Source organism: Cohnella yongneupensis (genome assembly GCF_042655785.1).
Taxonomy (GTDB): domain Bacteria; phylum Bacillota; class Bacilli; order Paenibacillales; family Paenibacillaceae; genus Cohnella; species Cohnella yongneupensis.
Window position 1 is genome coordinate 57,672 of the sequence record NZ_JBHSNC010000054.1, and the last position, 57,671, is coordinate 115,342.

Consider the following 57,671-nt stretch of genomic DNA (forward strand, 5'->3'; position numbering starts at 1 on the left):
GGATAAGGAAAGCAGCATTGCGGTGGTAAGTTGAAATGCTTTTTTTGCTTTCTTCATACGAACCCTCCTGATTATGTTTATTCTATATGCTAACTAGCAACGCTAGATTTAGCCTTTGACCGCGCCTATCGTTAATCCTTTGACGAAAAACTTTTGAAAGAAAGGATAGGCGAACACCATAGGTCCCGTTCCGACGATACACATGGCCATTCGAACGGTTTCGTTGGGAAGATTGGCAATCTCTGTTGAACTCGGACCCGAGCCGGCTTGCGCATTGGAAATTAAGAACTGCAAATTCATCAGAACCTTGTACATCATGTACTGGAGATTGATGATTTTGTCGTTGTTGATGAACACCAGGCTGTTATACCAACCGTTCCAGTAACCTAGGGAGTAGAACAGTCCGATCGTAGCAAGCACCGGCAAAGATAACGGCAGCACGATCCTTAAGAAAATTTTGAATTCGCTCGCCCCTTCGATGCTGGCCGACTCGATAATCGAGGGATGGATCGTCGTTTGGAAAAACGTTCTCATGATGATGACGAAGAAGGCGTTCATTAATAGGCTCGGTATGATCAGGGCGAGTATCGAGTCTTTGACCGGAACGATGTTCACGTATACCAAGTACCAAGGCACGAGCCCGCCATTGAAAATAAGCGTAAAGAAGATGAAGAAGGAGAAAAATCCGCGAAAGTTGAAGTCCCGCCTGGATAGCGGATAAGCGAACAGAGCGGTCATCAACAACCCGGCCAGCGTGCCTATGACGGTTACGAGAATAGATATCCCGTAAGCCTTCATAATGCTGTGAATATCGAACCACAAGTATTTATAGGCGGCTAAGCTGAACGACTCGGGAATCAGGCTATAACCATGAAGCGCGATCGACTTTTCATCCGAGAACGATACGGCTACGACCAGCAAGATCGGGAATAGGCATAAGCAGCTGTAAAACAGGAACAGCAGGTTGAGTACGATGTTCGTTCTGGGCGTGACCGCTAAAGCTTCCTTATATTTTTTCTTCTTGCCTAGAGCGCTCTCCGCCTTCGCTAAAGTTGACGTTGCCAATTTCCTCCACTCCCTCCTTCGCTAGAATAGCGCGCTTTCTTTGTCTACTTTGCGGACTACGAAGTTGACGCTAACCACGAGCACGAAGCCTACGACCGCTTGGTACAAGCCTGCCGCCGACGACATCCCGGTATCGCCCAAACGAAGCAACGCTCGGTACACGTACGTATCGATTACGTTCGTCGTCGAATACAAGGCTCCCGCATCCATCGGCAATTGATAGAACAAACCGAAATCCGCGTTTAGAATATGTCCGATTCCGAGAAGCGTCAGAACGATCATCATCGGCTTAATCGAAGGGAGCGTAATATGCCGCGTCAGCTGCCATTTCGAAGCGCCGTCGGTGATGGCGGCCTCGTAGTATTCTTTGTCGATTCCCATGATCGCCGCTAAATAAATGACGATCGAGTAGCCGATGTTTTTCCATATATAGACTAGCGGCAATATGAAGGTCCAATATTTCGGCTCGCTGTACCAAGAGATCGGTTCGATGCCCAGCGTCGCCAAAATCCGATTGAGGAACCCGAACTCTTGGCTAAGAAACGCGTAACCCAAGTACCCGATAATGACCGCCGATAAAAAATACGGAAGGAAGATGATGCTTTGGTACAGGTTCGATAAGTAACGATTGCGTAATTCGTTTAACAGAACCGCAAAGGTTACGGCGAAGATTAACGTTAAGAAAATAAAGGATAAGTTATATAAAATCGTATTTCGCGTAATGATCCAAGCATCGCTGGAATTGAACAGAAACTTAAAGTTGTCGAAACCTACCCAAGGGCTTTTCCAGTATCCCAGCGCGTAATTGATGCTCTTGAACGCCACGATCGTGCCGAACATCGGTATATAATTGTTAATCAGCAAGTAGATCGTTCCGGGTAGTAACATCAAGAGCAAATACCGGTCCTTGATCACCTTTCTCAGAAATGATTTTTTCTTTGCTTTCTCTACGATCGTAATCACCTCTAATGGCTTGAACGTTTTTGTTATTTTCACTATATCGAAGGGCAACCGGCGTTCCTACGGAATCGAATGACCACATTGACGTTTTTATGACCTGTCACGCAAACGCAAATAGATCCTTGAATGGAGTCATCCAAGGATCTAGGCGTCTCTGTTATTTCCCTATATTTTGATAACGTTTGCGATATTCTTGGGGGTGGATTCCTACTTTGCTCTTAAACATTTTCCCGAAGTGGGAGAAATTATCGTAACCCATGGATTCGCATATATCGCTGATTTTGAGATTCGACTCGGTCAGCATAATTTTTATTTGCGTGATCTTGGCCTGAATGATGTAGTCCGTTAACGTGTGCCCCGTTTCCTTCTTGAAAAACCGGGACAAATAAGCGGAGTTCAAGTGCACGTGCGACGCAATATCTTCTCTCGTTACCACTTTGAAGTTAGTTTGAACGTATTGCTTGATTTTCTCGATCAATGCCGAATTATCCGACTTATTGTTGTTCATATAGTCGATCCCGGCGGCAATGACGCGCGAAGCCCACATTTTAAACTGCGCGATCGATCGCGTGGCGGATGCTTCGTCCAGCATTTTTTTCGAGCCGATGAAGTCCTTTACGGACCATCCTTTTTTATGCGACACGTGATAAACCATATGCAGCACCGAATGATACAGGGCGCCGATCGTCTCCGAGGTAATCGTTTGTTCCTGCAGACGAACTAACAGCGCGTCCATTCTGCCAAAGAGCTCGTCCTTCTTGCCAAGCTCGAACAGAACCGCCCAATCCGTCCAGTCGATGAAGGCGGGAGACGCGGGACGTTGCGCCTGGGCAGCTACTTGCTCCTCTTGAAATTGTACGACTTTCATATTCGCGATGTTGTTAGCTTCCAAATCCAACAGCGCATGATAGGACGGAATGATTTCGCCGATCGCGACCGGGCGTCCCACATAACAAGACAAGCTGCAATAAAACAAGCGAGCGCAAGCTTCAATGTACGCCTGACACATTTTGCGCAATTCGTTTTTGCCCACCCGTTTTCCTTCGGTCATGTAAATCAATACAAAATGAATGCCGTTCCGATCTTGCACGACGTCGCCGGACACGGAATGCAGGAATAACTCCTTAGCCGCGTTCCGAAGCGCGTACTCCATGATTTCCTCGTCGCGAACGTTGAACTCCTTGCTCCACAGTTCCACGCTAAGCAAAATCGGCAATATCGTCGTATTCGGATCGATCGCGACGTTATAGGATGATTGAGCTTGCTTCAAATTGTCCGGAGTCGGGATAAGGCGCTGCGCGAAAATATCTTGCCAGAAGCGCTCCGTCAACAAAGGTTTCTGTTTCTCCCAAAGCTTCACGTAGGTATTGAAGGTTTCGTCGAATTGCTCCGCCCGCTTAAGCTCCTCCAATCGATCGAGCACTTTCAGCATCGTCTTCTGTAGCTGCTCCTTATCGACCGGCTTAAGCAAGTACTCGAAGCTCCCCAGCCGAACGGCTTGCTGCGCGTAAGAAAAGTCGGCGTGGGCGGTCAAAAACACGGTTACGATTGACGGGTATCGTTCTTTGACCCAATCCGCCAATTCGAGTCCGTTCATATCCGGCATCTCGATGTCGCAAAGCATAACGTCGATGTCGTGAGCTCTGATAATGTCCATGGCATCATCCGCGTCATACGCGTAGTAGATCCCGCTAAATTCAAGCTTAGGCCAGTCTATTCCCTTCAAAAGCGCCTCAATCGCATATACCTCGTCGTCTACTAGCAGCACGTTATACATCCAAGTTGCCTCCCTGATCTTCGCTCATAGATGGATTCGGAATAATTAGGCGGATCGTAGCCCCTTTCTCTGGGCCGTTCTCGAACAGGATCTTCACTTGCGAGCCGTACTTCATCCGCAACCGGTGGTGCACGTTCCATATGCCCAAGTGTTTATCGTCCGAGCCTTTGCCTTCCGCATACTGGCCTGCTTGAAACATTTGCAGCTTCTCGGCCGTAAATCCTTTCCCGTTATCGACGATAAGCACTTCGTAGCAATCCGGTGCTTCTTCGGAGGGCCGTACGCCGATCTCGATTTGAAAACTCTCTTTTCCCTTTTCCATTCCGTGTATAATCGCATTCTCAACGAAAGGTTGAATCATCAACGGGAACACTTCGTATTGCGAGTACGTTTCGGGAATCGAAAATTGAAATTGCAATTTGTTCGGAAAACGCAGCTTCTGGATTTCCAAGTAATTGCTGATGTGCCCCATCTCTTCGGACAGCAATATCGTATCCCGATGCGAGCGCGTAATGAATCGGAAGTAATCGACCAGGTGCTTCGTCATTTTCTGAACGAGATCGTTCTTCTCCACGACGGATAAACTATAAATAACGTTCAGAGAATTCAAGTAGAAGTGCGGGTTGATTTGCGCCTGCAAGTGATTGAACTCCGCCTTCTGTACCTTCAGCATTTCCTCGTAAACGTTGATCTTCAATGCTTGAATTTGCATCGCCATATTGTTGAACGTCTCTATTAAGAACGAATACTCCCTTGTAGAATTATCGTCCAGCCGAACGGCCAAATCTCCCCGGGTAATGCTTCTCATCCCTTTAATTAGCGCGTTCATCGGCCTGAGCATCACTTGCTTCACGAACAAGAGATAACCGGCCAGAATAAGGACGAGCCCGATCGGGATCAAGAAGAGCAGGCGTTGAAAATAAAGCAGCTTATGCAACACGATGTTCTCGGGAATAAACACGGACAAGCTCATCGGTACGTGCCGGAACGGAATGCCGGCGAGCAAATATTTCGTCCCGTTCGACGATTTGGAGAACGAAATGTATTTCGACTCGTGCTGGTTCATTTTGTTGACGATTTCATTGACCTTATCCGCCGAAAGCGAGGTATGCAGGAGCGAGACGCCCTTATCGGACATAAGGAGCAGCTCTTTCTGTTTCTCGTCGTTGCCGATTTTCATCGCGTTAAGCGGCTGCACCCACTTTTCGATATTGATCATCGCGCCGACGTAAAGTTCGCGGTTAACTTCCTTCGGGCTGATTTGAACGGCTCGAATCAAGTAATATTTATCGTCTCGCAATACGATTTGCCAGTTTTGAAGATCCATCTCCTTGCCCATCCCGAAGAAGGAATACAAGACGCCTTCCTGCTCCTGGGTATCTTCATAAGTATTGTGGTTAATGATCATGTCATTGTATTTTTTCGAATAGACGAAGAAGGTTTCGATTCCTTTGTACAAGCCGAGATCGTCTTCGAATTTTCTTAATAACCATTGCTTGGCCATAAAATATTCGCCGCTGTCCTTCGCGTACAATGTAAGCGGTATCAAATTCGTATAAGAAAAATCGCTGCTCGCTAGCCGCAGAAGATAGTTGCTCGTTTCTTCCAACGTTTGATCGAGCTCCGATACTTGGGACTCTAAGAAATTGGAATAGGATTGGGTTACTTCGGCACGCACGACGTTCATAGCATAGAAGTTGTTGTAAAACAGAGCAGCTATAAGGGGGGCTGTAACGATAAAAAAAACGAGTATTAGTTTGGAGCGTAATGTTCTCTTATGATTCATTAGGTTACCCCTCTGTAATACGCCATGTTTGTTAATGTATTCCTGCAATATGTCCTTATCCTACGACAAGCCCCACATGAAGTCCATAATAAAGTCGAAACGGCGATATCGCTTGGCGTGCGCCAAAAAACCTTGATCGCCAATTGTTACGGCTTTCCGGAACAACGACGCGTTGTGCCCGATCGACATGGCGCAATGATGAGTCGGCGCTTCCGCGAACCATTGCGTCATGTAATCGAATTGAATGTTCGCTTTCTTGAATTCGGCAGCGGACCAAGAGCCCGCGAAGCTCATCGCGACTTTGCCGGTCGTCATAGTCGAATGGATGAGAAATTGGTCCTCTTGATGCAAAAAGCCCTGCTATCGGATTCGATAGCAAGGCTCGGTGAACGCTGGAACGCATGCCATTCATGCTGTTAGGAAGATTGTCTGACGATCAACTCGAAAGGCAACGTGATTTTGACGGGCATCGGATATTGCTTCTGGCTCATGTCGAACAGCGTCTTCGCGCTCCTCCTGCGACGTTTTTGCGCCAAACGTTATCCTTCATCGTCATAATACCGAACTTGCTCTCCTGTCACGATTGCGACCCAAGCTCCGTCTTCGTCCGCCGAGCGCATCTCTGCGCGCACCAGTTCGATCGTGCCTCGCGTATCTCGGCCGGCGGCCGTGACGATCGGAAGTCCGGCTACCAATCGCTCTACGAAGTGCTTGAGCTGATAGTAGTAACCCATATCCGCCGACAGCTCCGGCGCATAGCCGGCTCCTTCGTTCGGATTAACCCGCACGACGCCGTCTTTGAATAAGATATTCCCGCGTTCGAAGTTGACGCGGTACGTCATTTCGAAGCCGAAGTCGCCTTGCAGCGTCCAGTCCGCTTGCGCGTTCACGACTTGCCCGCCGGCGTATCGGTAGTGAGCCGAAACCAGATCGTAGCCGCTCCCCGGCACGACGTTGCGACCGACGGCGGATACCGCTTGCGGCATGCCGAACAGCCAGTACACCATATCCGCATCGTGGACGTGCATGTCCATGAGCGCGCCGCCGCTCTTCTCCTTCTGCAACAGCCACGGCCCCCAAGTCGGCGTCGCGCCTCCCCGGAAGAAGCAAGCGTTCGTCACCTCGCCGAACTCGCCGCCTTCGATCGCTTCCTTCAGCCGTACATACGCCGGCCAGAACCGGAGACATTGTCCGATCATTAGCTGCTTGCCGCTTCGCTCCGCCGCGGCGAGCATATTGTCGCAAGCCTCCTGCGTCAGCGCCATCGGCTTCTCGCATAGCACGTGCAAGCCGTGCTCCAAGCACTGCACGGCTACTTGCTCGTGCAAGAACGTAGGCAGCGTGATGTCCACGGCGTCCAGTTGCTCGCCCGCCAGCATGTCCGCGACGCTTGTATACTTCTTGAATCTGCCAAAATCGATCGCGCCGCCGACGGTCTCGATATTGCCCGCCGTCGCGGGACCCTTCAGCTTCTCCGGATCCATGTCGCATAGCGCGACGACTTGAATGTCATGTCCTTCTTGCTCTAACCGCATATAATTCTCGAGATGGGTATTGCCCATGAACCCAAGACCGATCAGTCCGATTCGCAGCATTACTTATTCCTCCCCAGGATCGCGTCCATCGCGCCGGATGTATTATGAACGATCTGCTGAGGCTGTTGCCTATAGCCCGGGATCATCTCGGCGATAACGTACCCGTCGTAGCCGATGCCTTTAAGCGCGGATACGACCGCCTCGTAATCGACGTCTCCCGCCAATAAGTCGACGAAGCCGTGCAACCCGCCCGCGTCCCGGCGATAATCCTTGAAATGCACCTTCTTGATGCGATGGCCGAGAATCGGAATCCAATGCTCCGGATAGCCGGAGTAGATGACGTTGCCGACGTCGAAGTAAGCGCCCACGTATGGCGAGCCGATCGCGTCAATGAAGCCCCGCATCTCGAGCGGAGACAGCAGGAACTTGTTCCACACGTTCTCGATTCCGATGCTAACGCGCTGCGCTTCGGCTTCCGCCGCTAGGCCCGACAACGCCTCGAGCGCGTAATCGTACGCACGGTCGTACGGTACGACCTCCGAACCTGGAATGAAGTCGACGCCGACCGCGCCGGGAACGACGAGAATCGTGTCTACGCCGAGGACGGACGCCGATTCGAGCTGCTTTTTCACGATGTCCCGCGCCTTCGCGCGAATGCTCGCGTCAGAGCTCGTCAGCGAATAATCCCAATACAGTCCGCTTGCCAAGCTCGTCAGCTCGATGCCCGTATCCTCGGCCGTCTTGCGGATTTCCAGCAGCTCGCGCTCCGTGCAATCCAAGCCGAGCTCCCCCGTAGCGCCGAGCGCCGGTTCTATACCCTCGAAGCCGGCCGTTTTAGCGAGCCGGATCGAATCCGCGAGCGACATGCCCCCGGGAAACGACCAAATATTGATCCCCTTTTTCATCCGTCGTTCAACTCCATTCCTTATGATAGTGTTGATTATAGACGAGGACCAAGGGCGCGCATTTAGCAATTCAGCCGATAGATTTGTACAGATCGCGAGGGCGATGCTACAATCGTTTTTAACAGGGAGGCAGAAGCATGGAATTCGTCAGAACCGCGCTTGCGGAATCGCTCAAGGTCGATCAACTGATCTCGTTCCATTACTTCGAATACGCGAACGGCTTCGTGTTCGATGGAGAGCAGCACGACTTCTGGGAGCTGCTGTACGTCGACAAAGGAAGCGTGGAAGTGCGCGCGGACGACCGGACGTACGAGCTGAAGCAGGGCCATATGATCTTCCATAAGCCGGACGAGTTCCATACGGTGCGGGTTCAGCCCCATCATAAGCCGCCGAATCTGGTCGTGATTTCTTTCGAATGCGCTTCTCCCGGAATGAACGCGTTGCAGGACCTCGTGCTGACGCTTAGCGACGCGGACCGGCATTGGCTCTCGCTCGCCGTCCAGGAAGGGTTTCGCGCGTTCGCGCCTCCGTTCGACGACCCGTCGGAGCACCGGCTTATCCGCAATCCGGAAGCGCCGTTCGGCAGCGAGCAATTGATGCGGTCCTACTTGGAAATCCTGCTCATTTCGCTCGTCCGAGCCTGCCAGACCGCCGAAGCGGACAAGCCGTCGGCCAAGCTGACCAACGTGTATAAGACGAACTTCGAGCAGGAGCTCAGCGACCGCATCGTCGATTATCTGCGGCGGAACCTGTCCGAGCCGCTGTCCCTAGAAGTGCTCTGCAAGCAATTCCATGTCGGCAAAAGCCGGCTGAAGCAAATTTTCCACGACCGTTTCCGTTGCGGCATTATGGAATATTACCGGACGCTCAAGTTCGAAGAAGCGAAGACGCTCATCCGGGAACAAAAATATAACCTGACCGAAATATCGGCCAGGCTTGGTTATTCGAGCATTCATTATTTCTCTAGGGAATTCAAGAAAAACGCCGGCATGTCTCCGTCCGAGTACGCCAAAACCGTTAAGATGAAGACGGGGATGACTTAGTCAGCGCCTCATCGATATCAAGAGCAAGATCATGCAGTCCCGCTGGAATATCCGCATCGTTGCCATGCACGATGCCTTGGAACTTCATTTCAATCGTTTTATCCCACAGGGCCGCGATTTTGTTAATTACCGCCTGATCGGCATGCGTCCCATTTTGCGCCTCATCCATATAAAATGCGAGCTTCGGATCGGCAGTCTTTCGCAGCTCGTTAGCTATGCTAGGACTTGTTGGAATTTCCGCTTTGCCAAGCTGCAGCGTCGTTTCGTTCACTTGCATCGACAAGTAAGAAACAAACTCCTATGCGGCGGATTTATTGATAGCCGTTCGCGATACCGCAAACCCGCTGTACCAGCCTGGTATCGTTCGCTTCGTACCCTCCATATACGGCAACGGTAGCAACCCGATGATCGACGGATCTTCTTGTTTATCGTCGATCGCCGGGAAATTCATTCCTACGCCGAAAATCATCGCTGTATTTCCTGGAGCGAAACTCCCGTTCGATGATCGTACAACCGGGATTTCCGCCGCATCGCTGCCGCTTAAGATGCGAGTTGCCCGAATCGCAAGCTCGTTCTTTCGGCGTTGCTTTGCTTTTTGGTTATTGTTATCAGTTATCCTGAATAACCCTTATTGCGTCAAAGGAACCGCCCGATCCCCAAGATCTTACGCCGATCTTGCCGGATGTATATTGCGTATCTTGCCCGGATCCGAGAGTTACGAATGAATTACCGAAGTCCGTCGAGATCGAAGCGGTCAATCGGCTTCCGTTCATATCGAGCCTAGTCAGGTAGTACGTATTGGCCTCATAAGGATAGTACCCCGATGCGATCTGCGTCCAGCTGCCGCCGTTGTTTTTCCAAATCCACCACTTCCGATTGCCCGAAGTATCCTTCTTGAATTCAAGCTGGTAATAGTGACTATTATCTTGGACTCTGCCGAGTAGACAGACGCCTCCATTGGTTACATCCGCAAGCTTTAGATAGCCCTGTACATAATAATTCGACCAACTCGATCCGGCTAGGGAAGTATTGTCTCCCGTGCTAGTCTTCTGATACTCCTTGGTGTTGCCCGCCGGTTGGAACACTTGCCAGGTTCCACCGTCCGTCGTCCAGCCAGCCGCATTTTGTCCGATCGTACCGTTCTCGAAATCGTTAAAGAACAACTGCACGCCGCTATTACCCGTAGAAGTCGCGGTTCCTACGAATGTCGTAATGCTTTTTGCATTAAGCGTAACGTTAAGCGCATTGCCGCCCGTAACGCTTACATTGGATAGAGCCGCCATGCTTTCGGTCGCGGACGTACGGTAGGGAGTGACCGAGGATGCCGTGAAACCGTTCAGCGAGAAGTTGATGCTTTTATTAGAGCCGCTATCGTTAATGGCAACCAATACGAATTTTCCGTCGGATTTATTCTTATAGGCCGTCAAATAAACATCCGTAGCCGGATTGGAATCTGCGCCGATTCTGACGTAGCCAGGTCTAATGAAACGGCTGAAGTTGGCGATAGCATACAGTCTCTTTTGAACCGTATACGTGTTAGCGCTCGGATTTAAGTTGTTAATCAGCGCCTCGCCGTCGTTTTTAACGGTAACGCCCCACCAATAAAGCCAAGCGCTCGCATTGCTAAGCATATGGCTATTAATCAGCTTCGCCCAATAGAGCTGGTCATCGAGGGTATTGTTATTAGGCCCCATGTTACCGACTTCGGTCTGCCAAAATTTCTTATTCTTACTTAACGTAACCGGTAAAGCGCCCGTACCGGCATCGTAGGCATGCGTCCCCGTAATATCCAATCGCGAGCTTGCTGTTCCGTCGTTTAAAGAAGATACGGCGAGACTTTCCTCCCACCCGGCGGACTCTCCCACAATGACCTTCGAAGTGATATTGTTGTTATCGAACGTAGCAATTAAATTATTGTTAATAAAATCACGGAATTGGTTGCCCGTCCAGTCGCTCGAAGAATAGTACGTATCGTTATTAGGCTCGTTCGCGAGGGAGATCGCATAGAGGTCGATACCGAACTTCGACTTATAGTCCTTAATATATCTAGCGAGGTAATCGGCATAAGCCTGATACATATCCGTTCTTAAGCTTCCGCCATGCTCCACGGTACCGTTCGTCTTCATCCAGCCAGGAGGACTCCATACGGTGCTGAAGAACCTGTTAACTCCGCGGGTTTTGGCCTGATTCATGAACCATAGCTGATCGTCATTCAGAACATCCGTATTAAAATTTCCTTGCGTCGGTTCAATTGAGGTATGCGGCCAGCTGGCTACGTCGTTCCATGTTCCGCTGTCTCCCACGTCGTTTCTTATGATAGATAATCCTGCTCCGTTTGTCGTAGAGAACAGCAGGTCCAACACTTGGTTCTGAACGGTCGAGTTGCTTTGCTGCAATTGATAAGCCTGGTGGAACGCCCCCGAAACGCCGAAGCCGTCGATTTCTTGGTTTTCGACATTCCAGTTCACCGTTGCCGTACCGTCCGCGGCATAAGTCGTTGCGTTCCCGAGCGTTAGCGTCGAAAATACGAGTAATGCGGATGCCATGCTGAACACCGTTTTTTTCATGGTTTTCCGATAAAACATTATTCATTCGCTCCTCGCTTTAATTGAATTTATTTTTCTGAATTAAATGGACCGCAAAGGGCTGTAATCCAAATGCCCCCGTAAGCAAGCTCCCGGATATGAGCTCGTTAACGCTTTGTTTAAAATAAACGTTAACCGGCTTATTCATATAGTTCATAAAAATGTAAATATCCCCGCTATGATGCGCTCTCTTAACGACCTCGATTTCTTTGGGCACTTCAACCCAATCAGATAGGTCACCCTCTATGCCTAGGTCCTCTAAAATAAGATCGGTGATCTCGACTGTTGGCATCGTGCCGCAATAGATAACCTTTCCCTTCCCGACTGAAACTTTAGAAATAGCCGTCTCATGCGCATAGTAATCAGAGGTGTATCGGGCGACGATCTCTGCGTTCGCCGCGGTCAAAGCTAGCATTTCATTAAAGGTAACAGTTCCGGTAGCCTTGCCATTGCTTTCGAACCGTACTTCCACTTTGTCGGATTCATCCAACATCGTGAAGTCTCTCACTTCGATTCCGGCAAGCTCTCTTAGTAATCCAGGGAATGGTAGCATGCGGGCTTTGTTCTCCCTGCTCTTGTAGCCGCATCTAGGCCCTAGAACAAGGATGCCTCCCTCCTCGACGTAAGCGGTAAGTCTCGCAATATCCTCCTCATCCAGCATTTGCGCGTTTACGCAAAAGATGATCTTGTAAGGCTTCAACTGCGCGGCTTGCAGCGATTGGGCGTGCGGGAGAACGTCCGTCATAATGTGCCTTTCGTTTAACGCTTGATAGACCTTCTCTTCGCTTCGCCACATTTGTTGTCCGATATATCCTTCGATCTTGCAGTTGCTGTCGTTATCGTAATCGTAAAGGATGGCCGCATCCGACTTGCATGCGCTTTCAATGATGAGCTGATTCACCTCCTTCAGCTCGCGCCCAAGCTGCCCTGCTTCGTCTAATCGCCTGTTAGGTTGGTTGCCGTATTGGTTCAACCCATGCCACAAAGACTCGGCCCCGTACGGACAGGTTCTCCATCGGAAGAACAGCAATCCGTCCGCACCGTGAGCGATGGATTGCCATGCCCACAATCGCATCTGCCCAGGCTTGGGCGTTCGGTGCAAATAGTCCGATACTTTGTCTAGCAGTACGGATCCCTATTGTCCTCCGGGCCCGGCTTGCTGCTCAAGAATGACGAATTTCGAAGACAGGCCTCTCACGCGGCTGAGTCTCATGCTGAAGATTCGATCCCTGAAATGCTCGGGACTGTCTTGCCGCTGCATTAGCGCGAAAGCTGGATACGAATCGAACGAGATAAAATCGAGCGATTGCTCCGTCAGCTTATGGTAGTCGATATTATCGAATAGGCCATTATGCGTGACGAAAGCTTTCGGATTGGCAGCTTTGAGAATGTCGGACTGCAGCTTCGCGAATCCAATGGCGGAATCGGAGATGAAGCGATAGAAGTCCAACAAGTGACCTGGGTTATGATAGGTAACAGTCGGGCGAGGCAGGCAGATCTGATTCCAATCCGTATAGGTCTGCGCCCAAAAAGCGGTCCCCCACGCCGCGTTTAACGCGCCCAAGTCGCCGTATTTGACGTTACACCATTCCCGGAATGCGTCATGATCGCTATCCGCAAAGCTCACATCCATGTGACAATTCAGCTCGTTATCGATCTGCCAGCCGATAACGCTCGCGTTATTCTTGTAATGCTCCGCGATTGCCGTTACGACCTTCATGCTGCGCTCAAGGATCACCTCGCTTGTATAATTGGCATGCCGGCGTGATCCGTGCTGCATGACATGGCCATAGAAATCTAGTCTTAGCACTTCGGGATATTTAAAAGTTAACCATGCAGGCGGCGCATAAGTAGGCGTGCCCAGGATTACTTTTAGGTTGTTTTGGGCGGCTAGCTCAATCGCCCGATCAAAGAGCTCGAAGGAATAAACATCCTCCTCCGGCTCCCAAATGTTCCAAGCGGTCTCCCCCATGCGAACGACATTCATCCCTAACTCCCGCATCCTGCGAAAGTCTTCCTCCCATAGCTCCTCGTCCCAATGCTCGGGATAATAACAGACGCCATATAGAAACTTATCCGTCCTGAACGTCTTGTGCTGATTAATCAATTCCTATTCCTCGCTTTCGACTATCCCTTAACCGCTCCGACGATAAGACTCTTCTGAACTTGATTGCTCAAGATGGAATAGATCAGTATCGTGGGTAATGTGGCTACAACCAGACCCGCACCGATGGGACCCCAAGCTGTAGAGTATTGGCCGACCATCGTCTGGATGCCTACCGTTATCGTCTTCAAGGAGGCCGAATTAACGAAAGTTACGGCGAACATTAGCTCATTCCAAGAAGAGAGGTAAGTAAATATAGCAATCGTGGCCAATGCGGGCGTTACTAGCGGCGAGACGATTTTGAATAAAATTTGATAAATATTGCAGCCATCGATACAAGCGGCTTCCTCGAGCTCCTTCGGAATGCCTTTCAAAAATCCCGAGAAAATAAACACGGCCATTGGGATGGCGAACACGGTATAGGGAATAATCAACGCCCAATAAGAATCTAGCAGGCTTAATTTTTTCAATATTATGAAAATAGGAAGCAGAGCCGCATGCTGAGGTACCATCAACCCGAGCAGCAGCAGCGTTAACGCCGCTTTGCTGAGCTTCCACCTCATTCTAATAATGGCGTATGAGGTTGTTAGAGCCAGGAAGCAGGCGGCTATTATCGTAATCCCCGTTACCAGCACGCTATTCTTAAAATAGATGCCCACCTTTGCTTGAATCAACGCTTCCTTGTAATTCCCCCACAGAAAGCGATCGGGCAAACCGGCGACGTTTCCTCCGAAAATCTCGTTGTTGTCCTTTAGAGAGAATAGCACTAGCCAGATTAGCGGATATAAGCAAGTAACCATGCCGATGATCAGGACGACATTCAGCAATAAAGATTTTGTTTTCATTTCTTTCCACCCGCAGTCTATTATTCGCTCTTAAACATTTTTTGTAGGATTAAGGTGAAGATTAAGCACTCGGCGATAATGAAGATGGAAATCGAGCTGCCATAACCGTACTGGTACTGATCAAAGATCGACTTGTACATCAACGTGCTGGGCACTTCGGTCGCATGCAGCGGACCGCCTCTGGTTAAGACGTAAACCAGGTCAAAGATTTTTAAGGATCCAATTACGGCAAAAGTCAGGCAAACCTGGATCATTGGCTTAATCATCGGAATGGTGATCTTAATCGCGGTCTGAGTGCCCGTAGCTCCATCGATTCGCGCGGCTTCATAGATTTCTTCCGACACGGATTTGGCCGAGGCGTACAATAATAGCATGTGGTAGCCGGTATACTGCCATAAGATCGGAACGAATGCGGAGTAAAGCGCTTTGCTTGATTCTCCTAGCCAATCCGAAGCTAAGGAGTCTAGACCGATTCCGTGCAGAAAGGAATTAAACAACCCATAATCCGGGTTATAGATTTTCAACCAAAGCTGTCCGATAACCACGGTCGACATAATAACCGGAATGAAATACACCGTTCGGTAGAAGCCTTCGCCCCTCATCCCGCGCGCCAACACCAAAGCTATAATCAAAGCAATCGGAAGCTGCACGAACACCGAGAGCAGCAGCAGAATAATGGAGTTACCTACGGACTTGCCGAAACCGTCCGTAGAGTGAAACAACAAATCGTTATAATTTTTAAGACCGATGAAAGCTCCCTTTCCTATGCCATTCCAATCTAACAGGCTGTAGTAGCCGGATAAGAAAATCGGAGCAATGATTATTACGGCAAACAGGATGAGCGTAGGCAGAACGAATAGTCCGATTGCCCTTTTGTCTCCAAGTACCTTATCCATGGTTCTCCTCCTTCCGCAAGGACGGCCCCGCATTCAGGGACCGTCTTTGCAAAAAGTTGTGCTAGTGAAAGCTGTTATTGTTTACTTGAATTGATTTTTTGCATCTCCACGGCATAAGCATCCGGGGTTATTTTTCCGTCAAAGACTTGGGCTACTAGATTTTTGTGCGTATCCGCATCTTTGCCTTCGAGGAAAATATCCCACCACATAACCGTGTTCGTTGCGTTCTTCATCATGTCCATCGTTTGCTTCGTCAGCGGACTAATCTTACTCTCGTCTACGCCCGATACTTTCCAGCTCGGAAGGCCCGCACCCGCTTCATACAGCTTGTTGGACATTTGTTCGGTTAAAAACTTGATAACTTTGACAGCTTCATCTTTGTGCTTCGTGTTGGCGCTTACCCATAGAGCATCAATCGCACCGCCGAAGAACTCATCCGAGGTTCCCTTACCTCCATCGATTGTCGGGAACGGAATGGCGATAACTTTGCCTTTGACCAACGAATTCTCGTCTTCGACGGAGCCGCCCAGCCAGTTGCCTTGGAAGCACATAGCGGCTTTTCCTTGCGTGAAGTCGCTCACCATTTCGTTGTAGCCGTTCGAGAATAGGCTCGTATTAAACGCCTTGGCATCAACAAGCTCTTGCAGCTTGGCTGCCGCGTCTTTGTAAGGTTGCGTATCGAATGAGGCCGTGTTACTTAAGGCGTTTTGAACATCTTGAGCACCTGCGGTACGAATCGCCATAATGTCATACCAGTACATGCCCGGCCACAGATCCTTCTCTCCCACAGTGATCGGCGTAATCCCTTTCGCCCGGAATGCCTTTACCGCGTCGAGCAGTTCGTTGAACGTCGTCGGGACTTTGATGCCATTCTGATCGAACATCTCTTTGTTTACGTACAAGGAAGCGACCGATAAGCTCGTAGGCAGACCGTACACTTTGCCGTCGTAGGTTACGTTCGTCAACGAGCCAGGCAAGAGCTTATCGCTTGTGCCGTCCGTCAAATAATCATCTAGAGGAAGCACCGCATTGGCTTCTACGAAAGGCTTGGCGAAACCCGCTCCCCAAGCGTAGAAGATGTCCGGGGCTTCGTTAGCCGCGATCGCCGTTTTGATCTTCGTCTTGTAGGACTCTCCGTCGATGCCGTCGTCTTCGACCTGAATGTCCGGGTTGTTCTTGTTCCATTCGTCGATCGCGGCACGAAATGCTTTGGTATTACCGTCGTTCGGGGAAGCCCACTGATGCCAGAGCTTCAAGGTTACCGGTTCCGCCGATTTCGACGGCTCTGTCGTTACCGCTGCCGATGAAGGCGCTTCCAATGACGAGCCGGAATTGTTTTTATTGGACCCGCATGCGCTTAGACCGATAACCAAACTCGTTGCCATTACCAGAGTAGCTGCCTTAGTTGTAAACCCTTTCACAAAATAGACCTCCTTAGTTAATTGTTTCTCTTGCTTCACTCAATTTACCAATTTCGACAAGCCTATTCGATTCAATATTTTGACGTAAGGTTTCATTATTTTTGCATGCGTTCGGCGCGCAATTTAAAGACGGTTGACGCTAAGCCAACCGTCAAAGCTACATTTTTCTATAGTCGTTGATCGATTTTCCCGTGAATTTTTTAAACACGATGCTGAAGTAGTGGGGATCGGGAATCCCGACTTTTTCTCCGATCTGATACACCTTCATATCCGTTTGCTTAAGCAGCTCTATCGCTTTTTCCAATCGAATTCTCGTCAAATATTCAACGAAAGTCTGCCCTGTCTCCTGTTTAAACAAGCGGCTCAGATGGCTTTGATTCAAATAAAAGGCTTTTGCGATTCCGGAAGGAGACAACTCGGCATCCGCCATATTGTCGGCCAAATGCTCCTTGATCTGTCTAACGACAATGTTGACTTTTTTCGTATTCAGACCATTAATTTGAGCGATGATGCCCAAACTCATTTCCTTCAAATATTGTTTGATCTCAGGCAACGTATCCGATTTCAAGACGGATTGGAACGGTTGCAGCCTGTCCACCCACACGGCCGAGTGGTTGATGCCTAATTCGTTAAGAACGTGCAAGCAAGCGGATACTGCATCCAGGGCAACTAATCGAATGCCGTCCAGTGTATGATTCGGCATATTGCCGAATTCCTTAAATAGCTCCTCGATGGAGTGCTGCGCCTTGTCGGCTAATCCGGTCTTGATATAAAACTTTAATTGATCTAGTCCCTCCGGTTGGGGAGCAGCATGATCTTCAGCCAGGAAAACCAATTCATCGTAGCTGACGACCTGATTTTTGCCGACGATGATTTTATACTCGAGCGCTTCTAGCGCATTTTTGTACGAGTGTTTTAGATTTTTCAAATCTCCGACTCTATTACCGATACCGATATTCACGACGCATGGTAACCGGTCGATGAGCATGCCCTTGATCGATTCGCAGCAATCGACCATATCCGCAGTAGGATCGTTGCATAAGAGAACTATCCGTTTATCGTTCTCGGAATAGCTATGGATGAACGCATAGTCCTTAAAGTGTTGGTCGATTAAGTCCTTGCATTGCAATCCGAATAGAAGTCTCTGCTCTTCTCCCGGATGGTCTACTAAATCCGAACCCTCGGCCTCCAAGATTGCAATCTGATAATGCTCGACTTCCCTCTGAAAATTCAAATGATAATAAGCCAATGACTCCTTTAGTTCCTCACTGTCAATATCCTGATGGACCAATTCGTGTAGGAACTTTTCTTTTAAGAACGGAAGATGTTCCGTCAACCTCTTCTTTAATGCTTCGAGCTCGCGCTTTTTGCTATTCTCTTCTCCCAGCTTTTCCTTAAGCTTGAGAGCGACGCGCTCGATCTCTTGCCCGTTAATCGGCTTTAGCAAGAAATCCGAGATTCCCGCGTTGATGCTTCGCTTCGCATATTCGAACTCTTCATGGCCGGTCAGCACCACGATCTTCACATGAGGACGCCCGGCCAACACCTGAGCGCTAAGCTCGATACCATCCATAACGGGCATACAGATGTCCGTTATTATAATATCGGGTTCATACCGCTCGACCAAAGCAAGCGCCTCGCGAGCGCTCGAAGCCTCGCATACGATTTCCATGCCGAGCTCCGCCCACCGGATTCTATTCTTGATTAAGTCTCGAATGAGAACTTCATCGTCTACGAGCATGATTTTGATCATTTAGATGGCATCCTCGTTTCTCTCCGCATTAGGGATCTTGATGGTCACCTTGGTTCCGCTTCCGACGCGGCTTTCGAACGTGCAAATTTGATCGACGCCATAGAAAATACGCAACCGTTCCAACGTTCCTTTAACGCCAAAGCTAGCTGCGTTGGCATTCAGTTCGTCATCCAACAGCTTGCGCAGCGATTCCTCGCTCATTCCCGCTCCGTCATCCTCCACCGTTAGCAAGATGAAGTCCGGGGCGTACTTGGCGCTTATTTGGATCGTTCCGGGTTCCCCCTGGGCTCTGATTCCATGATACAAGGCGTTCTCGACAAGCGGTTGGAGAATAAGCTTGAGAATTTTTCGATCCAGCACACGCTCATCAATATCGAAGCTGACGTCGAACATGTCTCCGTACCTAATCTTTTGAATCTTTAAGTAATTCCGCACGCCTTCGATCTCTTCCCCGATGGTGATAACTTCTTTCCCCTTGCTCAAGCTGATTCTATAATACTGGCCCAAAGCTTCAACGATCTCGCTCACGGCCTCCGTTCGGCCCGAGATCGCTAGAGAATTGATTGAATCGAGCGTGTTGTATAGAAAATGCGGTCTAATCTGGGCTTGCAACAAATTCAATTCGGCTTTTCTCTTGAAATTATGCTCTTCGATAACCCGCCCGATCAGCTTCTGGATTTCATGGATCATCATATTGTAGCCGTCTCTTAGTCTGCCGATCTCGTTGTGGCCTGCTTTAATATCGACTTGCTTGAACTCTCCTCTTTCGATGCTTCTCATGGACCTTAACAGCTTCTTAATCGGATTGGTGAGTATACGCGAAATAAAGATGGAACCAATGAATAACAAAATTCCATTCACGAGAATAATGAGAAGACCGACCCAACTAACGGATCTCGATTCGCTTAATAACTCTTCAATGGGCATTACGCTAACTAACTTCCAGTTGTTATTACTATCGTGAAGATGGGAGTAGAGGTACTGCGCGCCATTTCGCTTCTCGATTCTCGAATCGTATTCTTTCATGCCCGATAGAGAAAGATAGTGCTCCATATCACGCACGCTAGCCTCGCCGGACTTCACGATGCTTTCATCGTTCTCGTCCAATAAGGTAACGTCGGTCTTATATTTGTCGAGGATATTATTGTAGGATAGCTTGAAAGCGGATTCACGAATGTTCAGAATGAGAATGCCGATAGGCTTGATACTATTAAGATCCCGTACGACTCGAATCATAGAAACGAAGTTGCTATTCGTGTCTCTGGTAAACGCACCGCCGCCGTTTAGCTTCAGAATGTAAGATCCTTGATGCTCAAGCACCTCGTTGTACCAGCCGGCGTCTTTGATGTCGCTCAGGTTAAATTGATTAATGCCTAAGTTGCCCACCATATATTCATTCGAATGGCTGTCGAAAAAATAAACGGACTCGATCTGAGGTACCGCTTCGATTAAGTGAACCAAGTATTCATGGACTCGCTTCTGCGTAACTAAGTCCGTATAGATGTTGCCGCTACGCAACGTATACTGTAAATCGTCATTGGCTAACGTCATTTTTGAATAATTATTGAGGTTGTCGATCGTCTGTTCCACGCTAGTCCTAATAGAATATAAGTTCTGCATGGACACTTCGCTGATCTTGTCAGAGGTTATTCGATAATAAATTTGTTGATAAAGCAATGTGCACAAGGCAATGGAGAAGACCAAAATAATAATGTAGAAAATAGCCATACGATTCGTAATACTCAAATTTGATGCTCTTTGCTTCATGAATCTTAGTGGGCTATCTATGAATCGCAACAAAGCGATGTCCCCTTTTTCCATTGGCCTTATAGGAAGCCCTATTCTCCCTAACATTCTATCATCATAATATAATGAACAAGCATTAATGCAAAAGAAGAGAAAACAGCCGTCGCAGAGAAATCCCCGTGATAACTGTTTTCTTCAATTTACCAATATCGACCGACCTATTCGATTCAATATTTTGACGAAAGGTTTCATTATCTTTGCATGCGTTCAGCGTGCAATGAAGCTCAAGCACCTGCGCTGATTCGATTTTCATAAAAAAGCGCACAAGTTCAATGAACTTGTGCACCGCTATTGCTTCAATTGGATGTGAGTAATAGTTATAGATGAGACAAAATTGTAGCAAAAACAGGTGGAATTATGGCTACGGTTGAGATTTTATATATTGTCAATTGAGATTTGTCAATTGAGATTTATTGAAATTATTTTGGGTACAAATGAGATTAATCGAAATAGGCTACACTAACATCTGTAACCCATTTTTTAGCAGCTACATTCACCTTCGATTCAATTAATCAAAAAGGAGCTGGCACGTGGCTAGCTCCTCAGCTATCGTTTCCAGCTAGTCCGTTATTTGATCGTAACCGCCCGGGGCGCAACGAAACCGGTAGCTCGTCAAACAATCTGATATCCTTACTTGATTCCGGAAAGAACTGTTCGCCAGCCTTCGTATACCTTACAGCAGATGAATCTATGTACAACACAGGTCTTCCGTTCCTCCGTCGCTATGGCGTCTTCATGCTCTTACCTATCAAAAGCCTACTCGTTTCTATCCACGACCAAGGTATTTCCTAAATCGGGATTGTTACCTCCGAAAACGCCACGGTACGTTTCCTTAGCCTGGAATAGAACGGAAAAGTCCGGCCTTAGGAGTGGCCGAACTTGATCGCTTTCAACCGTTTCAAGATGTCGTTGCCGCCTCGACCGAAATAATCGTGCAGCTCCGTATATTCGCGGTAAAGCCGGTCGTATACGCTCACATGCTCCGGAATGGGCTTGAACGTTTCCTCCCGCACCCGGGCCATCCGCTCCGCCGCTTCCACGATGGAGTCGTACCCGCCCGCCACGGAGCCCGCCGCCACCGCTCCGAACATGGCCGCTCCGAGCGCCGCCGTCTGGGTCGAATCGGCGATTTTGATTTCCCGCCCGGTCACGTCCGAGTAAATCTGCATGAGCAACTTGTTGCGCTGCGGCAATCCACCACAGGCATATAATTCGTCCACGGTCACTCCGCTCCGAGTGAAAGCCTCGATGATTTGGCGCGTTCCGAACGCCGTCGCCTCGAGCAGCGTCCGGTAGATTTCCTCCGGCTTCGTCTGGAGCGTAAGCCCGACTACCACGCCGGTGAGATCGGCATCCATCAGCACAGAGCGGTTGCCGTTCCACCAGTCCAGCGCTAGAAGGCCGCTTTCGCCAGGCCGAGCTTTCGACGCCTGCCGTTCCAGCCATTCGTGCACGCCCATGCCTTCATCGGCCGCCTGCCGCTTCACGTACTCCGGCACAGCCTCTTCCACATACCAAGCGAAAATATCGCCCACCGCCGACTGTCCAGCTTCATACCCGAAATAGCCGGCGACAATCCCGTCTTCCACCACGCCGCAGATGCCTTCTGCGAGCACTTCCTTGTCGCTCAGCAGCAGATGGCATGTCGACGTACCCATCGCCATGACGAGTTTGCCAGGCGTCACGACTCCTACGGCCGGCACCATGGCATGCGCGTCGATATTTCCGACGGCCACGGCCGTTCCGGCACGCAGACCCATCATATCCGCCATGGAGTCGCATAGCTCGCCAGCCTTCGTTCCCAGCGCCGCGATCGGCCCTCTGAGTTTCACTTCGGTTAGCAGCTCTAACCGGGGATCTAGCATCCGGAGAAACGCTTTGGAAGGATAGCCTTCGCGCTTATGCCAGACGGCTTTGTAGCCGGCCGTGCAGCTGTTGCGGACGAGAAGGCCGGTCATCTGCATGACCACCCAATCCGCAGCTTCCATAAACATATCGGCCTGTTCGTAGATCTCCGGAGCTTCGTTCAGGATTTGCCACGCTTTGGCGAGCATCCATTCCGAAGACAACCTGCCGCCGTACAGGGGAAGGAAGGCTTCCCTCCGCAGGCCGGCGATTTCGTTGATCCGGTTCGCTTCTTCCTGCGCCGCGTGATGCTTCCATAATTTCACCCAGCTGTGGGGATTCTCTTCCCATTCCTTCCGCAAACACAGTGGAGTGCCCTCCGCATCCAGCGGCATCATCGTACAGGCGGTAAAATCAATGCCGATGCCGATCACGCTATACGGACTGACACCCGACAGGCGAAGTACCTCCGGCACCGAACGCCTCAGAACCTCCAAATAATCATCCGGATGCTGAAGCGCCCAGTCATGGCCGAGCTTCCGGCCGGAACCGGGAAGCGTCTCTTCGATCACGCCGTGGGGGTACGGGGTGACATGGGTTGATATCTCCTCCCCCGTGGCGATGTCTACCAGCAGTGCCCTTCCCGACTCGGTGCCGTAATCGACGCCGATGGCATAGAGCCGTTCCATATCTGATGCCCCTCTCTTATTTGTACAGCGGGCCGAATGCTGCGCAGGCGCGGTAGTCAGCTCCGACGGGCTCCAATCCACCGAATGCCGTCCAGGCGCTCGGCCGGAACACCCGTTCGTCCGGCACGTTGTGCATGCTGACCGGAATTCGGAGCATCGCTGCGAGCGTGATAAGGTCGCCGCCGATATGGCCATAGCTGACTGCCGCATGATTCGAGCCCCAGTTGTTCATGACGGTATAGACGTCCTTAAAAAGTTGTTCTCCCGTCAGGTTCGGCACGAACCAGGTCGTCGGCCAGGTCGGATTGCTCCTCTGGTCGAGCTTGTCGTGCACGTCATCCGGTAGCTCGACCGTGTAACCTTCAGCTAACTGCAGCACGGGGCCGACCCCGGCAACGAGATTGATGCGAGCCATCGTAACCGGCATGCCTTCGCGCGTAGTAAAGTCGGTAGAGAATCCGCCACCGCGGAAAAAATCGACCGCCGGGCACCACTTCGTCGCTTCCAGGCATTCCTTAACTTCAACATCCGTAATTTCCCAGAACGGCTTCATAGCCGGTTTGCCGTCTTGTGTCTGTCTTCCCGTGCCGTCTAAAGCGGCAGGGCCCGAATTGATCAGATGAATGATGCCCTGAGCAGTTGCGCCTTCCAGCGTATGTCCCGTCACGCGTTTGACCGCCTCAGGACTCCAATAAGTGCGTACGTCCGCGAAAATTTGCGCGGCATTCGTCAACAGATGTCCGAACAGCATCGTGACGCTGTTGAGCGTATCGTTCTCGGTTGCGAGCATGTAAGGCTCGCGGTTGCCATTCCAATCGAAGGAGGAGTTCAATATCGCTTCCATGAAATCGCCGGTCGGGAAGTAGTCCGTCCATGCGCGCTGTCCCTGGAAGCCGGCGGCGATCGCGTTATGGCCAAGCGCTTCCTCACCGTATCCCATTTGCGCCAGCTTCGGGTTGCCGATCATCAGATCGCGAGCGATCAGCGTCATTTTAACGACGGTTTCCCAATCTTTGGCCTTCTGCTCCTCCGAGCGTTTCAGACGTGGCGGATTCACGTCGGCACCGGGAATGCAGTGATCGCGCACCCAGGCTAACGCGTTCCGGTATTCCTCCTGGTCGTAAATGCCAAGCTCCATCCGGCGGACGAATTCTGTCATGTCGACATACTCGTTGCGGATGCCGAGATAACGCAAGAAGAAAGATTCATCCACGATGCAACCGGCAATCCCCATCGATACGGAACCCATGGACAGGTAGGATTTGCCCTGCATCGTCGCGACCGCCAGACCTGCCTTGGCGAATCGCAACAGCTTCTCCTTCACATCCGGCGTAATCTCCGTGTCGCCGATATCCTGAACGTCATGCCCGTAAATCGCAAAGGCGGGAAGCCCCTTCTGGTTATGCGCGCTCAATGCTGCCGCCAGATACACCGCGCCCGGACGCTCCGTCCCGTTGAAGCCCCAAATCGCCTTCGGCCTGGACGGGTGAGTATCCAGCGTTTCCGTCGGATAACACCAGGAAGGCGTCACCGAAAGGGTCAACCTCACATTCTCCCGGGTGAACTTCTCCTCGGTGCAAGCTGCTTCCGCGACTCCGCCGATGCAGGTATCCGCGATCACGCATTCCACGGGCAGCCCATTGCTGTGTCGCAAATTTTCCGATAAAAAGGCAGCAGCCCGCTTGGCCATTTCCATCGTAACGTCTTCCAGCGATTCGCGGATGCCCCCTCTGCGGCCGTCAATGATAGGGCGAATGCCGATTTTGGGCATGCTGCCCTGCAGTCGATTGTAGATTGCCGATTGGTTCATCTTTAATTATCCTCTCCAGATTAGGTGTGGCCGCGATGTCGCCTTCATTTCAAATGCCGTCCTGCTTCCAACTTATGGCCGATCGACGGAAATTCGGCAATACGCAATTTTGCGCCACCGTAAGGCACAAGCTCCAAATCGACGATCGGCTGGCCTTCCGTATTGGGATGCATCGGTGGCGTGCCGGCATTATTATCCTCCATTTTCCATTCGCGAACGAGCTGCCCCTTAGCCTTCAGGCGGACGGGCGAGTTACTCGCGTCGAAGGGCTGGTACGCAATGCGATCAGACAAAATGACTACGTATTCACTGTCGGCCAGCAGCCCGTATTTCCAGGCAGACCCCGGATAAACTTCCCAGTCGTGGAACTTATCCCGTTGCTTCAACAGCTGCCAGTTTTCCTCTACAGGGAGCGCATAGATGAGTGGCCCCCTTTCCACGCTCGCTGCGAGCAAATTTCGGGAGATGGTCTTCACCGTCATCGGAAGGTGCAGCGTCAATCGGTCTCCATCATTCCACTCCCGCTGCACCTTGGCATAACCGTTCAACGAATGCAATGCCATGGGCTCCCCATTCACCGACAGGGTCGGCTCCCGGCACCATTGAGGAATTCTCAGAGAAATCCCACATTCAACGGATCGGCTCAGCTCTAACCGCATCTCAATAGTCTCACGGAAAGGATAGCCGCCGCTCACCTCGATTCGAGCTTCGGCGGAGGCGCCGGAGACCCCGACTTGAGCCGTCACGAAACATGGCGCGTAAGAGACGGCGGCAAGTCCGCCGCTTCCATCCTGCATCCACATGTGCGAGACGAACTTCGGCCAACCTTGGTGCATATTCGACGTGCAGCAGCCGAAGTTCGGCTCCAGCCCGAACAGGTTCGCTTCCGCGTTATTGCACCAATTGCGCGGCGCAACATTGCATAGAATCTGGTTAACCTGTTGGTCGTACTGATGAGACGTCCAGTCCTTGGAGACCGTCGCAGGCAGCGCGTTAAACGTCACCTTCTCGAGAATGTCGCCGAAACGGCCTTCGCCGAACACTCTCGTCAGCTGCTCCATGGAGAACATATACTCCACGACCGCGCAGAGCTCTAAGCCTTGGCTTGGATCGGTACCGGACAGCCATTCGTCTCCCGAGAACATACCGTGGGCTTGCCCGTGATAGGTCATCAGGCTGTCGATTCCGCGATGAACCGCGGCCTGCTCACGCGGATCGCTGGTCAACTCATACCGCACGCCTGGCGCTTTAATACCCATTGCAACGTTGACCACATGCGTCTTCCAATCCCACTGGTCAACCTTTCGCCAGAAAGGAAAATCGTGAAATATATCCGTCCAGTTCGTCGTCTGTTCCGCAACGATCTCGGCCAGTTCCAACAGAAACTCCTCTTTCGTTCTGCGATGCAGCCACTGGATGGTCAGCAGCATCTCGGCGCCGCGGGCTTCCGCCCACCCCTGCAGCGGCTTATTTTCGATCAACCGCCGCACATAGCGAAAGTATTTCGTCAGAAACGGTATAACCCGCTCGTCTCCCGATGCTTCCGCATATTGCGTGATGACCTTCAGCATGATCATGTAATGCCACCAGTCAAAGTCTTTGTTGATCTCGGTATTCACGGTTTCTATCCGTTCCGGTCCGAACGAGCCGTCTTCCCGTTGGCTGGCAAGCGACCACTCCACCCAACGCTTCGCCTTGGCGAGCAGCCGCTCGTCCTCCAGCAAATAGGCCAGCGGCAACACCCCGTCCACATAATAGGGTCCGCGTTCCCAGCTTTCTCCTTTGCCGCCGAGCCAGCCGTTTTCTGGACCGACGTCGGCCCAGTGCTCCTCGAGATTTCCCGTCAATCCATCGGCCTGAATGCGCAATTGATCCCGAAGCCAACCGCTCGGCTTGATCGCTCCGAGCGGCAATGATTCGAATGCCGTTTTCCTTGTGCTCATGAATTTGGCCTCGCTCGTTCGTATTTACAAATAGACTAATGACTGAGTCTCTATCGATTCGATTACACCATGTAGTAGCCTTAGGGTGTGAATGTTATCTTCACCGCTGATAGAGGCTTCCCTCTGCTCATTGATAGAATTCATTAATTCGAACATCGTGCCGTAAAAAGCATCCGGAAACCATGAGCCTTCCATGGCCGGGCGAATCCGTTCGCCCGGATGATCTTTTGTCGTGTACTCAATGGAAGGAGACGAGTAGTTGTTGCCAATATGTCCGTACAGGCTCCCCTTGCTGCCCTCCACCGTGAAACGGAAGAAATTATCGTCGGCCTGCTGCGTGTCGACGGCAATCAGCGAGGCGCGAAGGCCGCTTGCAAATTCCATCGTCGTGAGCGCCGTCATTTCGCTTTCGAAATTCTGTCCCGCCATCTTCGTAACGGAAGCATATACTTTCACAGGCGTCTGGCCGGACCAATAACGCATCAAATCGATATGATGAATCTCGTAATCGATGATGAGGAAGTGGGGGATTTTGGAAAACCAAGTCTCCCCCATGTTCGCATCCTGATTGATTCTCATCTCATGGGTCAGCAGATAAATTTCGCCAAGTTCGCCGGAGTCGATGATTCTCTTAACCATGGCATAGAAAGGGGCGAATCGGGCGTTCTGATTAACCGCCAGCCGCACTCCCGCTTTTTTGGCAGCTTGAACCATCTCCACGGCCTGTTCATAACGGTGGGCGAACGGTTTTTGGATCAAAATGTGCTTCCCGGCAGCAACGGCTTGTTTGACTATGTCGATACGTCCCTCGTTGGGAATGGCGATGTCTATAATCTGAATATCATCGCGCTCGAGCAGCGCCCTAAAGTCGGAGTAATGATCCGTCACTCCCCACCTGCCGGCCGTCTGCTCGGCGGCCTCGTCATTGATGTCGCAAATAGCCGCCACATTCAGCCCCGCTTTGCGATAAGCGGGTAGGTGAGCGCCGTTAACGATTCCGCCGGCGCCCACGATGCCAATGCCGTAATCCCATTTCACGGGACGTTTGTACAACAGCTGCTCATTTTCCGTCATGTGCGCACCTCCTGCGTCCGGCGACCGGATTCCAGGGCTTTATTCACATAATCGGCGGATGCGAGCATCTGCGATTCATGCAGATGCTCCAGGTAAATCTTCATATATGGCTTGGCTTCCATCAACAGCTCCATATAGAGGGGATAATTCAGTTCTCCCGTGCCTGCCGCCGGCTGAACGTTCCTATGATCGGCACGGTCTTTGGCTGCATAATTGAAATCTTTGGCATGGGCGATCAAGATTCGGTTTCCGAGTCTCGCAATTGCGTCACGTATCACATCGTCCTGTCTGTGTTTGTTCGATTCATCGATATAATTGCACGGGTCCATGACAATACCAAGATTCGAAGAAGGGACTTCCTGCAGCAGGCGCTCCATTCGTTCCGGCGTGTTGATGACATTGTTCGTATAACCTTCCAAACCGAGGAATACTCCCCATTTCTCCGCTTCCTCCGCCAAATTCTCCACTACGGCACGCAGTTCGTTCCAATTCTCTTCATTTTGATTGTCAGGATGGTGCTCCCATGGGCTCAATACGTTCGCAGTACCGGTTTCCGTGGTGACTGTGCTTGCTCCGAAATCGCGGGCAAAACGAAGATGCTCCTTCAACTGCTTCAAGTTGAGCTTCCGACGTTCCGTATCCTTGTCGATCAGGTTTACATAGCAGCCAAGAACGGGAATGTTGACTCCGTAACGGGCAAATTCTTCCGCTAGATGGTTTGCCATCCCCGTGCTCAGCTTGCCAGGACGGCAGTCCACATCGGTGATGTGGTTCATTTCTAAGTGAGTTGCGTCGAAGCCGTAATGGTTGATTTTTCGTGCCAGCTCCCTGTGCCCGATTTGACCGAAAGCAATGGATAAAACGCCTAATTTCATGATTGTTTTCCCCCGTGGCTCAATAGGTAATCGTGACTTGGCTGATGACAGGTGTGAAATTACCCTTCGTATTGGCCGGAATTTCAATTTTGATGAAGTTCGTATTGGCCGGAAGATTGCCGACCGTATAGTTCACCCTGTACCAGCTGCCCGCGGTCGCAAACGGAGTATCTTGGGATGCCGTCTGCAGCACGTAATTCCCGTTAGTAGAGCTGGCATAGATCTTGATGTTGTTGGAATCAGATGTGTTATCGTTGAAATAGATCTTCACGCTCGCGGTTTTGCTGTTCGCGGCATTGTAAATCATGCTCTCCGTTGTATTGGTGGTCCTCTGCGCAACCGAAGTATCACCTTCCGTAGCCGTTGATCCGATGTCGGCCAACTGCAAATTTGCAGTGTGAGAGAAGGCGCTGTTCCAGTTCGACAGCGGGTCAGTCAAGGTCGTCGTCGCGGTTGTGTCGTGGGTGATCGAGACCTGGCTGATCACGGGCGTAAAGTAGCCTTTGCTATTGGCGGGAATCTCGATTTTGATGAAATTGGTATTGGCCGGGAGATTGCTGACTGTGTAGTTCACCCTGTACCAGCTGCCCGTGGTCGCAAACGGAGTGTCCTGTGACGCCGTCTGCAATACGTAATTCCCATTGGTGGAGCTGGCATAAATCTTGATATTGTTGGAATCTGAAGTATTATCGTTGAAATAGATCTTCACGCTTGCGGATTTGCTACCCGCGACATTGTAGATCAAGTTCTCCGTCGTATTGGTGGTTCTCTGCGCAACCGAAGTATCACCTTCCGCAACCGTTGATCCGATGTCGGTCAACTGCAAATTTGCCGTGTGAGAGAAGGTGCTGTTCCAGTTCGACAACGGGTCAGTCAAAGTCGTCGTCGTGGTTGTACCAGGGGTGATCGAGACTTGGCTGAGTACGGGCGTAAAGTAGCCTTTGCTGTTGGCGGGGATCTCGATTTTGATGAAATGGGTATTGGCCGGGAGATTGCCGACCGTGTAGTTCACCCTGTACCAGCCGCCCGTGGTCGCAAACGGAGTGTCCTGTGACGCCGTCTGCAATACGTAATTCCCGTTAGTGGAGCTGGCATAAATCTTGATATTGTTGGAGTTGGAAGTAATATCATTAAAATAAGCTTTCAAATTCAACGACACACTGTTATTGACATTGTAAATGATATTTTCCGTCGAATTGGTCGTCCGCTGAAGAACTCCCGTATCGCCTTCCGTCTCCGTCGTTCCTATATTCGTTATCTGCAGGTTTGCGGTATGCGAGTAAATCTTGTCCCAATTGCTTAGAGTATCCGACATGACGAGCCCAGCCGCAGGGGTGACGTTGCCTACGAAAGTCGTCACGCTTTGCGCAGGAAGCGCTGAGGCTAATACGTCTCCTGTGACGTTCATAACGGCTCCCTGCGCCAAATTCTGACTAGCCGATGTCGTATAGGGAGTGAAAGTCGTTCCCGTCACGTTGTTCAATTTGAAATTGACGCTTTGGCTCGAAGTCGTATCGTTGATCGCGACCACGACAAGCTTGTTGGTAACCGGATCTTTATACGCGCTGACATAAACGCCGGTCACCGGCTGCGCCGTAGCGTCGATTCTCTTGTATCCGGGACGGATAAACCGGCTGAAGTTGCCGAAGGTGAACAGTCTCTTGTTGGTGGAATAGGTCGTATTGTCCGTGGATATATTGATGAGCCCTTGCCCCCCCGCTGGCGAGTCGCTTACTAACCACCAATAGAAGAAAGCGTTGCTTTCGGCGACCGTCATGTGGTTATGGATCAATTTCGCCCATTTCAAGCCGTCTGTGATGGAGGGGTCGTTCATACCCTCGAAGGTGGACACTTCCGTCGCCCATACTTTTTTACCCTTGCTTTTTGCTGTCTGCAGAATGGAATAGTCGCCGTCATAAGGATGCGCGGCTACGATATCGATCCTGGCATTGGAAGCTGGATCATTCAAAGAAGTATTGATCAATCCTTCCGTGCGGCTCCACCAGGAAGTCTCCGGAGCGACCACTTTGGCTGTGATGGCATCCCTTGTAAACGTGGGAGCAAGGTTATTCTTGATAAAATTGTTCAATTCGTCCGCCGTGTACAAAGTCCCCTCATAATCCGGCGCATTGTCGGGCTCGTTCTGTATGGAAATGGCGCTTATATCGATATTGAACCGCGTCTTGTATTCTCGTATATAAGTCGACAAGTAGTCCGCATAGTTTTGGTATTGGGTCGTCAACAGATGGCCGTTCCCGTTATTGGCAACCCCGTTGGTTTTCATCCACCCCGGCGGGCTCCAGGTCGTGCTAAAGAACCGGGTGACCCCGCGGTTTTTGGCTTCGTTCATTACGAACAACTGGCCGGGATCTTTCGTCCAATCCCATACGCCCGGAGACGGCTCTATGATCGGTATTCGGTTTCTTATCCAGGAAAGGCCGATCCCGTTCGTCTGATTGAACAGAAGATCCAGAATTTGAGTTCTGGCCGGCTCGGCATAATTTTGGAACCCTGAAGCGCCCAATGTTTCGATAAAAGCATCCGAAGCCCCAAAGCCGTCAATGTCTTGTTCGTTGACATACCAATTGATATCCGCTGTTGCAGCCGCGCTTGCAGAACTGCCGAACGAAACTATGCTACCCGATAACAGCACGCTCCCCAAAACGATAGAGATCACTTTTTTTGAAACCGCGTTTAATCGCATCATTTCCCATCCCTCTTTTATTAAGGATTTTTAAAAAAATACTGCAATTATCTCGGCTGGCGCTCTTCCCGGGACAAGAATGGCGGAACGTTGCGATTCGGTTCCTTCTGGTACCAGTACGCCACGGAAGAAATATCATCCGAGCGTTCGAACAACTCCCTGCTGTTATGGCCGATGGCTTGCACGGTCACCTTCAAGTCCTTTTCAAATCGGACCGGGTCCATCACATGCCAGCGGTAAAGGCCGTGCATCGGAACCTTGTGACCGTACCATCCGTCGACCTCGGTAGCTTCATCGTAAAAATGATAACCTAGAAACGGCGTGGAATAAGAACCGGGGGCTTTGGTCCGGGGATCGAAATAACACCAGGCTCCGCCGAAATAATCTTCCGTACCGGTTCCGCAAATCGTCGGATACTCCGTATCGCCATCCATATAAAATTTGACTTCCCCTTCACCCCACCAGCAGCGTTCCAGGGCTGCCCATGCAATATAAGTCCCGATATACTGTCCGGAGCCTTTTACCCCATCCAAGATCACATGATCTTCGCCAAGGGCAGTGGCTTTCGTTCTTCTCCATTGCGCGTGAAAATATCCGGCATTCTCTGGAAGGCTGTCGACCAGCGTGTAATTGAATTGGTAGAAAAAACCGTTGATCTCTTTTTCATGCTGGTTCTCGATGGTGATCAATGCAGACTTGCGGAAGGGCATAGGGATATAGCAATTGAAACCTCCGCTCGTATTTACCGACACGGGAAGCGAGTTCACGTTTTTGCGGATCGCAAACCCGTTGCAGAAGAAGTCGCCTAAAGGCGCTTCCACCGAAGGCGTTTCCTCGCCGTCCCAATACATTCTCAGAATCAAATCTCTCAAAACGAAGCTGCCCTTGTCGGTAGAGTCCGTGACCGTAATCCAGAAATGCTGAATGGATCCGGTACCGGTAATGTTGGCAAGGGTTGTGATCTCCCCCTGCTTCAAGTCGATGCACGGACGGCCCTTGCGGCCGACCCCGAGGTTGCTTGAGGCTTGTCCGCCCGCTCCCGGTTCTCCGTTCGGATTTTCCGCGCTGATCGAACGGGTTTTCGCGTTGGTTATTAATGGCATCGTGCCCATACTCATTCCCAAGCCATTTTCGACAAACATTGGATTAAGCCCCTCTCTGATGTTCATAAGAAAGGCTCCTGCTCTGTATAGATTCAGGAGCCTTCTCTTGTACGTGCATTTGATTCGAATAGAGTTACGGAGAAAGCACTTGATGCCTGATTTGAACTTCGCCGATGAGTGGCGTCCACGATCCCTGTCCGTTAGGCGGGATCTCAATCTTCAGGAATTTCGTTCCCGCCGGCAATCCGGTAACGGTGTAATGAACTTTAAACCAACCTCCACCCATATCTTCGGGTGTACTCCTCGTTACGGTCTGCAATACATAGCTTCCATCCGTGGCGCTGGCATAAAGCTCCACGTTATCCGAAGCGCCATTATAATAGACCGTAATGTCCGCCGAATCCGCATTGTAGACTTGATAGATCAAGTTCTCTGGCGTATTCGAAGATCTTTGGATAACGGAGGTATCCCCCGGCATTCCTGCATCGGTCAGGTACACGTTTGCGCTGCGGGAATAGCCGTTGAGCCAGTCACTCAGGGTGTCGATCATGGTCACATTCGGGTTATAAGTGATTTGAACCCCGCTGATCAGCGGTGTCCAAGAGCCCTTGGTGTTCACCGGTATGACAACCTTCAGATAGTTCATGCCGACCGGTATAGAGTCAACCGAGTATTCCACAACAGACCAGGACCCTCCCATATCAACCGGAGTGCTTTGGGTAGCCGTCAGGGTTGTATAAGTCGTGTTGTCGGAGCTGACCTGAATTTGTATGTTGTTTGAGTCTGACGTAGGATCGTTGAAATAAATCTTCACCTTGGATGACGTAACATTGTAAACCTGGTAGGTTACGCTGCCTTCGCTATCAGCCGACCTTTGGATTAACGAGGTGTCTCCAGCCACACCGGCATCGACTATGTTCAAGTTCCCGGTATGGGCAAGGGTGTTATTCCAATTATCGAGAGGGTCCGTCAGCGTAACCGGCTGATAGGAGATTTTGACCTCGCCGATGACCGGCGTCCAGTCGGCTTGAGTATTGACCGGCATCTCGATCTTCAGGAAATTGGAGCCTGCAGGTAAACCCGCTGCGGTATAGCGCACCTTGTTCCAACCTCCGTCTGTCTCGACAGGGGTATCTTGGGTAGTTGTCGTCAGGGTATAAGACCCATCTGTTGCACTAGCGTACAGCTTCAAATTGTTGGAGTCGGAAGTAGTGCCGTTAAAATATACTGTCACTTCGGCAGACTGCATATTATAGACAGCGTATGTGACAGACTGAGTCGTGTTCTCCGACCTTTGGAGCTCCGAAGTATCGCCGTCCGCCGCTGCAGAACCGATATTGACGAACTGCAGTTTTGAGGTATGTGAATACGTATTGCTCAAGTTAATCAAAGGATCCGTCATTGTTAACGCAGGTGTCGGCGTCGGTGTTGGTGTTGGTGTTGGTGTTGGCGTTGGTGTCGGTATCGGTGTCGGCGTTGGCGTTGGTGTAGGCGTCGGTTCCACAAGCGCTTCGGACAAGATTTTTACTTCACTGATTACAGGAGTCCAACTGCCTTTGGTGTTGGCCGGAAGCTCGATTTTCAAGTAGTTGGTTTTCTCGGGCAACCCGCTGGCCGTGTAATTGACTCGGAACCAGCTTCCTTGGGTTTCAAAGGGAGTATCCTTGGACACCTTGACTTCCTTGTAGTCTCCGTCCGTAGAACTGGCGTATATTTTCACATTGTTCGAATCGGAGCTGCTATCGTTGAAGTAAATTTTAATCTTTGCCGATGTGATATTGGCTGCTTTGTAGATGATGCTTTCCGTCGAATTGCCAGTTCTCTGCGCAACCGACTTGTCTCCTTCAGCCCCTTCGGAACCAATATCCGTCAAGCTCAAGCCGCCGGAATGGGAATAGGTTTTCGTCCAGTTATCGAGCGCATCCGTCATGCCGGAATCATCGGTTCCGGGGGTCGAATCCGGTGCAGTTGTCGGTTGAGGCTCCGGATTCGGTGTTTCCTGCGACAGATGCAGCGCAATATCCAACGCAAGATCCAACGCAGTTTGAACGGCTTTGATCGCCGACTTTGCATCCGCAGCAGCCTTGTCCGCCGCCGCTTTCGCCTTTACGAATGCCGCTTTTGCCGATGCCGCCTTATCGCCCGCTGTCTTGGCCGCTTTCTCTGCCGCCTTCTTTGCCTTCCCGGTCGCTTTCGCTGCCTTATCGGCGGCTGCTTTTGCCGCTTTTGCCGCTGCCGCGGCTTCGGAAGAGGCTTTTTCCGCCGCCGCCTGCTTGGCAGAGGATTGCGCCGCCTTATCGGCCATGGCTTTTACCGCTTTATCCACTTTCGCTTTTTCTTTGGCCAGCTTGGCAGCCGAATCTCTCGCCGCCTCAGCCGCCTTATTCGCTTCGGCCAAATATGCGGTTGCCTTCTCGACTTCGGCTTTGGTTCCGGCAGCTGCTTTTTTTAGTTGAAGCGACAATGCGGCATCTGCGGCCGTTTTATAGGCATCCGCTTGATCGGCCTTCGCGGTCGCGACCAGCAACGTTAAATCCGCTAATTTTTTTGAAATTTCTGACTTTTGAAACTCAATTTGTGCCTTTTCCGCAGCTTTGACCGCTTCCCTTTTCGCCTGATCGGCGATTTTCTTGTCTGCCAGCGCCTTGTCAAGCGCCGCACGTTCTGCCGAAACTACCGGATCGGCGGCATGGACCTCGATCGGTGCCGCAAACAATAACAAAGATAGAACCAAAGCGAATGCCGGCAGTGCACTTATGCTTTTCTTCATTCCGGACAATCCGACCCCTCCTAAGTTATTAACCTATTTATGCGGAAACGGACTTATGCTGTATAGCAAATACAATTAACTGCGCCTTGTCTTTGGCGCTGAATTTCGAAAGTAAATTGTGAATATGAAACCTTACCGTATCCATTGAAACGAATAACTCACCGGAAATTTCTTTATACGAATATCCCTTGCACAAAAGGCACAAAACTTCATTTTCCCGTCTTGTCAACGACATGGTGGATTCACCTCTGCCCCTTCAAAGTTCTCCTTATAAGGAAACTGTGCAGCAAGCAAAGAACGACTTGCTGCACAGCTTGAGTTGCAACGGCTTATTGATTGGTAGCTTTAAAGGCCTCGAGCTGTTTTTTTACTTCATCCATGACTTTTTGCAAACCAGCTCTTTCAAGAGCAGTCTTCATTTTCGGATAATAAGTGTCATAGTCTACGGTTCCGGTCGTGATTGCCGCGTTATACTGCGTAACCACGGCTTTCAGCGTGGCAATTTCGTTTTTCACCGGTTCCGCGTTAAACGTCCAGCCGAGATTAGGAGAAATTTCAGCCGATTCGTTAAAGGCTTTAAATTGATCCCATTTATCCGGCTTTTCGCTCGCCCATAAGTAGTCTAGGAACTGGTTCCCGCCCATCGCCCATTGAGCCATACCCGTATAACCCGACGACGTAGCGTCTACTCCATCCGCATAATCGATTTGATTCTCGCCGATTTTCTTATAATGTTTGCCTTCAATACCCCATGCCAGCAGGTTCATCAGTTCTTTGTTCGTGAACAATTCATTAATGAACATCATGGCTCTTTCTGGGTTTTTCGAGCTTCTAGGGATGGCCAGCATGGAACCGTTCAAAGCGCCGGTCGTTGCAATCGGTTTCAGATCTGCATAAGCATCGACCTGAACAAGCGGATACCCCAATTGAGCTTCCATTTCTTCCGCTTTACCAGGCTTCAGCTGTTCTACCCACATGAACGCTTTCTTGGCTTTCTTCAAAGGCGTGCTGTCTTGAAGGGTGGAGATGTCTTTGTTGATATATCCCTTCTGGACCCAATCGCGCTGCAATTTGACCAGTTCGACGTATTTCGGATTTTCGAACATGTTCATAACTTCCGGTTCTCCACGATTGGTCACGACTACCGGTACTTTCGTATCCAACGGCTCCATAAAGTCGTTCGCCCAGTACGTCGCTCCTTCGTCGTTCTTATTCAGAAACGGAATAATGTCCGGTTCGTTCTCTTTGATGACCTTGAGGAACGGCTCGAAGTCCGCAGGCGTCTTTACGGTTGAAAGATCGAAATTGTATTTATCCACCAGTTCCTTGTTCATTAGAACACCGTTGATACTCGCCATATCTTTCTGCGTTGGAATGGCATAGAGTTTATTATCGATTTTAGGCGCCTTCAAGTAAGCTGGATTAATATTGTCTTTGATGCCTTGTCCATACTGATCTAGAAGATCGTCGAGCTCAAGAAATGCCTTCTGGGAAACATATTGCGAATAGCTCGCCCAACCGGCCGTGAACATCAAGTCAATCGGATCGCCGGAAGCGATCAGCAATTTTTGCTTGTCGAAATAGCTGTCCCAGAACAGGAAATTCAATTTGACGGTGGCATTGAATTTCGCTTTGGTGATTTTGTTGATCTCGTCTTCGACCAGCTTAACATCTTTCACTTGAGGAGCCAGGAAATAGAGATTGAGTTCTACTGGATCCAACGTTGGCGAAGCCGCATCACCGCTGGAAGCGGATGAAGCGGACGGTGCTGTCGTGCTGCCGGCAGCCGGTTCATTGGACCCGCCGCCACACCCCGCCAGTACAAGGCCCAACGACATCACGAGCGAGATTGCGGTAAAACCTAATCTATTAAATTTCCTCAAATCAAACCCTCCATTTTTCTATTATTCGTATATTAATCAGTCATTCGCGAGCGTGACTCACGCTCGCGCTGTACCGATTTCAACCTTTGACAGCCCCGATGGTCAACCCTTTTATGAAATATCTTTGGAAGAAGGGATAAGCGAACACGATGGGGCCGATTCCGATAATCGCCATGGCCATTCGGACGGTTTCCCCAGGTACCTTCAGTAATTCACTGGTGACGCTCAGAGAGGCCACGCGGGAAGATTTGAGAAATTCAACCGCTAGCAGCGCTTTGTACATGGAAAATTGAATGTTGTACAAATTTTTGTTCGTGATGAACAAAAGCGTGTTGTACCAGTCGTTCCAATAGGTAAGGCAAGTAAACAAGGCGATGGTAGCGATGACCGGCTTCGACAGGGGGATCACGATTTTAATGAAGGTTTTGAATTCGCTTGCGCCGTCTATTTTTGCCGACTCGAGAACTGCCTCGGGGATGTTGTTGGAAAAATAGGTTTTAGCGATCAAGATGTTATAAGCATTAATAAGGAACGGCATAATCAGAGCCATGATGTTGTCGTTCAAGTGAAGATACTTGGTGTACAGGATGTACCAAGGCACTAACCCGCCCGAGAACAGCATCGTGAAAAACACATAGAAGGCGAAAAAGTTTCTGTACTTAAAACTTTTCCTGGATATCGGATACGCATAGAGGATAGACAGAAGCACGCTCAGCGTGGTTCCGACGACGCACACAAAGATCGTGACCCCGTATGCTCTGAAAAGCTCTGTAGAATCGATGAATAGAAACCGATAGGCACTGAGGTTCATATGGGTAGGGAAGAATGAGTAGCCCTTTTCGGCCAGGGACCCGGAATCGGTGATCGAAATTATGAATACCAATAGCAAGGGCGCCACACAAATCACGCCATAGAGGATGAAGAGCAGATTGAATACGAAGTTCGATTTACCGGATATGCCATTCGGACGATAGGTACTCTTTTTAGCGATAGCTGCCAAGATGGCACCCCCTTAAAATATTTTGTTTTCCGGACTGATCTTCCCGATAATCCAGTTGGCCGACAGCACGAACATCAACCCGACCATCGATTGGTAGAGGCCGGCGGCGGACGACATCCCCAGATCCGTGCTGTTCATGAGCACGCCGTAGATGTAAGTGTCCAGAACGGCTGTCGTATTGTAAATCAAGCCCGAGTTCATCGGCAGTTGGAAGAACAATCCGAAATCAGATCTGAATATGTAGCCGAGCCCGATAATGGTGGTCACGATCATCATGGGTTTCAAAAACGGGATCGTGATGTTGGTGACTTGGCGATATTTACTTGCGCCGTCCAATGTCGCAGCCTCGTAATATTCTTGGTCGATTCCGGATATGCCAGCCAAATAAATGACGACCCCATATCCGATGCCTTTCCAGATATTCACGATCGGGAAGATGAAGGGCCAGTATTTTTCCTCGTTGTAAAAATCGATGGTATGCATATGAAGCGCAGGGGCGATCGACTTATTATACAACCCTTCCGGCGCCAAGATCGCATATACCAAATAGGCGACGACCACCCAGGAGAGAAAATAGGGTAGGAACATGATCGACTGATAGAATTTACCGATAAACTTGTTGTTCAATTCGCTTAGCACAATCGCGATGACCAATGATAAAACCAAATTTAAAAAAATGAATTCCAGGTTGTAGCCGAGCGTGTTCCGCGTAATGATCCAGGCATCGTTCGTTTGGAACAGGTATTTGAAATTCTCGAATCCGGACCACGGGCTGTGAAGCAGACCATCGGCAAAATTGTAATTTTTGAAAGCGATGACGATCCCAAACATAGGCAGGTAACAGTTGATGAGTACCAAAACAAAAGTAGGCAGCATCATGAGGAGTAGAGTTTTGTTTTTTGAAAGCTCTCTGTAGATTTCATAAAATTTGGATTTTCTTGCGATCTTTCCTTTATAAATATCCATCAATGAAATTCCCTTCGAGTGTGACTTCATCGGATTTGTTCTCATTATAGAACAGCTAAAATTCAAAACAAATACAATAAATTATGATGAAAGTCCAATTTCTTTGATAAAAACAATCGTAAGATTGTGACATTATTTGTAAATATATATTTCATTAAAAAAGAGCCTTGCGCTAGCGTTCAGCGCCTGGCTCCTCCTGACTAAAGTTAGGAATTATATATCGGTATTTGTTGTTGTTGTTCGGCTGCGAGATCCAATCCAGCAATCCGATATTGAGCATATTGTTCTGTTCCTCAAAGCCGGTTTGTAATTGTTGTTCGCCCGTCAGAATTTTCTTGTAAGCCTGATACCGGTCTCTTTCATTGATCGTATCCGGAACGTCCGGGTACAGCGAATCCCCTCCGGATGGCATAAATCCAGCCAGCGCATTTCTCTTCCGGTTCTCATCGGTCATGTAGTCGGTATATTGCATAGGAATTATGTATTGCTTTTGGTATAAATCCCCTAGAAACTCGTCTGAATATAAATACTTCCATATCGACACGACATCTTTAAGATCCTTCGTATTGGAGTTAATTACGTACCATCCGGACGTTTTCATCTCCATCTTGTATTTCCCATAATTTTGCAGGTCGTTCACGACAGGCATCGCGACGCCTAAATCGATCTGGTTTTGATTATCGGATTCAAGGAAGGCAACATCCTTGTTGGTTGCATACATCATACCGATTTTGCCCATTCCGAACTGAATCAAGGCTTCATCCTTTGTTAAGTTGGCTACATCCGGAAACAAGATCTCTTCCCTTTTCATCCGTATGATTTGTTCAAACCACGGCTCGTAAACCTTGAGGTCAAACTTTCCTTTGTTAAAGTCATAGAAATAGAGATTGCTGAACGTATTGGCGGTTTCCAGCGCTTCCGAGAAACCTTCCGTCTTGTCTCCGGCTGGGATGGCGAAGCCGTACTCTCCCGAACCCCTTCCAGCGCTTGTTATTTTAGCGGCGGCTTCATACAGTTGTTGAATGGTCCGTGGAGGAGATTCCGGTTTTAATCCCGCTTTGATGAGTAACTTCTTATTATAGATCAGTCGGGTCGTAATCAGTTCGGAAGGAAAAGAATAGATTCTCCCTTCCAGGCGGGGATTATTCGCTTTTTTTATGGCCAACGTCGAAAAACGGCTTAAAAAATCGGAATCCATATATTCCGTAATGTCGGCAATAAAACCGTTCAACGCGTAATAATATACCATGTCATACCGAACCTGAAAGAGATCCGGACCCTCCCCGGACGTCATCATGAGAGCTATAATATCGTCATACCGGTCGGCGGGAATTTTCATGACCTCAATTTTAAAGACATGATTTGGATCCCGGTTGTAGTTCTCTATCAAGCTTTCTATTTCCATCGATGAGGCGTCGTTCGGAATCGCAAAGGTCACCTTTTGCGATTCCGTTGTCGGTTCTACTTCGCTGTTTCCGGTTTGTTTCGTGCTGCTTGCCAGATCCAGATTGATCACAATGACGAAGAGTATCGTAAGAAGAATGATCCCACTAGCGGAAAATCTGTAAAAAGTGTTTTTCATTTATCGAGCCTCTGCACGAAAGTCATTGGGCCGCACTCCCACATATTTTTTGAATACCGAACTGAAATAGTGCGGATTCTCGAATCCGACCATTGTCGCTATCTCGGAAATCATATGATCCGTGTTTTTCAGAAGCTCCCTTGCTTTTTCCACCCGGGTTGTTGTAATGAACTCGATCAAGGTCGTCCCAGTTTCCTGCTTGAATATTTGGCTGATATAGCTGGGAGTGAAATGGACCTCTTCCGAGATTATCGCCAGACTTAGTTCTTCGCCGTATCTTCTTTTGACGATGTCCTGGATTTTGTTGACGGCACTGCTTTTGTTGGAATTATACTTCTGGGCATAGTAATCCGCCATCCGGATCAGCACGTCATTCATATAATTCTTTAAGCTGTGGATATTTCCGAAGGCGTTGATTCTTTCAATAATGTCCTTCTGATTGAGTCCGATCTTGTTGAAATCGTCTCCTGATTCATACGCGGATCTTAAAGCGATAAACAAAAATTCTACACAGACGCTTTGCACGTATTCAACCGTATGCTTTTTTTGCGTGTTGAACATTTCAAACAGGTTGTCCGTAAGTTGTTTGGTAGACGCCAGGTTTCCCAACTTAATGGAAGAGATCAGCTCGTTTTCCGTCAAATACAGATGATTGTACCCGGGAGTGACGGCATCGTTCGAGAGCATCATCTTGTTCAAGTCGCCGATGTTCAGAATAGAATTGCTGCCCGTATAGAACTTAAACTGCAGCGCGGTTAGGGCATCCGAATAGGACGAGCTGACTTTGTTCAAGCAGAGAACGGGGCTTCCGATCCCAGCGGAGCACATCACATTCAAATATTTATTGATGCAGTTGATGATCTCTTCGCAGATCTCGCCATACTTATTCTCCCGGATCGTTTCCCCATTAAAAATGACCACGAATTCGTTTTGGCCGGGGCTGAAAAATATGCCTGCATCGTAGTTCCCCATAATTTCATCTATGATGTTCATAATGGAAAACTTTAAGAGCTGGCGTTCCTCTTCCGAATTCGCCCATTTGGTTTGATCATAGTCGTCCACTTGAAAAACCGCCGTCAACGCCGAGTCATCCATCACAAGCGGGATCTCCAGAAAAATAAGCTTTTCCGCCAATTCATGAATTTTGGTGTATTTTCCGACGATCAAATTTTGAAAAAAGTCCTTCTTAACAATAGGCATATTTTCTTGAAGTTGCAGCTTTATCTTTCGGATGTTCATTTCTTGATAATTTTCCAAGTGAATAGTCTCTACCGTCTGTCTAATGATCTCTTTAAGCTCATCGATTTTAACGGGTTTAAGGATGTAGTTCGTGACATTGAGGCTGAGCGCCGTTTTGGCAAACGTAAAATCCTCAATGCCGCTGATGAGGATGACCTTCGTTCTGGACCCGGCCTCTTTCAGCTTCTGGGCTGTCTGTAGTCCGTCCATGATCGGCATCCGGATGTCGGTAAAAAGGATATCGGGTTCGAGTTGACGGCATAACTCCAAAGCCTTGGCGCCGTTGTCCGCGTCACCCACGACCTGGATTCCATAATCCTGCCAAGGAATCACATTCATTAAGCCATTTCGTACCTTCGTCTCATCATCGGCTATGATCAGTTTAAGCATGTTGCCGCCTCTTCTCTCCTAGAAGGTATCGTCACGATGACCGTAATGCCCGGACCCTCATTATCGTAAAATCGGAGTCCGTACGGCTCGCCGAAATATTGCTTGATCCTCTGATTTACGTTCCAAATCCCGTAAGACTTCTTTTGTTCTTCCGCCTGCTCGAGCAAAGCGTTCAGCCTGCCTACATCCGCTCCGACGCCGTTATCCTGCACGCTGATTTCTATGGTGCCGTCGCTCTCCGTCGCGAATATTCGGATATCGCCTTTGTCGCCGGTTTTCTCGATTCCATGGATAATCGCGTTTTCAACGATCGGCTGCAAGATCAGCTTGACGGAAACGCAATCCTTGATGGACTCCGGATAATAAATGTCATAGGTGATTTTCTCGTCGAAACGTATTTCTTGAATGGCAAGATAACTCTTCACTTGATGAAATTCTTCCTCGAGCGTGATGATACTCTTTCCTTTACTCAGGCTGTACCGGAAAAAATCGGACAAGGACGTGACCATTTTACTGATTTCCGGAACCTGGTTCGACAACGCCATCCAATTGATAGAATCCAGCGTATTGTATAGAAAATGAGGATTGATTTGCGCCTGGAGAGCTTTGAGCTCCGCGTCTTTTTTATTGACCTCTGTGACGAAAAGCTTGCTGACCAATTCCTCAATTTTAAAAACCATTTCATTATATTTATCGATCAGGAAGGAGAACTCGTCCCTCCTTTTGTAATCCAGCTTGATGTTAAAATTTCCGGTCTCCACATGGGACATGGATTTGACGAGTTTCCGGATCGGATAAGCGACACTATTGGAAAGCAGCAGCGCGATCATGATCCCCAGTATACTGAACACGATGATAATGGAATAGACCAATTTCTTAATGACGGTCAGTTCGCTGTAAAGCTCTTGCACGGGCGACAAGGAGATGATCGTCCAGCCCAACTGTTCGATCTTGTACGATGAGACGAACATATTCGTATCATCCACTTTTTCCTTAAAGGAGCTATAATTCGACTTTTTGTCTGCCATGATATCTGTAATGTACGGAATGTCTTTTACGCTGCTACCGAGTTTGCTCTGATCCTGCGAAACGGTGATCGAGCCATCCTTATCCACGATAAAAAGAGTACTTCCTGCCGACGCCTTGAATTTATTGACGATCTTCGTGAAATCGTCAATGTCCACATCCAGCGTCAATAAGGCCCTCAGACGCATTCCTCTGTCTTGAAGAGCATACAGCTTTTTCGCGATTTTGATCATATACTGCGGGGGGCCGGACGGGTCTGGCTGCTTGAACAATCCGCTGACTGTATATCGGGAGCGATAGGGGAGATCCAGAAACCATTTTTCCGATTCGATCGCATCTACGGTTGAAACCCGCTTTGAAAAGCTGAACTGCATATATTCCGCTCTATTGTACATATAAAGGGTCGGAATGATGGTAGTGCTGGTCTTGTTCGAAAAATCGTAATTCATCAGGATATCGTTAAGCTTATTCAATTCCTTCACCACGCTGACATTACGTATATCTTGGGTGACGTTCTGCTCGATAAAATAGGGATCCAAATCTTCCTTACTGAAGGAGAGGGTATCCTGCAGCTGCGGTGTCAAATAGATCGTCGTGGAGATATCGTCGATTCGATCGAGTTCCTGCAGGATGTCCGACTTGATGACCTTCATATCCTTCATGGAAGATTCATTGATTCTTTCCGTGATCATTTTATCCAGAATATGATGAAACGAGAGTGAGATCACGATCGTCGGAATGATCACCAAAAATAAGAAGTAGGTCAGCAGCCTATTCTTGATCGTAAATTTATAGAAAATTTTATTTAGAAATAAATCAAAATATTTTTTTCTCATCGATGTCACCATGTGTGAGTGGTATGTAAATAAGTATATTCTAACATTTAGCATGAAAGCGCCGCCATACAAATAAGAGAGACTCCCGCTTATGCAAGAGGAAGTCTCCGTGGAGTCAACTTATCATGAATTTACTTTCACTTCACTGATGACAGGCGTCCAGCTGCCTTTGGTGTTAGCCGGCATTTCTATTTTCAAGTAGTTGGTGCCTGCAGGCAGATTGTTTACCGAGTAGTTGACTCGGAACCAGCTTCCTGTAGTTTCAAGCGGCTTATCCTGCACAGCCGTTATTTCTTTGTAATCGCCATCCGTCGCACTAGCGTAAATCTTGAAGTTGTTGGAGTCGGAGCTGCCGTCGTTAAAGTAAATTTTGATGCTGGCGGATTTCATATTTTTCAAATTGTAGATGATGCTCTCTGCGGTATTCGACGTTCTCTGAATCATGGAAGTATCGCCTTCCGTCGACTCCGCGCCGATATTCGTCAGAGATAAATTCGTCGTATGGGAAAACGTTTTGCCCCAGTCATCCAGCGAATCGGTTATACCCGTAATTGCAGGGGTAGTCGTGTCGACGGGTTTGTCGACGGGTTTGTCGACGGGTTTGTCAGTCGGCTTCTGCTCGACTTTCGGTTTAAGCGATATGATTTTCACCGAGCCGATGACAGGCGTAAAATAACCCTTCTTGTTTTTTGGAAGTTCGATTTTTAGATAATGAGTTTTGGCCGGGAGGTTTTTGACCGTGTAATTCACACGATACCAGTAACCTTTCAATTCAAAAGGCTTGTCTTTCGACGTCTTCACTTCCGTAAATTTCCCGTCCGTAGAGCCCGCATAGATCTTCAGGTTGTTGGAGTCGGAATCGATATCGTTGAAGTAGATTTTCACGGTTGCGGATTGGATATCCTGAATATGGTAGATGAAGCTTTCCGTCGTATTCGTTTTTCTTTGCGCAGCAGATGCATCGCCTTCGGACGATTCTTTTCCTATGTTCTCCAAAACCCAATTCGCTGTGTGCGAGTAAGTCTTGTTCCAATTGTCCAAGGTGTCCGTCATCGTGAGCTCATTGGCTGCCGGTTTCGGATCAGGCAAATCCTTTTGTTTAACGGAGGTAATCTTCACTTCACTGATGACGGGCGTGTAAGAACCCTTGGTATTGACCGGGAGTTCCACCTTCAGGTAGTTCGTATTGGCCGGCAGGCTGCTCACGGAATAGTTCACCCGGTACCAGTAGCCTTTGGATTCCTTTGGTTTATCCTTGCTTGTCTTCAGCAATTTGTATTTCCCGTTGGTTGAGCTTGCATAGAGCTTGATATTATTCGAATCCGAAGCGGCGTCGTTGAAATAGATTTTCACATTGACCGATTTCATATCTTTGATTTCGTAGATGAAACTGCCGGCTTTCGCGTCTTTTCTCTGTGCAACGGATTTATCGCCGTCGGAAGCGTCCGTGCCGATGTTCGTCAGAGTCACGTTGGACGTATGAGACAAGGTTTTGCTCCAGCTATCCAGAGAATCCGTCAGCGTAACCGTCGGTGTTTGGGATGTTGCGGCACTTGCAAACGCAGCGCCTGTCATACTCACTGCCGCCAATGCGAATGCCAATGTCAGTTTCATAAGTTGTTTCATGTTAGGACCTCCTCAAGTAGTACAACATCATTTGGATTTAGTTGCCGATTTGGACTTCGCTGATGACCGGCGTGTAATAATCTTTGGTATTTTGCGGAATTTCGATCTTTAAGAAATTGGTGTTCTCCGGAATGCTGTCCACGGTGTAATTCACCGCGTACCAATACCCTTTGGTCTCCGCCGGATCGTCCTTCCGCACGACCAATTCCTTGAATTTCCCATTCGTAGAGCTTCCGTAGATCTTGATATTGTTCGAGTCGGAGTTCGGATCATTGAAATAAATTTTGACATTGGCCGTCTTCATTTTTTTAATGTTGTAAATAAAGCTTTCCGACGTGTTCGTTTTTCGTTGAACGACGGAGGTATCTCCGTCCACCGAATCCGCTCCGATGTTCGTGAGCTGCAAATTGTCGGTATGCGACAATGTTTTTTTCCAGTCGTCCATCGGATCCGTCATGACGTTTTTCGGCTTCTCCGCAGCGGACTTCGGTTTGGACGAAGTAATGTTGACCTCGCTGATCACTGGCGTATAAAAATCCTTCGTGTTTTGCGGAATCTCGATCTTCAGGAAATTAGTATTGGCGGGCAGGCTTGCGGCGGCGTAGTTCACGCGGTACCAGCTTCCCTCCGTGGCCGCAGGCTCGTCCTGACTCGTCTCGACCTCTTTATAGCCGCCGTTCTTAGAGCTCGCGTAGACCTTAATATGGTTTGAGTCAGATCCGGGGTCGTTGAAATACATCTTGATGTTGGCGAGCCGGATATCTTCAATCTGATAGATAAAGCTCTCGGTCGTGTTTGTTTTTCTTTGGGCTACGGATTTATCCCCGTCAGTCGATTTTTCGCCGATGTTCGTCAATTGCAGATTTGCCGTATGCGAAATGGTTTTATTCCAATTATCCAGAGCATCCGTCATGACCACGGGATCCGGAATCGGCGAAGCTTCGGGCGCAGGAACGGAAGCTGTTTCTCCCGGCGCTGTTGTTTGTGGCTCTACGTCCGCGAAAGAATCGACAAATCCGCTTGCGTCGGTATCCGCATCGATCAAAGTCGTTACGCTTTTGGACGGAAGAGATGCGGTAAACGCGCCGTCTTTCACTTCAATCCCAGTGCCCTTGGCTAGATTTTGACTAGCCGATGTCGTGTAAGGGACGAAGGTTTTCCCTGGCGCGCCTTTCAGCTGGAAGCTGATGTCCTGATTCGCTTCATTGTCGTTAATGGCGACAACGGTTAGCTTACCGGTGGACGGATCTTTATAGGCGCTTACATAAATCCCGCTCGCCGGTTCCGGAGTCGCATCGATCCGTACGGCCCCCGGCTGGATAAATCGGCTGAAATTGCCGAAGGTGAACAATCTTTTATTGGTGGAGTAAGACGAATTGTCTTTGTAAATATTGATGAGCCCTTGTCCCCCTGCTGCCGAGTCGGTTAACAGCCACCAATAGAAGAAAGCATTGTCCTCCGCGACCGTCATATGCCTGTGCATGAGTATCGCATTTTTCATAGCGTCCGTCATCGATGCGTCGTTCTGGCCCTCATAGCTGGAAACCTCTGTGGCCCACACCTTTTTCCCTTTGCTCTTGGCTGTCGGCAGCGCTTGAAATCCTCCGTCGTACGGATGAGCCGTTACCGTGTCGATATATTTCACAGTCTCCGGATCATTCAGCGCGTCAACGGCTAGATTCTCATTCCAGTCCTTCGATTCCGGCAGCATAATTTTCGCGGTAACGCCGTCTTTCGTAAACGTTGGACCTAGGTAATCTTTAATGAAGTTGTTGAAATCTCCGGCCGACCACATGTTTCCTTCATAATTCGGTGCATTGTCCGGTTCGTTCTGGATCGAAACCCCGTATAGGTCGATATTGAACTGAGACTTGTATTCCCTTGCGTACTTGGACAGATAGTCGGCATACGCTTGAAACTTGTCCGGAAGAAGGAACGAATTCCCGTCCTCCGCATTGTTATTCGTCTTCATCCAGCCCGGAGGACTCCATACCGTACTGTAGAAACGGGTAACTCCTCGTTTCTTCGCTTCATTCATCATGAAGAGCTGACCGGGGTCCTTCGACCAATCCCAAGTCCCTTCGACAGGTTCGATTTGCGGTACCCGGTTCCGTACCCAGGACAACCCGATGCCCTTCTCTCTGCTGAACAACAAATCCAGAATTTGCGATCTGGCCGGTTCGGCATAGTTTTGAAATCCCTTGGGGCCTAGAGTTTCGATAAAAGCGGCCGAGGCTCCGAACCCGTCAATGGCCTGTTTTTCTTGATTCCAGTCGATAACGCTTACAGGGATAGCCGGAACCGAAGACGTGGATGTCGGGATCGGACTTGCGGTTTCCTTCGCCTCATTGGAAGTACAGCCCGACAAAATGATGGCGATTAGAAGTAATGGGATGAATCTGGCATAACTCTTCCTCATGCTAAAATCTCCTCATATCGTTCATTTAAGAAGCTTAATAGGTTTAATTATAAACGTATATCCCTGCCGTTTTCCCTAATGATATGATTAGTTTTTGTATCCGTCTTGAGAAATAAATTCAAGCACCGCCATCTCGTGATTCTCCAGCTTAGGAATGCGATAAGAGACGATTTGGGCCGTTGATGTTCCCGTTTGATGGGCAGGGTCCGCCTTCTGCTCGAATGGAATTTCCGTCATTTGCGGAGCCATGTATACCCGCTTCACCTTGCGGGGTACCCGTACCGATACCTCGATGCCATGGAGCGGCACAATGTCTTCGATGATTTCGATATTTCCCCCTCGCCGAACCGGCGAAACGTAAAGCAAATGGTTCACCCAGCGGTTGGAATTCGGTTGCTTGCGCAGGGTGACGATGCCTTGCGCCGGAAGGTTCGTTTGCAGCAACTTGTCGGGCAGCAATCGATTTAATGCAAAGAGTACCATCTCTTTCGCAATCAAGCTGCCTTTGGTCGCATAGTCTTTGAATAAGTTCCAAGCCACATAGATGCCATGCTTGCCTTCCGTCATACCCGGCCCTGCCGATTCTTTGCGGTTCGGAGTATGCTGGTGCGAGCAGAACGTGAATACGTCCCGATTAAAGTAAGGGGCTTCCCTGTGCCCATGTTCAATTCCGCCTTCGGCCAACTCGATGATCTGACCTTCCGAGTACATGATGAATGCCGAGGGGTTCAAGCGGCCCGGCTTAAATCGTGGTTGGAAGTAATCCGGCTGGAAGGGACTTGCGCCTTTCCATTTCGCGCCAAGCTCGAAAGGAAACACATGGTCGGCATCCATCCCCGACAACCCCGTAGCCAATAATTTGCCTCCTGCATGGACATAAGCTTCCAGCTTCATATTCAATGACTCATGAAGCGTAGCCAGATCCGGCAGAATGATCACCCGATAAGCAGAGAAATCCGCCTCCGTATCGATGACATCGAACAGGAATTTCCCCTCCAGGAGAATCCGTGCGGCGCCGACGTTGGAAGTCCCCGTTCGGTCCTCATCCGTTCCGCCTTCACGACCTAGCGCCTCCAGACTGAGCAATGCGACTTCCGCTACGCCGATACTTCCTTCGACCCAAGGTTCCTTCGCCTCCACCTCGCGGTACGCTTCGCCGATCAGCGCATAGGTCGCTTCATCCATTCGGCCGTCCGGATGCAGTTGGTCGCCGATGGAGAGACGCGCGCCGTTCGCAAGGCTCAAAGCCGCCTCGTAACGAAGCGCATTCGGATGCTTAAAGCCTCCGAATTCTCCCCACATCGTATGGAATTTGCCGGTCATCCCCAGGTACGGAATGCCTATCGTTTCCGCATAGCGGGCCGACAATGGGAAATGGTCGTAGCCCCAACCTCCGGTCGGCAGCGATTCCAGCTCCAGATGGGTGTTGAAATTCGCCCAATCCCTTCTTCCATGCCGTAAATGCCCCTGGTTGTGGAACACGGGTAGCCCCGGTTTATGCTTATGTACCGCTTCGTTTGTTCTCCTCGCATATTCCGCCCACGTGTTTTCCCACAAATTCCGCATGGCTTCGAGATCTCGGGGATCTTGTCCCTGGCTGCGTATAGACGCCACGCACTGCTGGCAGTAACATTCCCGCCAGCCTACGATATCGAGAAATATACCATCAGCATCATACCGTTGAACCACTTCTTCAATCTGCGCCACCAGAATATCTAGATACGGCGTGTTCATGCAAAATTGGTGATACCCCGGATGCATAAAGCCGGCCACCCAGTTAGTGCGGTCGTCGCTATTGCGGATCAGCCATTCCGAGTGACGCCTTGCCAGCTTCTCATCCAATCCCGCAGATATATAGACCGGCGTGTTCACGCCGATTTCATGCGCTGCTTCAATCTGCGCGCCCAGCAAATCAAATGAAAGCCCCGGATGCATTTCGTTCGTCTCGCTGGGATGATAAGCCCAGCCGTGATGGCATTTCGAGAATACGGTAATGGAATCAACATGGCCTAGCTTCAGCATGTCTTGAAACTGCTTTTTGGAAAATTGAGAGCCGATATCCGGTATAGCCTCCGATGTGTGAAAATCCAAATGCACTTGTCTGTATCTCATGTTTATAACCTCCGGGGAATAGGCATACGCCTGATTCGGCCTCGCTTTTGGATGGCCTCTATCCAATGTAAGCGTTCTTACTCGAAAAAAGGAGTTCGATTTGCGACTTTTAATAGCATGATTCCGACCAAACTTACTGTATAATTTCAGTTAAAATCATATTTACTCACACAATACCGACTAACAAACTCATCTAAGGAGCATGGAACATGAAATGTCTGGAGCTTCCGATTCCGCCGCTTCCCCAATGTCTGACCGTTGGTAATTCCGTTTGGTCTCCCGGTATGCAGCATGCCGAAAGAAATTTTCTGGTTTATGACCTATTGATCGTTAAGTCCGGTCGGTTCAATATTATGGAAGAGGATACGACCTATGAATTAGATGCGGGCGGAGTAATCATGCTCGAGCCCGGCAGAACGCACCGCGGACACCATCCGGTCACGGAGTCGACGGAAATTTACTGGGCGCATTTTCTGCATACGCCTCCCGCCCGCACGTTGGAGCAGGAGCAAATTCCTTGGTCTTATTTGCTCAGGAAAGGAACCGACGGAGATACCTTGCCTTCCGAACAATTTATGTACGTGCCGAAATGCGCCTATCTGGATACAAGACCTCTATACCCCGTCCTTGACGAAATGGTCCAGCTGCACCGAATGTTCTCCATCAAAAACGCGCTGAGATTGCAGCTTTTGTCGGCTGAGCTTCTCTACCGCCTGCAGGCCGCGGTATCTACCGGAGACCATTCGCGATCCTACCAACTAGCGGAACAGATAATGGATTATTTGCACCGTAATCAGTTGAAGTCTTTCGACGCCGCAGATTTGGAAGCCCAGTTGCACTTTAACATCGACTATTTGACCCGTTGCCTCAAGCTGCATACCGGGCTCAGCCCTTTGCAATATTTGCACCGCCTGCAAATGGAGTCGGCCTGCTCGCTGCTTCTCCAATCCGACTGGCCGATCCAAGAAATCGGCGAGCGGGTCGGACAACCTAACGCCAACTATTTTATTCGGCTGTTCCGCAAAAGTATGGGCATTTCACCTGGCAAGTATCGTGCCCAACATAAAATCAGGATTTGAAATTGAAAGGGACTGACCCAATGGAATTTGGGACAGCCCCCTCCTGCTGCAGAAATATCAAAGAGAACCCTTGCATAGCAAGAGTTCTCTCCGTTTCCACCGTCGTTTTTCACTCATCCAGCCACAGAATGCTGGTCACGCCTCGCGGATAATATTTGCTACCGATGATTTCTCCGGACAGAATCTGATCACTCCAGCTCCAATAAGACAGCTCAGGATGGGTCAGCCAGTGCACGTGCGCCGCGTCTGCCGTGCGTCCGCGTTCGTCCCACTCGAGCCCCATAATCTTCCGAGCGATGAACTGACAGAGATAGATTTTGCTGAGCCAAGAGTTGTTGCTTGTCGAGGATAGCTTCCAACCCCCGTCCGCGAACAAGCAGACGCCGGGAACGAGCACCGTGTTCAGATGCGTTCGGAGCGCCATCAGGTAATCCGCATAACGCCCCGTTAGGTCCAGAGCATCTAGGCAACCCATCATGTAAGGGAAAATCAACCCTTCTACGGCCGGAATGATGCGGGATTCGTTCCCCTCCCCGATGACCGCGGGAATGTAGCCTTCATCCATCAGATGCGCGGCGATCGTGGCTGAGCAACGTTCCGCCTGCTGCCCAGCTTCCCGTAACTGTTCCTCTAGCCCTTGGCCGCGGAATAGCTTCTCGAAGGCAACGTAGGCTGCCCAGCACTTGCCACCCATATAGATGTTATTTCTGGCTTGACCCAAAGACACGTCAAGGCTGTCATAGGTGGTGATTTCCGCTCCGCCCATGGTGCGAGAGCTATCCAGCCCCATCAGGCCGTTGCGCTTCGCCGGATCGGGGTGGTCCCGGTTCAGCATGCTTTGGAAACACTCCCGCAGGTTGCCGAGATTTCTTTCCAGCCATGCCTGATCCCCAGTTTGGTGAACGTAAACCGCCGCGCACAGCACCCAGTTGACCAGCTGTTCGTGCGTCATATGGGAAAAGCAGTCGTCGATCCCGAACATTTCATAAGAGGAGTACGCCGGTCTTGAGAACACATTGCCCACGCCCATGTCGTGCGTGAAGCTGATGCCCCCGGGGTATTCCGTCGGATCGTTTGGAAAGCGGACCGTATCCCGGTAGCTGTATCGTTCCGTGAACAGATCCAGCTCGTTTCGGACAGTCCAAGGATTCATTTTCAGTTCATAAAAGAGCTGGTCGACGGTCAAATCGAAAGTGTTCATCATCCGGTATTCGCCTTCGTTAACAACCCAGATCGGCTTTCCGTCAGGCCCCGACAGCAGTTGGGTGCTGCCGTAATAGCTGCGGACGGCGTGGCGCAGCATGAATTTCTGGTCATCGTTCAGGTTCGCGCCCGATAGCATGCTTTCCGAATCGACGGAGACGGCTTTCAAGTCATTGAACCGGGACAGCGCGTAAGCCGCCACTTCGTCGATATTCCGGAATAATCTGGTATAGTAGTACCGCGTGTCGATGCCGGACGTTGCCTCTCCCCCGCGGTAGAAGCAGACGGCGAACCGGAACGTACGGATCGCCCCCGCCGGCACGTCAAGCAACAATACCCCATTCATGCCGAGCGCGAACTTCCAATTCTCCTCCAGCTTAGCGCCGAGGATTTTATCAAGTCCAAAACCGAGAGCCGAATGGGCATAGGGATCGTCGGTCGCGATCGCGGTCAACCGGCCTTGCCCGAACCCCTTGACGGTGCCTCCCGTGGTATCGTCCAGAAACCTCATATTGGCGTACGGATCGTTCCCCTGGTACCCGAAATATGCCCTTCGACTCGTTACGCCGCTTCGGTTATCGACCGTCAACTCGGCGAGCACGGCGGGCAGAAGAACGTCCTTGATCTCACGATCCGAAACGGAGTCGGGCTCGGGAACGGGACGGGCCTGCGAATAGATCCGGAAGGTCAGGTCCCCCGCTTGCCAAGTGTCCGTTCCGAGCTGAAACTCTCGCCGTATCCCCGAGGCTGCGAACGGCACGATGCGGACGGTGTTAGGGTCTCCGTCCACTTCTTCCTTCTCCACGTCGTACCGCTTGCTTTCGTCTTCGTCCGATTCGAAGAAAGGCAACGCTTGAAAGAGGTGGGGGTCATTCGCCGACTGCAACCCGATGTACACATTCTGGTCCGCCGGCTTCCCCAACTCTAGCCCGAGACCGCCCTTCGCTCCGGGGAATCCCAGCGTGAAGCTGGAGAACGCCCCGATCGGAGAATGATGGGCGTTATAGAATAGGTTATGGCTCATAGAATCAGGCCTCCGTTAGAATTGTGGTTATCGTAATATCTTCGACGCCTGTCCGGGGAGGCACTGCCTATTATAAGTCGTCCATTCTGCTGTTGGAAATCTAAAAAATTATGACTTAATATCAAAAAATTTAGATGCCAAAAAAATGAGTCCCCCGCGAGGCAGGATATGCACAGCAAATAATCCTCTATCCCTAGAGGCACAACATGGATGCGCTTCTTATAATCTGAGGGCAATGTTGATAGTCCGGAATTTCCAGAAAAAAAAGAGAGCCCTATCTCCCATTTGGAGAGACAGGGCTCACTCTTTCGTTAGCCGGCCAGATAGGCTCTAATTGATAATCTATTTACTATTTCGTCATATCCCCTAAACCTTATAAGCCTTCATAGCCTTGAACAACTCTTTAAACGAAGGCCGCTTGCCGTACATAAGTACGCCAGTGCGATAGATCTTAGCGGACAACCAGCCGATCAAGACGATCGCAGCCAGTAAAATGCCGATGGAGAGCGCGATTTCCCATACCGGCGGCTCGGTGAGACCAATGCGCAGGAACATAAGAAATGGTGCGAAGAACGGTATGAACGAGCATATCCGGATAAAGGCGTGCTCCGGATGCGATAGCCCGAAGATCGCGATGTAGAAGCCCGCGAGCGTCAGCATAGTGATCGGTAGAATTGCTTGACCCAAATCTTCCGTACGGCTGACGATCGAGCCGACGGCCGCGAACAGCGTCGCGTACAGGAAGAAGCCGGTCAAGTAGAAGAAGACGGCGAACACGATCAGCTTCGGATCGACCGCTCCGAGATCGACGCCCATGTCTTTCAGCGCGTCAATATTATGCTGCTGCACGAGGTTGAGGACGAGCGCGCTGACCAGTATGGCCATCTGCGTAACGCCGACTACGAATGTGCCTAGTATTTTGCCGAACATTTGCTTGAGCGGGGAGACGCTCGTCACGATGATTTCCATGACGCGCGAGCTCTTCTCGGCCGTAATTTCCGTCGCGATGAGCTGGCCGGTGATCATGACCGCCATGAACAGCAAGATGATCATAATATAGGTCATTCCGATCGCGGTGCCTTCTTCTTCCGGCGTCTTGCCCGCTTCGTTGGTAAACCTCACCTGCTCTTGCTTCACCGTTACGGGAGCGTTAAGCAACGCTTCTTGCTCCGGCGTAAGGCCAAGACCCTTCACGACGAGATCGTTTTTGACGACTTGCAAGCCGAGCGTAAGCGACTGCGCAGTCGACGAGCCGAGCGAGCTCTTCGCATGGTAGACGACGTCCGGGAATCCGACCGCCGCATTGTCTTCGAACGTCACGTAGCCTTTGATATCGCCGTCATCCAGTTTGGTCTTCAAGCTCTCTTCCGAGTTCGATGCGACTAGCGCCACTTCCGGCTTTTCTTGCTTCGCGTAGTAGACTGTAAGGCCTTGAATGAGCTCGTCATGATTTCCTTGCACGTAACCGACCTTTGTTGCCTTGTCGGACTCCAGCTTATTCAGCAGCGTAGGCAAATTGCCGACGACGACGAGCAAGATGGCCAATACGAGAGTCGTAATGAGGAACGCCTTGTTCCGCAGCTTCGTGCGCATCGTGAACGACATGACCGTCCATAGACTATTCATTGTGCTCACCTACCGTTTTGATGAAAATTTCGTTAAGCGTCGGCTCCATGATTTCGAAGCGGTTGATCGGCCCTTGCGCTAGCGCATGCTGCAAAATCAGCTGTCCCGCTTCCGGCGACTGAACCTTCAGCTCGTAACCTCCGTGCTCGTGACGAACGACGTGCTTCACGCCGGCGATACCGTCCAACCCGCCGATCGAGCCTTCGGCCGCAATGACGACGCGCTCTTGCGGAAACTTCTTCTTAATTTCCTTGATCGGGCCCTGCAGCACCGGATTCGAGCGATGCATAATCGTAATGTTGCGGCACAGCTCCTCGACATGTTCCATCCGGTGGGTAGAAAATACGATGCTCGTGCCGTTGTCGCGAAGCTCTTTGACCGTCGACTTGAGCAGCTCCACGTTAACCGGATCGAGGCCGCTGAACGCTTCGTCCAGAATCAGGATCTTCGGATTATGAATGACTGCGGCTATGAACTGGATCTTTTGCTGATTACCCTTGGACAGCTCTTCGACCTTCTTGTTGTAATACTCGGGCACTTGGAACTTATCGAGCCATAGCTTTAAGTTCCGGTCGGCGTCCTTGCGGGACATGCCGCGCAGCTGCGCCAAGTAAATGATTTGGTCGCTGACCTTCTGCTTCGGATACATGCCGCGTTCCTCCGGCAAATAACCGAGCATGCTCAGTTGCTCCTTGCTATAGGCTTTGCCTTGATAACGAATGTCCCCTTGATCGGGCAAAATAAGTCCAAGCACCATCCGCATCGTCGTCGTTTTACCGGCGCCGTTCGCCCCTAGCAATCCGTAAATCTCTCCCTCTTGAACCTCGAAGCTGAGTCGATTTACAGCCGTTTTGTCTCCGTAATTTTTCACGATGTTGTCTACTTTAAGCAGGCTCAACGTCTAGTCTCCTCCTTCCGAATTAAACAGCTTAATATATCTTCCAGTTCCATGCGCTGGATTCCCAGCACCTGATAACCTTTAGAACGAACGTAATGTTCCCCTTGGTCGGGCTCGTCGATCTCCAGACGATAGACGCCCGGACCGGCTTCCGCGATGCCCTGCAAGCCCGGCGTACGACGGAGCGCGCTCTCGATCTCGCTTCCCCCGCCGGACTGCTGAACCATCACCACGCGCCAGCTATCGAACAAGCGATCCTTCTCGTACATCCCGAGGAAACGCCCCCGATCGAGGAACAAAATATAGTCCGCCAGCCTGCGCACTTCCTCCGTGACGTGGGAGGCGATCAGCAGCGTCCGGTTTCCCGCTTCCATGTAACGCTGCAGCTCATCCAGCATTTTGCGCCAAGCAAACGGATCGAGACCGGAAGACGGCTCATCCAGCAGCAGCAACTCCGGGTCATGAGCTAGCGTAATCGACAGCTCCGCCTTGCGGCGCATTCCCTTCGACAACTTGGATAGCTTCACGTCGCCTTCGCACTCGAATTGGCGCATAAGCCTGCGGTATCGCTCCCAGTCCCATGTCGGATACCAGCACGAAGCGAACTTCGCCTTCTCGTCCGCAGTCATCGGGTTCTCGTAAACATTCGGAAGCTCCGCTAGAAACCCGATCCGAGACTTGTATCGCTCGTCGCCTCCCGGTATGATCCGCACGCCCATCACGCTCGCCTCTCCGGCTTGGATCGGCTCCATTCCGAGCAGCATGCGCATAAGCGTGCTTTTGCCGGAACCGTTCGTTCCGACGATCGCCGTTACGAACCCTTGCGGGATATCGCAATGCAGCGGTCCCAGCGTGAACCTCTCTCCGGCGATCCTCACTCCTCGACAAGCTATCGCCGCCTCGGTCGCCGTATCGTTCGCCGTCTTCAACGCCTCGCTATGCATCGCCGTCATGACGCCCCCCCCGATCTCTCGTTCTTTTTGACGCGAATGATTTCCTGGACTAGCCGTTCGAGCTCTTCGATCGTGCATTGAAGCTGAAGCCCCGCGTCGACCGCTTGCGTCAACGCCTCCACCGCCCGTTCCAGCCGATGCTCATCCCGGACGCTAGCGTCGACTCCGGTGACGAACGTCCCCGTCCCTTGCCGCGTGCGAATCAATCGTTCGTTCTCCAAGTCCTGATACACTCTTCTAATCGTGATCGCGCTGCATTTCAACGATCCCGCCAACTCGCGAATCGATGGCAGCATCGTTCCTTCCGCCAGCCCTCCGCCGAGGATGAGCCCGCGAAGCTGCACTTCTATTTGGTGGTATAGCGGTTCAGGCCGTTGTTCGTCGATTCGGATCGGCAACCACACAAGCTCACCCCCACTCTCATGATGATTTTTGGATTAGAACGTGATCGATCTCGAACGGATTCGGTTTACCGTCTTCCGATAGCAGAGCGCAAGTGCCATTCCCGCGCAGAG

Annotated in this window: 43 protein-coding genes and 1 pseudogene (2 of these 44 cut by a window edge); 2 read left to right on the forward strand and 42 right to left on the reverse strand. The window is 50.1% G+C overall.

Translation table 11 applies throughout. The features are described 5' to 3' along the window. The 8 genes from ACFPQ4_RS18615 to ACFPQ4_RS18650 form a co-directional block, all read right to left on the reverse strand. Positions 1-57, reverse strand: the 5' portion of a protein-coding gene (locus ACFPQ4_RS18615; RefSeq protein ID WP_378113401.1) for an ABC transporter substrate-binding protein. It extends 1,518 nt beyond the left edge of the window; 57 of the gene's 1,575 nt are visible here — the first part of the coding sequence; its start codon is at positions 55-57; the stop codon falls past the left edge of the window. Between the two features lie 51 nt (positions 58-108). After that, the gene (locus ACFPQ4_RS18620; protein ID WP_378113402.1) at positions 109-1,065 is read right to left on the reverse strand and encodes a carbohydrate ABC transporter permease; all 957 of its coding nucleotides are present in this window, start codon (positions 1,063-1,065) and stop codon (positions 109-111) included. A gap of 21 nt (positions 1,066-1,086) precedes the next feature. Continuing rightward, positions 1,087-1,953: an ABC transporter permease gene (locus ACFPQ4_RS18625; protein WP_378113490.1), complete on the reverse strand. Its 867-nt coding sequence runs from the start codon at positions 1,951-1,953 to the stop codon at positions 1,087-1,089. Between the two features lie 229 nt (positions 1,954-2,182). Further along, positions 2,183-3,802 (reverse strand): response regulator transcription factor, encoded by a 1,620-nt coding sequence (locus ACFPQ4_RS18630; protein ID WP_378113403.1) that lies wholly within the window; start codon positions 3,800-3,802, stop codon positions 2,183-2,185. Further along, the gene (locus tag ACFPQ4_RS18635; protein WP_378113404.1) at positions 3,795-5,411 is read right to left on the reverse strand and encodes a sensor histidine kinase; all 1,617 of its coding nucleotides are present in this window, start codon (positions 5,409-5,411) and stop codon (positions 3,795-3,797) included. The genes ACFPQ4_RS18630 and ACFPQ4_RS18635 overlap by 8 nt, the downstream gene beginning before the upstream one ends. Before the next feature lie 237 nt (positions 5,412-5,648). Further along, the gene (locus ACFPQ4_RS18640) at positions 5,649-5,939 is read right to left on the reverse strand and encodes a hypothetical protein (protein ID WP_378113405.1); all 291 of its coding nucleotides are present in this window, start codon (positions 5,937-5,939) and stop codon (positions 5,649-5,651) included. Positions 5,940-6,127: 188 nt separating this feature from the next. Further along, a complete protein-coding gene (locus ACFPQ4_RS18645) occupies positions 6,128-7,183 on the reverse strand; it encodes a Gfo/Idh/MocA family protein (protein WP_378113406.1) in 1,056 nt (351 codons plus the stop codon). Continuing rightward, positions 7,183-8,028: a sugar phosphate isomerase/epimerase family protein gene (locus tag ACFPQ4_RS18650; protein ID WP_378113407.1), complete on the reverse strand. Its 846-nt coding sequence runs from the start codon at positions 8,026-8,028 to the stop codon at positions 7,183-7,185. Before ACFPQ4_RS18650 ends, ACFPQ4_RS18645 begins: the two co-directional genes overlap by 1 nt. A gap of 137 nt (positions 8,029-8,165) precedes the next feature. Here ACFPQ4_RS18650 and ACFPQ4_RS18655 point away from each other — a divergent pair, with 137 nt between their 5' ends. Next, on the forward strand, positions 8,166-9,071 hold the full coding sequence (locus ACFPQ4_RS18655) for a helix-turn-helix transcriptional regulator (protein WP_378113408.1): 906 nt from the start codon (positions 8,166-8,168) through the stop codon (positions 9,069-9,071). Here the strand turns inward: ACFPQ4_RS18655 and ACFPQ4_RS18660 are convergent. From ACFPQ4_RS18660 to ACFPQ4_RS18795, 28 genes and pseudogenes are all read right to left on the reverse strand, one after another. Next, complete coding sequence (locus tag ACFPQ4_RS18660) at positions 9,046-9,354, reverse strand: hypothetical protein (protein ID WP_378113409.1); 309 nt, start codon at positions 9,352-9,354, stop codon at positions 9,046-9,048. The two genes, ACFPQ4_RS18655 and ACFPQ4_RS18660, sit on opposite strands and share 26 nt — an antisense overlap. 15 nt (positions 9,355-9,369) lie before the next feature. Then, positions 9,370-9,540 (reverse strand): hypothetical protein, encoded by a 171-nt coding sequence (locus ACFPQ4_RS18665; RefSeq protein ID WP_378113410.1) that lies wholly within the window; start codon positions 9,538-9,540, stop codon positions 9,370-9,372. Positions 9,541-9,679: 139 nt separating this feature from the next. After that, positions 9,680-11,656: a glycoside hydrolase family 30 protein gene (locus tag ACFPQ4_RS18670; RefSeq protein ID WP_378113411.1), complete on the reverse strand. Its 1,977-nt coding sequence runs from the start codon at positions 11,654-11,656 to the stop codon at positions 9,680-9,682. Between the two features lie 19 nt (positions 11,657-11,675). Continuing rightward, complete coding sequence (locus tag ACFPQ4_RS18675) at positions 11,676-12,557, reverse strand: beta-galactosidase trimerization domain-containing protein (protein WP_378113491.1); 882 nt, start codon at positions 12,555-12,557, stop codon at positions 11,676-11,678. 12 nt (positions 12,558-12,569) lie between these two features. Continuing rightward, a pseudogene (locus ACFPQ4_RS18680) lies at positions 12,570-13,763 on the reverse strand (beta-galactosidase); the annotation flags it as partial. Between the two features lie 20 nt (positions 13,764-13,783). Next, positions 13,784-14,605, reverse strand: coding sequence for a carbohydrate ABC transporter permease (locus tag ACFPQ4_RS18685; protein ID WP_378113412.1), 822 nt, complete (start codon positions 14,603-14,605; stop codon positions 13,784-13,786). A gap of 20 nt (positions 14,606-14,625) precedes the next feature. Continuing rightward, positions 14,626-15,501: a carbohydrate ABC transporter permease gene (locus ACFPQ4_RS18690; RefSeq protein ID WP_378113413.1), complete on the reverse strand. Its 876-nt coding sequence runs from the start codon at positions 15,499-15,501 to the stop codon at positions 14,626-14,628. 74 nt (positions 15,502-15,575) lie between these two features. Further along, entirely contained in the window at positions 15,576-16,922 is a 1,347-nt protein-coding gene (locus ACFPQ4_RS18695) for an extracellular solute-binding protein (protein WP_378113414.1), read from the reverse strand. A gap of 157 nt (positions 16,923-17,079) precedes the next feature. After that, on the reverse strand, positions 17,080-18,675 hold the full coding sequence (locus ACFPQ4_RS18700) for a response regulator (protein ID WP_378113415.1): 1,596 nt from the start codon (positions 18,673-18,675) through the stop codon (positions 17,080-17,082). Then, positions 18,676-20,421: a sensor histidine kinase gene (locus ACFPQ4_RS18705; protein ID WP_378113416.1), complete on the reverse strand. Its 1,746-nt coding sequence runs from the start codon at positions 20,419-20,421 to the stop codon at positions 18,676-18,678. A 923-nt stretch (positions 20,422-21,344) separates the two neighbouring features. Continuing rightward, on the reverse strand, positions 21,345-23,015 hold the full coding sequence (locus ACFPQ4_RS18710; protein ID WP_378113417.1) for a ribulokinase: 1,671 nt from the start codon (positions 23,013-23,015) through the stop codon (positions 21,345-21,347). Between the two features lie 16 nt (positions 23,016-23,031). Further along, positions 23,032-24,825 (reverse strand): L-fucose isomerase, encoded by a 1,794-nt coding sequence (locus tag ACFPQ4_RS18715; protein ID WP_378113418.1) that lies wholly within the window; start codon positions 24,823-24,825, stop codon positions 23,032-23,034. Between the two features lie 44 nt (positions 24,826-24,869). Then, a complete protein-coding gene (locus tag ACFPQ4_RS18720) occupies positions 24,870-26,768 on the reverse strand; it encodes a beta-L-arabinofuranosidase domain-containing protein (protein ID WP_378113419.1) in 1,899 nt (632 codons plus the stop codon). Positions 26,769-26,792: 24 nt separating this feature from the next. Beyond that, on the reverse strand, positions 26,793-27,842 hold the full coding sequence (locus tag ACFPQ4_RS18725) for a Gfo/Idh/MocA family protein (RefSeq protein WP_378113420.1): 1,050 nt from the start codon (positions 27,840-27,842) through the stop codon (positions 26,793-26,795). Next, entirely contained in the window at positions 27,839-28,717 is an 879-nt protein-coding gene (locus tag ACFPQ4_RS18730) for a sugar phosphate isomerase/epimerase family protein (protein WP_378113421.1), read from the reverse strand. The genes ACFPQ4_RS18725 and ACFPQ4_RS18730 overlap by 4 nt, the downstream gene beginning before the upstream one ends. A 19-nt stretch (positions 28,718-28,736) precedes the next feature. Continuing rightward, the gene (locus tag ACFPQ4_RS18735) at positions 28,737-31,424 is read right to left on the reverse strand and encodes a glycoside hydrolase (protein ID WP_378113422.1); all 2,688 of its coding nucleotides are present in this window, start codon (positions 31,422-31,424) and stop codon (positions 28,737-28,739) included. A gap of 44 nt (positions 31,425-31,468) precedes the next feature. Further along, complete coding sequence (locus tag ACFPQ4_RS18740) at positions 31,469-32,563, reverse strand: glycoside hydrolase family 172 protein (RefSeq protein ID WP_378113423.1); 1,095 nt, start codon at positions 32,561-32,563, stop codon at positions 31,469-31,471. A 94-nt stretch (positions 32,564-32,657) separates the two neighbouring features. Beyond that, on the reverse strand, positions 32,658-35,303 hold the full coding sequence (locus ACFPQ4_RS18745; RefSeq protein ID WP_378113424.1) for a flotillin family protein: 2,646 nt from the start codon (positions 35,301-35,303) through the stop codon (positions 32,658-32,660). 28 nt (positions 35,304-35,331) lie between these two features. Next, positions 35,332-35,529, reverse strand: coding sequence for a response regulator transcription factor (locus ACFPQ4_RS18750; protein ID WP_378113425.1), 198 nt, complete (start codon positions 35,527-35,529; stop codon positions 35,332-35,334). Between the two features lie 94 nt (positions 35,530-35,623). After that, complete coding sequence (locus tag ACFPQ4_RS18755) at positions 35,624-37,177, reverse strand: ABC transporter substrate-binding protein (RefSeq protein WP_378113426.1); 1,554 nt, start codon at positions 37,175-37,177, stop codon at positions 35,624-35,626. A gap of 79 nt (positions 37,178-37,256) precedes the next feature. After that, positions 37,257-38,177 (reverse strand): carbohydrate ABC transporter permease, encoded by a 921-nt coding sequence (locus ACFPQ4_RS18760; RefSeq protein WP_378113427.1) that lies wholly within the window; start codon positions 38,175-38,177, stop codon positions 37,257-37,259. Positions 38,178-38,189: 12 nt separating this feature from the next. Continuing rightward, the gene (locus ACFPQ4_RS18765) at positions 38,190-39,008 is read right to left on the reverse strand and encodes an ABC transporter permease subunit (RefSeq protein ID WP_378113428.1); all 819 of its coding nucleotides are present in this window, start codon (positions 39,006-39,008) and stop codon (positions 38,190-38,192) included. A 307-nt stretch (positions 39,009-39,315) separates the two neighbouring features. Continuing rightward, positions 39,316-40,725, reverse strand: a complete 1,410-nt coding sequence (locus ACFPQ4_RS18770) for an ABC transporter substrate-binding protein (protein WP_378113429.1) — start codon at positions 40,723-40,725, stop codon at positions 39,316-39,318. Beyond that, positions 40,726-42,354: a response regulator transcription factor gene (locus ACFPQ4_RS18775; RefSeq protein WP_378113430.1), complete on the reverse strand. Its 1,629-nt coding sequence runs from the start codon at positions 42,352-42,354 to the stop codon at positions 40,726-40,728. It abuts the gene before it with no gap. Then, complete coding sequence (locus ACFPQ4_RS18780; RefSeq protein WP_378113431.1) at positions 42,342-44,216, reverse strand: cache domain-containing sensor histidine kinase; 1,875 nt, start codon at positions 44,214-44,216, stop codon at positions 42,342-42,344. The genes ACFPQ4_RS18775 and ACFPQ4_RS18780 overlap by 13 nt, the downstream gene beginning before the upstream one ends. Before the next feature lie 123 nt (positions 44,217-44,339). Further along, the gene (locus tag ACFPQ4_RS18785; RefSeq protein WP_378113432.1) at positions 44,340-45,842 is read right to left on the reverse strand and encodes a hypothetical protein; all 1,503 of its coding nucleotides are present in this window, start codon (positions 45,840-45,842) and stop codon (positions 44,340-44,342) included. A 37-nt stretch (positions 45,843-45,879) separates the two neighbouring features. Further along, on the reverse strand, positions 45,880-48,261 hold the full coding sequence (locus ACFPQ4_RS18790) for a glycoside hydrolase family 30 protein (protein ID WP_378113433.1): 2,382 nt from the start codon (positions 48,259-48,261) through the stop codon (positions 45,880-45,882). Between the two features lie 87 nt (positions 48,262-48,348). Next, complete coding sequence (locus ACFPQ4_RS18795; RefSeq protein ID WP_378113434.1) at positions 48,349-50,373, reverse strand: beta-galactosidase trimerization domain-containing protein; 2,025 nt, start codon at positions 50,371-50,373, stop codon at positions 48,349-48,351. 209 nt (positions 50,374-50,582) lie between these two features. On the opposite strand from ACFPQ4_RS18795, the gene ACFPQ4_RS18800 reads away from it, so the two are divergent. After that, complete coding sequence (locus tag ACFPQ4_RS18800; RefSeq protein WP_378113435.1) at positions 50,583-51,452, forward strand: helix-turn-helix transcriptional regulator; 870 nt, start codon at positions 50,583-50,585, stop codon at positions 51,450-51,452. Positions 51,453-51,561: 109 nt separating this feature from the next. Here ACFPQ4_RS18800 and ACFPQ4_RS18805 read toward each other — a convergent pair whose 3' ends face one another. The 6 genes from ACFPQ4_RS18805 to ACFPQ4_RS18830 all read right to left on the reverse strand — a co-directional run. Continuing rightward, positions 51,562-53,679, reverse strand: coding sequence for a glycoside hydrolase family 52 protein (locus ACFPQ4_RS18805; RefSeq protein ID WP_378113436.1), 2,118 nt, complete (start codon positions 53,677-53,679; stop codon positions 51,562-51,564). Between the two features lie 366 nt (positions 53,680-54,045). After that, positions 54,046-55,305: an ABC transporter permease gene (locus ACFPQ4_RS18810; RefSeq protein WP_378113437.1), complete on the reverse strand. Its 1,260-nt coding sequence runs from the start codon at positions 55,303-55,305 to the stop codon at positions 54,046-54,048. Beyond that, positions 55,298-56,203, reverse strand: a complete 906-nt coding sequence (locus tag ACFPQ4_RS18815) for an ABC transporter ATP-binding protein (RefSeq protein WP_378113438.1) — start codon at positions 56,201-56,203, stop codon at positions 55,298-55,300. The genes ACFPQ4_RS18810 and ACFPQ4_RS18815 overlap by 8 nt, the downstream gene beginning before the upstream one ends. Further along, a complete protein-coding gene (locus ACFPQ4_RS18820) occupies positions 56,200-57,156 on the reverse strand; it encodes an ABC transporter ATP-binding protein (RefSeq protein ID WP_378113439.1) in 957 nt (318 codons plus the stop codon). The genes ACFPQ4_RS18815 and ACFPQ4_RS18820 overlap by 4 nt, the downstream gene beginning before the upstream one ends. Further along, positions 57,153-57,560 carry a GntR family transcriptional regulator gene (locus ACFPQ4_RS18825; RefSeq protein ID WP_378113440.1) on the reverse strand — a complete coding sequence of 136 codons (408 nt, stop codon included), beginning with the start codon at positions 57,558-57,560 and terminating at the stop codon, positions 57,153-57,155. The genes ACFPQ4_RS18820 and ACFPQ4_RS18825 overlap by 4 nt, the downstream gene beginning before the upstream one ends. A gap of 33 nt (positions 57,561-57,593) precedes the next feature. Beyond that, a protein-coding gene (locus ACFPQ4_RS18830; protein WP_378113441.1) for a hypothetical protein crosses the window boundary here: on the reverse strand, positions 57,594-57,671 show its 3' portion. Its footprint extends 657 nt past the window's final position; 78 of the gene's 735 nt are visible here — the last part of the coding sequence; its start codon lies beyond the right edge, outside the window — the gene reads right to left on this strand; its stop codon occupies positions 57,594-57,596.

Excerpts from the sequence above, each read along its gene's own strand:
- ACFPQ4_RS18720 (WP_378113419.1), bottom strand. The coding sequence starts at position 26,768 with ATGAGCACAAGGAAAACGGCATTCGAATCATTGCCGCTCGGAGCGATC.
- ACFPQ4_RS18670 (WP_378113411.1), bottom strand. The coding sequence starts at position 11,656 with ATGTTTTATCGGAAAACCATGAAAAAAACGGTGTTCAGCATGGCATCC.
- ACFPQ4_RS18805 (WP_378113436.1), bottom strand. The coding sequence starts at position 53,679 with ATGAGCCATAACCTATTCTATAACGCCCATCATTCTCCGATCGGGGCG.
- ACFPQ4_RS18650 (WP_378113407.1), bottom strand. The coding sequence starts at position 8,028 with ATGAAAAAGGGGATCAATATTTGGTCGTTTCCCGGGGGCATGTCGCTC.
- ACFPQ4_RS18820 (WP_378113439.1), bottom strand. The coding sequence starts at position 57,156 with ATGACGGCGATGCATAGCGAGGCGTTGAAGACGGCGAACGATACGGCG.
- ACFPQ4_RS18690 (WP_378113413.1), bottom strand. The coding sequence starts at position 15,501 with ATGGATAAGGTACTTGGAGACAAAAGGGCAATCGGACTATTCGTTCTG.
- ACFPQ4_RS18625 (WP_378113490.1), bottom strand. The coding sequence starts at position 1,953 with ATGTTACTACCCGGAACGATCTACTTGCTGATTAACAATTATATACCG.
- ACFPQ4_RS18630 (WP_378113403.1), bottom strand. The coding sequence starts at position 3,802 with ATGTATAACGTGCTGCTAGTAGACGACGAGGTATATGCGATTGAGGCG.
- ACFPQ4_RS18715 (WP_378113418.1), bottom strand. The coding sequence starts at position 24,825 with ATGAACCAATCGGCAATCTACAATCGACTGCAGGGCAGCATGCCCAAA.
- ACFPQ4_RS18740 (WP_378113423.1), bottom strand. The coding sequence starts at position 32,563 with ATGTTTGTCGAAAATGGCTTGGGAATGAGTATGGGCACGATGCCATTA.
- ACFPQ4_RS18800 (WP_378113435.1), top strand. The coding sequence starts at position 50,583 with ATGAAATGTCTGGAGCTTCCGATTCCGCCGCTTCCCCAATGTCTGACC.
- ACFPQ4_RS18790 (WP_378113433.1), bottom strand. The coding sequence starts at position 48,261 with ATGAGGAAGAGTTATGCCAGATTCATCCCATTACTTCTAATCGCCATC.
- ACFPQ4_RS18700 (WP_378113415.1), bottom strand. The coding sequence starts at position 18,675 with ATGATCAAAATCATGCTCGTAGACGATGAAGTTCTCATTCGAGACTTA.
- ACFPQ4_RS18730 (WP_378113421.1), bottom strand. The coding sequence starts at position 28,717 with ATGAAATTAGGCGTTTTATCCATTGCTTTCGGTCAAATCGGGCACAGG.
- ACFPQ4_RS18770 (WP_378113429.1), bottom strand. The coding sequence starts at position 40,725 with ATGAAAAACACTTTTTACAGATTTTCCGCTAGTGGGATCATTCTTCTT.
- ACFPQ4_RS18725 (WP_378113420.1), bottom strand. The coding sequence starts at position 27,842 with ATGACGGAAAATGAGCAGCTGTTGTACAAACGTCCCGTGAAATGGGAT.
- ACFPQ4_RS18685 (WP_378113412.1), bottom strand. The coding sequence starts at position 14,605 with ATGAAAACAAAATCTTTATTGCTGAATGTCGTCCTGATCATCGGCATG.
- ACFPQ4_RS18810 (WP_378113437.1), bottom strand. The coding sequence starts at position 55,305 with ATGAATAGTCTATGGACGGTCATGTCGTTCACGATGCGCACGAAGCTG.
- ACFPQ4_RS18645 (WP_378113406.1), bottom strand. The coding sequence starts at position 7,183 with ATGCTGCGAATCGGACTGATCGGTCTTGGGTTCATGGGCAATACCCAT.
- ACFPQ4_RS18735 (WP_378113422.1), bottom strand. The coding sequence starts at position 31,424 with ATGATGCGATTAAACGCGGTTTCAAAAAAAGTGATCTCTATCGTTTTG.
- ACFPQ4_RS18655 (WP_378113408.1), top strand. The coding sequence starts at position 8,166 with ATGGAATTCGTCAGAACCGCGCTTGCGGAATCGCTCAAGGTCGATCAA.
- ACFPQ4_RS18665 (WP_378113410.1), bottom strand. The coding sequence starts at position 9,540 with ATGATTTTCGGCGTAGGAATGAATTTCCCGGCGATCGACGATAAACAA.
- ACFPQ4_RS18765 (WP_378113428.1), bottom strand. The coding sequence starts at position 39,008 with ATGTTTGGGATCGTCATCGCTTTCAAAAATTACAATTTTGCCGATGGT.
- ACFPQ4_RS18750 (WP_378113425.1), bottom strand. The coding sequence starts at position 35,529 with ATGTCGTTGACAAGACGGGAAAATGAAGTTTTGTGCCTTTTGTGCAAG.
- ACFPQ4_RS18775 (WP_378113430.1), bottom strand. The coding sequence starts at position 42,354 with ATGCTTAAACTGATCATAGCCGATGATGAGACGAAGGTACGAAATGGC.
- ACFPQ4_RS18785 (WP_378113432.1), bottom strand. The coding sequence starts at position 45,842 with ATGAAACAACTTATGAAACTGACATTGGCATTCGCATTGGCGGCAGTG.
- ACFPQ4_RS18795 (WP_378113434.1), bottom strand. The coding sequence starts at position 50,373 with ATGAGATACAGACAAGTGCATTTGGATTTTCACACATCGGAGGCTATA.
- ACFPQ4_RS18780 (WP_378113431.1), bottom strand. The coding sequence starts at position 44,216 with ATGAGAAAAAAATATTTTGATTTATTTCTAAATAAAATTTTCTATAAA.
- ACFPQ4_RS18710 (WP_378113417.1), bottom strand. The coding sequence starts at position 23,015 with ATGGAACGGCTCTATGCCATCGGCGTCGATTACGGCACCGAGTCGGGA.